43 protein-coding genes and 3 pseudogenes (1 of these 46 running past the window's edge) are annotated in these 57,671 nt (G+C 70.1%); 29 read left to right on the plus strand and 17 right to left on the minus strand.

The annotated features are described in order from the left end of the window. Together ABZ016_RS32910 and ABZ016_RS32915 are read left to right on the plus strand one after the other, a co-directional pair. Positions 1 to 141 (plus strand): annotated as a pseudogene (locus ABZ016_RS32910) (crotonyl-CoA carboxylase/reductase); the annotation flags it as partial. A gap of 40 nt (positions 142 to 181) precedes the next feature. Next, a complete protein-coding gene (locus ABZ016_RS32915) occupies positions 182 to 1,930 on the plus strand; it encodes a 3-hydroxyacyl-CoA dehydrogenase family protein (protein WP_356920355.1) in 1,749 nt (582 codons plus the stop codon). Positions 1,931 to 1,939: 9 nt separating this feature from the next. Here the strand turns inward: ABZ016_RS32915 and ABZ016_RS32920 are convergent, their stop codons facing one another. Then, a complete protein-coding gene (locus tag ABZ016_RS32920) occupies positions 1,940 to 4,528 on the minus strand; it encodes an AAA family ATPase (protein ID WP_356920356.1) in 2,589 nt (862 codons plus the stop codon). A gap of 346 nt (positions 4,529 to 4,874) precedes the next feature. On the opposite strand from ABZ016_RS32920, the gene ABZ016_RS32925 reads away from it, so the two are divergent. From ABZ016_RS32925 to ABZ016_RS32945, 5 genes are all read left to right on the plus strand, one after another. Then, entirely contained in the window at positions 4,875 to 6,089 is a 1,215-nt protein-coding gene (locus tag ABZ016_RS32925; protein ID WP_356920357.1) for a beta-ketoacyl-[acyl-carrier-protein] synthase family protein, read from the plus strand. Between the two features lie 108 nt (positions 6,090 to 6,197). After that, a complete protein-coding gene (locus tag ABZ016_RS32930; protein ID WP_356920358.1) occupies positions 6,198 to 7,472 on the plus strand; it encodes a cytochrome P450 in 1,275 nt (424 codons plus the stop codon). After that, positions 7,472 to 9,631: a beta-ketoacyl synthase N-terminal-like domain-containing protein gene (locus tag ABZ016_RS32935; protein WP_356920359.1), complete on the plus strand. Its 2,160-nt coding sequence runs from the start codon at positions 7,472 to 7,474 to the stop codon at positions 9,629 to 9,631. The genes ABZ016_RS32930 and ABZ016_RS32935 overlap by 1 nt, the downstream gene beginning before the upstream one ends. Further along, entirely contained in the window at positions 9,624 to 16,493 is a 6,870-nt protein-coding gene (locus ABZ016_RS32940; protein WP_356920360.1) for an SDR family NAD(P)-dependent oxidoreductase, read from the plus strand. Before ABZ016_RS32935 ends, ABZ016_RS32940 begins: the two co-directional genes overlap by 8 nt. Continuing rightward, the gene (locus tag ABZ016_RS32945; protein ID WP_356920361.1) at positions 16,477 to 18,375 is read left to right on the plus strand and encodes a non-ribosomal peptide synthetase; all 1,899 of its coding nucleotides are present in this window, start codon (positions 16,477 to 16,479) and stop codon (positions 18,373 to 18,375) included. Before ABZ016_RS32940 ends, ABZ016_RS32945 begins: the two co-directional genes overlap by 17 nt. Before the next feature lie 57 nt (positions 18,376 to 18,432). Here ABZ016_RS32945 and ABZ016_RS32950 read toward each other — a convergent pair whose 3' ends face one another. Next, positions 18,433 to 19,647 carry a beta-ketoacyl-[acyl-carrier-protein] synthase family protein gene (locus tag ABZ016_RS32950; RefSeq protein WP_356920362.1) on the minus strand — a complete coding sequence of 405 codons (1,215 nt, stop codon included), beginning with the start codon at positions 19,645 to 19,647 and terminating at the stop codon, positions 18,433 to 18,435. 309 nt (positions 19,648 to 19,956) lie between these two features. On the opposite strand from ABZ016_RS32950, the gene ABZ016_RS32955 reads away from it, so the two are divergent. Further along, the gene (locus ABZ016_RS32955) at positions 19,957 to 20,232 is read left to right on the plus strand and encodes a hypothetical protein (protein WP_356920363.1); all 276 of its coding nucleotides are present in this window, start codon (positions 19,957 to 19,959) and stop codon (positions 20,230 to 20,232) included. After that, on the plus strand, positions 20,229 to 20,636 hold the full coding sequence (locus ABZ016_RS32960; RefSeq protein WP_356920364.1) for a PIN domain-containing protein: 408 nt from the start codon (positions 20,229 to 20,231) through the stop codon (positions 20,634 to 20,636). Before ABZ016_RS32955 ends, ABZ016_RS32960 begins: the two co-directional genes overlap by 4 nt. A gap of 33 nt (positions 20,637 to 20,669) precedes the next feature. Here the strand turns inward: ABZ016_RS32960 and ABZ016_RS32965 are convergent, their stop codons facing one another. Then, positions 20,670 to 21,335, minus strand: coding sequence for a DNA-binding response regulator (locus tag ABZ016_RS32965; protein WP_356920365.1), 666 nt, complete (start codon positions 21,333 to 21,335; stop codon positions 20,670 to 20,672). A gap of 75 nt (positions 21,336 to 21,410) precedes the next feature. Between ABZ016_RS32965 and ABZ016_RS32970 the strand changes: the two are divergent. The 3 genes and pseudogenes from ABZ016_RS32970 to ABZ016_RS32980 all read left to right on the plus strand — a co-directional run. Further along, a pseudogene (locus ABZ016_RS32970) lies at positions 21,411 to 21,828 on the plus strand (aldo/keto reductase); the annotation flags it as partial. Positions 21,829 to 21,936: 108 nt separating this feature from the next. After that, the gene (locus tag ABZ016_RS32975) at positions 21,937 to 22,563 is read left to right on the plus strand and encodes an NAD(P)H-binding protein (RefSeq protein WP_356920366.1); all 627 of its coding nucleotides are present in this window, start codon (positions 21,937 to 21,939) and stop codon (positions 22,561 to 22,563) included. A gap of 237 nt (positions 22,564 to 22,800) precedes the next feature. After that, positions 22,801 to 22,956: pseudogene (locus ABZ016_RS32980) on the plus strand (metallophosphoesterase); the annotation flags it as partial. A 110-nt stretch (positions 22,957 to 23,066) separates the two neighbouring features. Here the strand turns inward: ABZ016_RS32980 and ychF are convergent. Then, positions 23,067 to 24,155, minus strand: coding sequence for a redox-regulated ATPase YchF (gene ychF, locus ABZ016_RS32985; protein ID WP_356920367.1), 1,089 nt, complete (start codon positions 24,153 to 24,155; stop codon positions 23,067 to 23,069). A gap of 171 nt (positions 24,156 to 24,326) precedes the next feature. Between ychF and ABZ016_RS32990 the strand changes: the two genes are divergently transcribed. Further along, complete coding sequence (locus ABZ016_RS32990; protein WP_356920368.1) at positions 24,327 to 24,902, plus strand: DUF6542 domain-containing protein; 576 nt, start codon at positions 24,327 to 24,329, stop codon at positions 24,900 to 24,902. Between the two features lie 75 nt (positions 24,903 to 24,977). On the opposite strand, the gene ppgK is transcribed toward ABZ016_RS32990, so the two are convergent. Both ppgK and ABZ016_RS33000 read right to left on the minus strand, forming a co-directional pair. Next, positions 24,978 to 25,724 carry a polyphosphate--glucose phosphotransferase gene (ppgK, locus tag ABZ016_RS32995; protein ID WP_356920369.1) on the minus strand — a complete coding sequence of 249 codons (747 nt, stop codon included), beginning with the start codon at positions 25,722 to 25,724 and terminating at the stop codon, positions 24,978 to 24,980. A 69-nt stretch (positions 25,725 to 25,793) separates the two neighbouring features. Next, complete coding sequence (locus ABZ016_RS33000) at positions 25,794 to 26,819, minus strand: 4-hydroxy-3-methylbut-2-enyl diphosphate reductase (protein ID WP_356920370.1); 1,026 nt, start codon at positions 26,817 to 26,819, stop codon at positions 25,794 to 25,796. A gap of 166 nt (positions 26,820 to 26,985) precedes the next feature. Here ABZ016_RS33000 and xseA point away from each other — a divergent pair, with 166 nt between their 5' ends. The 3 genes from xseA (at position 26,986) to ABZ016_RS33015 (ending at position 29,179) form a co-directional block, all read left to right on the plus strand. Beyond that, entirely contained in the window at positions 26,986 to 28,194 is a 1,209-nt protein-coding gene (gene xseA / locus ABZ016_RS33005; RefSeq protein ID WP_356920371.1) for an exodeoxyribonuclease VII large subunit, read from the plus strand. A 9-nt stretch (positions 28,195 to 28,203) separates the two neighbouring features. Then, the gene (locus ABZ016_RS33010; protein ID WP_356920372.1) at positions 28,204 to 28,449 is read left to right on the plus strand and encodes an exodeoxyribonuclease VII small subunit; all 246 of its coding nucleotides are present in this window, start codon (positions 28,204 to 28,206) and stop codon (positions 28,447 to 28,449) included. A gap of 139 nt (positions 28,450 to 28,588) precedes the next feature. After that, positions 28,589 to 29,179: a malonic semialdehyde reductase gene (locus ABZ016_RS33015; protein ID WP_003992699.1), complete on the plus strand. Its 591-nt coding sequence runs from the start codon at positions 28,589 to 28,591 to the stop codon at positions 29,177 to 29,179. Between the two features lie 61 nt (positions 29,180 to 29,240). On the opposite strand, the gene ABZ016_RS33020 is transcribed toward ABZ016_RS33015, so the two are convergent. Then, positions 29,241 to 29,765 carry a DUF4245 domain-containing protein gene (locus ABZ016_RS33020; RefSeq protein WP_356920373.1) on the minus strand — a complete coding sequence of 175 codons (525 nt, stop codon included), beginning with the start codon at positions 29,763 to 29,765 and terminating at the stop codon, positions 29,241 to 29,243. A 127-nt stretch (positions 29,766 to 29,892) separates the two neighbouring features. On the opposite strand from ABZ016_RS33020, the gene glpX reads away from it, so the two are divergent. Continuing rightward, positions 29,893 to 30,927 (plus strand): class II fructose-bisphosphatase, encoded by a 1,035-nt coding sequence (gene glpX / locus ABZ016_RS33025; RefSeq protein ID WP_356920374.1) that lies wholly within the window; start codon positions 29,893 to 29,895, stop codon positions 30,925 to 30,927. A 181-nt stretch (positions 30,928 to 31,108) separates the two neighbouring features. Here the strand turns inward: glpX and ABZ016_RS33030 are convergent, their stop codons facing one another. Together ABZ016_RS33030 and ABZ016_RS33035 are read right to left on the minus strand one after the other, a co-directional pair. Beyond that, the gene (locus ABZ016_RS33030; protein ID WP_356920375.1) at positions 31,109 to 31,486 is read right to left on the minus strand and encodes a WhiB family transcriptional regulator; all 378 of its coding nucleotides are present in this window, start codon (positions 31,484 to 31,486) and stop codon (positions 31,109 to 31,111) included. A gap of 181 nt (positions 31,487 to 31,667) precedes the next feature. After that, a complete protein-coding gene (locus ABZ016_RS33035) occupies positions 31,668 to 32,357 on the minus strand; it encodes a DUF1707 domain-containing protein (RefSeq protein ID WP_356920376.1) in 690 nt (229 codons plus the stop codon). Between the two features lie 167 nt (positions 32,358 to 32,524). Between ABZ016_RS33035 and ABZ016_RS33040 the strand changes: the two genes are divergently transcribed. The 4 genes from ABZ016_RS33040 (at position 32,525) to ABZ016_RS33055 (ending at position 38,904) form a co-directional block, all read left to right on the plus strand. Further along, positions 32,525 to 34,195, plus strand: coding sequence for a fumarate hydratase (locus ABZ016_RS33040; RefSeq protein ID WP_356920377.1), 1,671 nt, complete (start codon positions 32,525 to 32,527; stop codon positions 34,193 to 34,195). A gap of 77 nt (positions 34,196 to 34,272) precedes the next feature. After that, the gene (locus ABZ016_RS33045) at positions 34,273 to 35,676 is read left to right on the plus strand and encodes a class II fumarate hydratase (RefSeq protein ID WP_356920378.1); all 1,404 of its coding nucleotides are present in this window, start codon (positions 34,273 to 34,275) and stop codon (positions 35,674 to 35,676) included. Positions 35,677 to 35,759: 83 nt separating this feature from the next. Further along, entirely contained in the window at positions 35,760 to 36,452 is a 693-nt protein-coding gene (locus ABZ016_RS33050; protein ID WP_356920379.1) for a DUF402 domain-containing protein, read from the plus strand. Positions 36,453 to 36,762: 310 nt separating this feature from the next. Next, complete coding sequence (locus tag ABZ016_RS33055; RefSeq protein WP_356920380.1) at positions 36,763 to 38,904, plus strand: SpoIIE family protein phosphatase; 2,142 nt, start codon at positions 36,763 to 36,765, stop codon at positions 38,902 to 38,904. A 136-nt stretch (positions 38,905 to 39,040) separates the two neighbouring features. On the opposite strand, the gene ABZ016_RS33060 is transcribed toward ABZ016_RS33055, so the two are convergent. Then, positions 39,041 to 41,329, minus strand: coding sequence for a transglycosylase domain-containing protein (locus ABZ016_RS33060; RefSeq protein ID WP_356920381.1), 2,289 nt, complete (start codon positions 41,327 to 41,329; stop codon positions 39,041 to 39,043). Positions 41,330 to 41,591: 262 nt separating this feature from the next. Here ABZ016_RS33060 and ABZ016_RS33065 point away from each other — a divergent pair, with 262 nt between their 5' ends. From ABZ016_RS33065 to ABZ016_RS33085, 5 genes are all read left to right on the plus strand, one after another. Continuing rightward, entirely contained in the window at positions 41,592 to 42,527 is a 936-nt protein-coding gene (locus tag ABZ016_RS33065) for an SPFH domain-containing protein (protein WP_356920382.1), read from the plus strand. Next, positions 42,524 to 42,784 (plus strand): hypothetical protein, encoded by a 261-nt coding sequence (locus ABZ016_RS33070; protein WP_356920383.1) that lies wholly within the window; start codon positions 42,524 to 42,526, stop codon positions 42,782 to 42,784. Before ABZ016_RS33065 ends, ABZ016_RS33070 begins: the two co-directional genes overlap by 4 nt. A gap of 138 nt (positions 42,785 to 42,922) precedes the next feature. Next, the gene (locus ABZ016_RS33075) at positions 42,923 to 43,447 is read left to right on the plus strand and encodes a PadR family transcriptional regulator (protein ID WP_356920384.1); all 525 of its coding nucleotides are present in this window, start codon (positions 42,923 to 42,925) and stop codon (positions 43,445 to 43,447) included. Further along, positions 43,444 to 44,133, plus strand: coding sequence for an ABC transporter ATP-binding protein (locus ABZ016_RS33080; protein ID WP_356920385.1), 690 nt, complete (start codon positions 43,444 to 43,446; stop codon positions 44,131 to 44,133). Before ABZ016_RS33075 ends, ABZ016_RS33080 begins: the two co-directional genes overlap by 4 nt. Beyond that, positions 44,130 to 46,457 (plus strand): FtsX-like permease family protein, encoded by a 2,328-nt coding sequence (locus ABZ016_RS33085; protein WP_356920386.1) that lies wholly within the window; start codon positions 44,130 to 44,132, stop codon positions 46,455 to 46,457. The genes ABZ016_RS33080 and ABZ016_RS33085 overlap by 4 nt, the downstream gene beginning before the upstream one ends. 227 nt (positions 46,458 to 46,684) lie before the next feature. Here the strand turns inward: ABZ016_RS33085 and ABZ016_RS33090 are convergent, their stop codons facing one another. After that, on the minus strand, positions 46,685 to 47,635 hold the full coding sequence (locus tag ABZ016_RS33090) for a LysR substrate-binding domain-containing protein (RefSeq protein ID WP_356920387.1): 951 nt from the start codon (positions 47,633 to 47,635) through the stop codon (positions 46,685 to 46,687). A gap of 133 nt (positions 47,636 to 47,768) precedes the next feature. On the opposite strand from ABZ016_RS33090, the gene ABZ016_RS33095 reads away from it, so the two are divergent. Both ABZ016_RS33095 and ABZ016_RS33100 read left to right on the plus strand, forming a co-directional pair. Next, entirely contained in the window at positions 47,769 to 48,323 is a 555-nt protein-coding gene (locus ABZ016_RS33095; RefSeq protein ID WP_356920388.1) for a peroxiredoxin, read from the plus strand. 6 nt (positions 48,324 to 48,329) lie between these two features. Continuing rightward, positions 48,330 to 48,863 carry an alkyl hydroperoxide reductase gene (locus tag ABZ016_RS33100; protein WP_356920389.1) on the plus strand — a complete coding sequence of 178 codons (534 nt, stop codon included), beginning with the start codon at positions 48,330 to 48,332 and terminating at the stop codon, positions 48,861 to 48,863. A 79-nt stretch (positions 48,864 to 48,942) separates the two neighbouring features. On the opposite strand, the gene ABZ016_RS33105 is transcribed toward ABZ016_RS33100, so the two are convergent. The 4 genes from ABZ016_RS33105 to ABZ016_RS33120 all read right to left on the minus strand — a co-directional run bounded on the left by ABZ016_RS33105 (position 48,943) and on the right by ABZ016_RS33120 (position 54,049). Further along, the gene (locus tag ABZ016_RS33105; protein WP_356920390.1) at positions 48,943 to 50,256 is read right to left on the minus strand and encodes an AI-2E family transporter; all 1,314 of its coding nucleotides are present in this window, start codon (positions 50,254 to 50,256) and stop codon (positions 48,943 to 48,945) included. A 136-nt stretch (positions 50,257 to 50,392) separates the two neighbouring features. After that, entirely contained in the window at positions 50,393 to 51,091 is a 699-nt protein-coding gene (locus ABZ016_RS33110; protein WP_356920391.1) for a transglycosylase SLT domain-containing protein, read from the minus strand. 419 nt (positions 51,092 to 51,510) lie between these two features. Continuing rightward, entirely contained in the window at positions 51,511 to 52,836 is a 1,326-nt protein-coding gene (locus ABZ016_RS33115) for a PhoH family protein (protein WP_356920392.1), read from the minus strand. Positions 52,837 to 53,275: 439 nt separating this feature from the next. After that, positions 53,276 to 54,049 carry an isoprenyl transferase gene (locus ABZ016_RS33120; protein ID WP_356920393.1) on the minus strand — a complete coding sequence of 258 codons (774 nt, stop codon included), beginning with the start codon at positions 54,047 to 54,049 and terminating at the stop codon, positions 53,276 to 53,278. A 797-nt stretch (positions 54,050 to 54,846) separates the two neighbouring features. Between ABZ016_RS33120 and ABZ016_RS33125 the strand changes: the two genes are divergently transcribed. Further along, complete coding sequence (locus ABZ016_RS33125) at positions 54,847 to 56,097, plus strand: winged helix DNA-binding domain-containing protein (protein WP_356920394.1); 1,251 nt, start codon at positions 54,847 to 54,849, stop codon at positions 56,095 to 56,097. On the opposite strand, the gene ABZ016_RS33130 is transcribed toward ABZ016_RS33125, so the two are convergent. After that, positions 56,098 to 56,910, minus strand: a complete 813-nt coding sequence (locus ABZ016_RS33130; protein WP_356920395.1) for a class I SAM-dependent methyltransferase — start codon at positions 56,908 to 56,910, stop codon at positions 56,098 to 56,100. It abuts the gene before it with no gap. Between the two features lie 120 nt (positions 56,911 to 57,030). After that, a protein-coding gene (locus tag ABZ016_RS33135; RefSeq protein ID WP_356920396.1) for an LLM class flavin-dependent oxidoreductase crosses the window boundary here: on the minus strand, positions 57,031 to 57,671 show its 3' portion. It continues 241 nt past the right edge of the window; the window shows 641 of its 882 coding nt (coding positions 242-882); its start codon lies off the right edge, out of view; it ends in the stop codon at positions 57,031 to 57,033.

The following is a 57,671-nucleotide window of genomic DNA, read 5'->3' on the forward strand; positions in this document are numbered from 1 at the left end:
CAGGCCGCCTACGACGTGCACCGCAACCTCCACCAGGGCAAGGTCGGCGTGCTCTGCCTCGCCCCCGAGGAGGGCCTGGGCGTGCGCGACCACGAGAAGCGCGCCAAGCACATCGACGCCATCAACCGCTTCCGGCCGTGAGCATCCGGGACGGAAACCGATGACAACCAGAGGAATGGACATGCAGGACACAGTGGAACCCGGCCGCGCCGTCGCGATCGTGGGACTCGGCACGGTCGGCGAAGCGTTGTTGAGCATGGTGGCCGCCACCGGGCGCCCGGTGATCGGCGTGGACCACGACCCCGATGTCATCGCCAGGGTCGAACGACGCCTCAAGGGCAAAGACCTCGACGCGACCGGAGAGCCCGCCTCCTGCACACTCACCACCGACATCACCGCGCTGGCCCACGTCGGTGTCGTGGTGGAGGCGGTGACCGACGATCTGACCGCCAAGCGCGACGTACTGCGACGGCTGCGTGAGGTCTGCCCGTCCGACACGGCATTCGTCACCACGGCCTCCTCCTCAATGCCTCTCTTCCCTCTCGCCACCGCATCGGGGTGTCCCGACCGAATCGCCGGCCTGCGGCTGCTGCGCCCGCCGGCGATCGGCAGGCGCGCCGAAGTCGTACGCACCTCACTGACCTCCGGCGAGGCTGCCGACGTGGCGGAACGCCTCGTGACGGCCATCGGCCTCGAGAACGTCGTTCTCGGGCAACGTGCGAGCGATTTTGCCGCTCGGCTCGTCCACCCGTACCTCAACCGCGCAGCCGCCATGGTCGCGGACGGTTTCGCTTCCCCCCGCGACATCGATACCGCGATGCGGCTCGGTTGCGGACTGCCGTCCGGTCCGCTGGAGCTGATCGACGAGCTGGGCGTGGACGAGGTCCACGGCTACCTGCAGTCGCAATGGGATCGCACCGGTGACGACGTCTTCCGCCCGGTGCCGCTCCTGACCTCGATGCTTCGAAGGGGCACCCTGGGACGGAAGACCGGCCAGGGCTTCCACGCTTACGACGAGCAAGGTCGGCCGGGCGAGCAGACCCCCGCCGAGCGGGGCCGTCTGGATTCCCCGGCACCTGGCGGGCGCATCCGTCACGCCGGCGTGTACGGCTCCGGCACGATGGCACGCGGTATCGCGGAGGTGTGCGCCACGTCCGGGCTCCGCGTCACGCTGGTGGCTCGTAGCACGGACAAGGCCCGGAGCGCCGCGGCGGCCATCGAGGCATCGCTGGTCAAGGCGGTGCGTCGGGGCAGGATCACCCCGACCGGGAAGGAGGAGGCGGTCGCCGCGCTCACCGCCGTCGACAACGTGTCGGCGCTCGCCGACTGCGACCTGGTCATCGAGGCCGTCGCGGAGGACCTCGCCGTCAAGCGCGGCGTTTTCGCACAGCTCGGGGCGGTTCGCCGGCCCGGTGCGATCCTGGCCACCACCACCTCCAGCCTGTCCGTCGCGGCCTGTACCGCTCCGGCCGGCTGCCCCGGAGAGACACTCGGCCTGCACTTCTTCAACCCAGCGCCGGTGATGAAGCTGGTGGAGCTGGTACGGACGCCGGACACGGCAGACGACGTCATGGATGCGGGCCGCGAGTTCTGTGCCGACCTCGGCAAGGTCTCGGTGGCCTGCCCCGACCGAGCCGGCTTCATCGTCAACCGCCTGCTCTTCCCCTATCTCACGGACGCGGTGCGGTTGCTGGATGACGCCGCTGTCGATGTCGGGGCGCTCGACACCGCGGTGGAACGGGGTTTCGGGTACCCGATGGGACCGTTCGCTCTGCTCGACGCCATCGGCCTGGACGTATCCCTGGCGATCCTGGAACGTCTGCACTCCGAGTTCCCCGAGGCCGGCTGCGAACCCCCGGCCGTTCTCCGGGAGCTGGTGGGCGAGGGCTATCTCGGACGCAAGTCGGGCCGGGGACTGCGCAGGGCGTGAGGCTCCGGCTCAACTCCTGCAAAACTCCCCTGAGTTCAGAGCCACGGGGAGCGCTGCACGGCCCCGCACCCCCAGCTTCCGGTAGATGCGGGTCAGATGCTGCTCCACGGTGCTGGGGGTGACCCCGAGCTGCTCGGAGATCTCCCGATTGGTGAGACCCTCCCGCGCGAGCTGGGCCACCCGGTGTTCGGCCCTGCTCAGTGTGTGGAGCTCTTCCGTCACCGCCGACGGCCTCACGTCGGACCGCCCGTCGGAGCCGGTGCCGCGCAACCGGTCGTACACCACCTGCGCCTGCTTGCGCAGCCACGGGCTGCCCGTGTCCGGCTGTGCCAACTCCTCCTCCAAGAGGCGCGTCGCCTCGTCCCTGTCACCGAGCTCGGCGAGCGCTTCGGCGGCGTAGACCCGCCAAGCCGTGAACACGGACACCTTGAGTTTCCATGCGGCCATCAGGTCCCGACACGCGTAGAAGTCGCCGAGCGCCGCTTTGTGACGCCCCGCAGCCAGGTGGAGGCGACCGCGGGCCTGCAAGTAGTGCAGTCCGGGCAGGGACTGGAACATCAACTGGGGTACCGGTGCACGGAAGCACTCGGTCGCCGCCTCCAGGTCTCCGAGACCGACGCAGGCGAGAACCTTGGCGGAGAGCGGCAGACCTATGGCCACCCCCCAAGCCGGTGGAGGCAGCAGCGCCAGGGCCTGCTCCGCGCGGCTCAGCGCCGTCGTGAAATTGCCCAGCCAGCTCTCCAGGATGGCGCTGGCGGCCAGCAGGATCGCCTGACAGGTGGTCGTGCGCCCCGAGCAGCCCACGACCAGCCGGTCACACCAGTCCGCGGCTCGTTCGAGGCGCGCGGCGCGGATCAGCGAGATCAACGCGGCCATCGTGGGTGCCAGGAGTGGTTCATGCGGCACCTGCGACTGCAGGAGCTGCTCGGCGGCTCCACACGCGTAGTCGGTGGGTCCCTCGGTCAGCAACGACGCGAGCACCAGCGCTCCGTCCATCTGCGGATCGACCGACACGATGCACTGGCCCGGATCGTGCGGGGGCTCCAGGGGGCTGTGCCGGTATCGCCCGCCGTGGCCGGGAAAGAAGTACGCGAGCCAGACCCGCAATGCGTCCAGGCGGGCCCGAGCGTCGTGGGGCAGCTCCTCCCGCACGGCATCGAGGTCGGTGAGAAGGGCGCTGACCTCCTGCGTCCGCCCCGACCACAACAGATACATGCCCAGCAGCAGACTGTGATCCCGGGTCAGCCGACCGGACCGGTGCTCGTCGAGCAGATCGGTCAGGTGCCAGCGCACCGCCCCCGGGTCCACTTCCCACTCCGCCTGCGCCAGTTCGGCCCGGACCAGCGCGCGCGTCGATCCGTCGGCGGACGCGTCGTACGCGGCTCTGAGGAAGGCGATGGCCTGTTCGGCGTCGTGCTCATGCAGTGCCTGCGCGGCAGCTTCCCGCAGGGCGATGACCGCCCAGGGCTCCCGGGCGGGCCGCGCCTGAACCAAGTGGCGTGCCACTAAGCCCAGTTCGGCATTGCTCTCGCGCAGTGCCAGCGCGGCGCACAGCTGCAGCCGTGTGCGTTCGTCGCCCGGGATGCCGTCCAGCACCACGTCACGAGCTGCCTCCAGGTGGTAGGAGAGCCCGTCGGTCAGGCCGGCCGCCTCCAGGGCATTGCGCGAACGGGCGGCCTCACCGGCGGACATGCCCAGGTGGTGCAGCAGGCGCTCCACTCGTTCCGCGGTAGCGGACTCCCCGAGGACAGCGAGGGCCCGCGCGGTCCGCAGCCCGTCCTCGGTCATCAGACCGTGGATGTACTGAACGGCGAACCGGACCGCGTCGCCCCCCGGTGGAGGAGGGACCGCGCCCTGGCCCGCTTCGCCCGGTGCACCGGAACTCGGCCAGTCCTTCAGAAGCGCGTGCAGCAGAAGAGGGCTCCCCCCGGACGCCCGCCGCCACAGCGACACGGTCCGGTCGCTGACGCCGCTTCCCATGTGCTCGGCGAGTACTCCCCTGACACACGCAGCGCACAGCGAGGCGAGGCGCAGCAGCGAGCAGCTGGGATTGCGCATGTACTCAGCGGTCAGTTCCGGACTCTGCTGGGGGAGACCGGAACTCCCGGTGAGCAGGATGAGGGCGCGCAGTGGGGCCACACGGTGGATGACGTAGAGCAGGTATCGCAGGGACTCGCTGTCGATGTCGTGGACGTCATCAACGGTGACGATCAGAGGGGTGCGCTCGGCGACCTCGCAGACGGCGTCGTGCACCACGGCGGCCACCTTGGCCGGTGACTCGCAGGCGGACTCGATCTCATCCATGGAATAGCCCAGGCAGGACAGGAGCTGGGCGACGACGCCCAGCGGGAACGAGCGCTCCGCCGCCGATGCCGTGGCGCTCAGCACAGTCGCGCCGGCCCGCTCGGCCTGCCCCTTGACGTAGTCGACCATCCGGGTCTTCCCGACCCCAGGGGGACCGAGGACCAGAGCGGCTTGCCCCCTACCGTCACGGGCCTCTCTAAAAAGTCTGTCAAGAAGTTGTTGTGCTCGGCATCGTTCTGCCAACTCCATGACGGACATCGCTCCTTCCAGGGCGCCTGGCTTCGGCCGCCACATGTACTGCCCAGGCAATCAAAGCATGCCTGGCGACACCCCCCTAACCCGATGACCCTCGCGCTGCCGAAGCCGCCCCCCAGCGGCGCCGGACGGTACTGGGACCGAACCGGTCGCACCCTCTTTGCGGCGATGATTAGGGGGGTGGCGCACCCCCCTAATCATCAACCCCCAATGAACTGGGGCTTGTTGCAACACATCTGAGCATTGGCTAGCGTGCAAAGCCCTGCGGGGCCCTCGACGCTTTTTCAGCCGCTCTTCCCATTCCCGGATGGGAGCTGCATGAGAAATGCCAAGACCTACAACGGATTTCTAGGCCCGGAACCCGACTGGCAGCAGTGAAGGGAAGATGGAAACAGTGGACGTATGGGTTACCGGTCTGGGCGCGACGACGCCGCTCGGCGGAGATATGCCGAGCACGTGGGCCGCAATGCGAGACGGCGCCAACGGAATCGGCCGTCTGGAGGACGAATGGGCCCGCGAGCTGCCCGTCCGGATCGCCGGGCGCCTGGCGGTGAGCCCCGCCGACTCCCTGGCGCGGACCGAAGCCCGTCGGCTCGACCGTGCGGAGCAGATCGCCCTCGTGGCGTCCCGGGAGGCCTGGCAGGACGCCGGCTCCCCGGAACCTCCCCCTGAGCGCCTCGCGGTGGTGATGGGCACCGGCATCGGTGGCGTCACGTCCCTGCTGGACCAGAACCACACGCTCGAGGCCAAGGGGCCGCGGCGGGTCTCACCCCACACCGTGCCCATGCTGATGGCCAACGGCCCCGCTGCGTGGGTCAGCATGGACCTGGGCGCACAAGCAGGCGCGCACACTCCTGTCAGTGCTTGCGCGTCGGGGGCCGAGGCGATCGCTCTCGGCCTGGACCTCATCCGGGCCGGCCGGGCCGATGTCGTCGTGGCCGGCGGCGTGGAAGCCAGCGTGTTGCCCCTGCCGCTCACCGGCTTCGCGCAGATGATGGCGCTGTCCACGTCCAACGATGATCCGGCGCACGCCAGCCGGCCCTTCGACGCCCAGCGCAATGGCTTCGTCCTGGCCGAGGGGGGCGCGGTCGTCGTGCTGGAGCGAGCGGACCACGCGCGAGCCCGCGCCGCTCGCGCCCATGCGACGGTTCTGGGGGCGGGCACCAGTTCGAGTGCGGCCCACATCACCGCCTCGGACGTGGCAGGACAGGTACGCGCCATGACCCTGTCGCTGCGCGACGCGCGGATCACCGGTGAGGACGTGGGGCACGTCCATGCCCACGCGACGTCGACGCCTCAGGGCGACGTGTGTGAATCCGATGCCATCGCCCAGGCCGTCGGTACGCATGCCGTGGTCACCGCGACGAAATCCATGACCGGCCACATGCTGGGGGCGTCCGGAACCATGGGCGCGGCCGCGGCGGTCCTGGCGCTGCGCGACGGCGTCGTGCCCCCGACCCGCAACCTGCGGGACATGGATCCGCGCATCGATCTGGATGTGGTGATGGACGAGCCACGCCCGGGACGGTTCCACACCGCATTGGCCAACTCCTTCGGCTTCGGCGGGCACAACGTCTCGCTCGTCTTCGGCCGTGCCTGACGTCTGCATGAGCTCTCAACTGCCGTCTTGCCAAAGCGAGTTGGGTCAGTGCCCGCGGCGCCACCGTCACCGAGCGGCACTGCTTGACTCTCTCTTCGAAAGAAGTCCATGACATCCGAGATACATGAGAACAGGTGCCCCATCCATCTCGATGTGGATTTCTACAGGGATCCACATTCGATATACCGGGCGATAAAGCAACGCGGAAACAAGCCCACTGAAGTCGTACTCGAAACGGGTATGGCCTACCTGCCGCCGAACTTGCGTGCCTGGATGGTGACTTCCTACGAGGATGTCGAATTCGTGCTGCGCGATCCCCGGTTCCGCAAGAGCATAGACGAAGCAATGCCGCTGTTCGCGGCGAGCGCGCAGGGCAGCGGACAGCGGCATGACCGGAGCTCGCTGCTCTACGACAACATGGCGAACAACGACCCGCCGGTCCATACCGCCCTGCGCAAACCGCTCAACAGCTCCTTCACCGCGCGGGCGGTGGCTCCCAAGCGCCAGGCCATGCAGGAGCTGGCCGAATCAGTCCTGGACGCCGTCGCGGGACAGGAGTCGTTCGACCTCGTCCAGGACTTCGCCTTCCCGTACTCGATCGGAGTCATCTGCGACACGCTCGGGGTCCCGCGCGAGGATCGCGAGACGTTCCACCAATGGGTGCAGACGATCACCAGCGACGCGGAACCCGAGGTGCTCCGGCGCGATGCGCAGCACATGGTCGGCTACCTTCGCGGCCTCATCGCACAGCGACGTGAGACGGGCACCGACGACATCCTGACGCAACTCGCCGTCTCCCTCGGCGAGTCGCAGGCGGTCGCCCAGGCGTACGCACTGCTCGCCGCCGGCTACGAAACCTCGGCGAACCTGATCGTCACAGGGCTGCTGGTACTGGAATCGGACCCGGATCAGAAGGCCCGCGTATGGCAGGACCGCTCACTCGTGCCGACCGCCGTGGAAGAGATGCTGCGCCATCAGTCCCCCTTCAATCTGTCGCTCTACCGGTACGCCACCGAGTCGGTCGAGGTGGGCGGGACGACCATCCCGGCCGGCTCCATCGTGTTCCTGGCCTTCGCCGCGGCCAACCGCGACGACGCGCGTTTCGAGGATCCCGACCGCTTCACCGTCGACCAGCCGCGCCGTGAACACCTGGCTTTCGGCGGCGGCATCCACAACTGCATCGGCAAGCACCTCGCGCGCCTGGAGGCGGAGGTCGCCTTCGACGTCCTCGTCCGACGCTGTCCAGAACTCACCGTCCGCACGGTGCCCGAGCACATGGACTGGAAGGCCAGTCCCACCTTCCGGGGACTCAGGAATCTCATCGTCGCCCCCGGACCGCTGCGTTCCGGCTCGGGCACGGCAGAGACAGGTGAAGCAGCCTGATGACCGCACTGACACACCAGCCACAGCCGGTACCGCCGTACACGGCACCAGGCGCGGCCCCCGTGGCTGTCATCGGTTTGTCGTGCCGCTTTCCCGGCGCCGCCGATCCGGGCGCGTTCTGGCGCAACCTGGTGTCCGCGGCGGACAGTGTGGGCACCGCTCCGCCCGGTCGCTGGGAGGAACGCGTCGGCCCCGCGCCCGCGGAACTTCGCACTCCCATTCGGCATGGCGGCTTCATCGAGGGCATCGACGAGTTCGACGCCAGGTTCTTCGGCATCGTCCGTCGCGAGGCCGAGTACATGGATCCGCAGCAGCGGCTCCTGCTCGAGCTCGCATGGCACGCGTTGGAGGACGCCTCAGTTCCCGCTCACAGCCTGGGCGCGACGCGCTGGGGCGTCTATGTGGGGGCAGGCGCCGATGACTTCAGAACGCAGTACTTCGCCTCCGGGCGCCTCGACCGGTTCGGGCACATGGGCTCGAGCCGCTCGCTGCTGGCGGGACGCGTCTCCCATCACCTCAAGCTGCGCGGCCCCAGTGAAGTCGTCGACACCGGTCAGTCGTCCTCCCTGTACGCGCTGCACCGGGCGCTCACGAGCCTGCGCTTGGGCGAATGCGATGCGGCGCTCGTCGCCGGCGTGAACCTCAACCTCCTGCCGGACGTCACCGACCAGGTTCACCTGTGGGGCGGCCTGTCCGCCGACGGCCGTTGTCGCGCCTTCGACGAGCGCGCCGACGGATATGTCCGCGCCGAAGGGGGCGGCGCCGTCGTGCTCAAGCCGCTCGAGACCGCCGTACGCGACGGGGACCACGTCTACTGCGTGGTGCGCGGCAGTGCCGCCAACAACGACGGAGGCAGAACCGCTCTCGGCGTCCCCAGTCCGGACGCCCAGCGCGAGGTGATCGAAACCGCCCACCGCGCCGCGGGGGTCACGGGTGCGTCGGTCGGCTACGTCGAACTGCACGGTACGGGCACGCCCGTGGGTGACCCTGTCGAGGCCGAGGCCCTCGCCGAGGCCATCGGCAGGCGACGCTCGCGGGCCACGCCGTTGCTCGTGGGCTCGGTCAAGTCGAACATCGGGCACCTGGAGTCGGCGGCGGGCATCGCCGGATTCATCAAGGCGTGCCTGGTACTGCATCACGGTCAGCTGCCGCCGACCCTGCACCATCACCGCAGCCCGGCGGAACTGCCGTTGGCGGACCTCAACCTCCGGGTCGTCGGTGCGGACCAGGAAGAGAGCCTGGGCACCGACGAAGTCGTCGGGATCAGCTCCTTCGGCATGGGCGGCACCAACGTCCATGTGGTACTGGCGAGTTCACCCGGAACGACGGATCCGTCCGGTCGCCCCGTGTCCCGGACTCCGTCCGAGCGCCTCACCACGGACACCGTGTGGTGTTTCTCCGGTCGCACCCGCGAAGCGGCCCGCTCACTGGCCCGCGCCTTCCTCGAACACTCCTTCCCCACTGAGCGCTGCACCGTGAGCGATGTGGCGTGGTCCCTCGCCCAGCGCGGCGAGGGCGAGCACCGGGTCGCGGTGGTCGGTGGTTGCTGGGACGAGATGCGCGACGGACTGCTCAAGATCGTGGCAGGCCACGACCTGGCCATCCCGGCGGACTGGCTGCACGAGGGAGGAGCTGAACGCGCTGCCTGGGTCGCCGTCGCCGTTACCTTCGCCGCCGACGGAGATCTGGCCAAGGTCGCGGCTCGATTGGGAACAGGACGGCGCAAGGTGCCCGGCCTGCCCACGTACCCCTTCGAACGCGACACCTTTCACGGGCCCACCGCGCCCCACCCCGTCGCCCCGGCCCCCGAGCCCGCCGCGGAGCCGGCCCCCGCGGCACCGGAAGAGGCCCTCACCCGCCCTCTGCTCGACGGCTGGCAGCAGGCTGCCGATCCTTCGGAACGGCTCTGGCTCATCCGGTCGTTCCTGGAGCGCGAACTGCTCGACGTTCTGGGCGAGACGGGTGACGAGCACCTGCGCATGGACCCCGACAGCACCTTCAAGGACCTGGGCGTCGACTCCATGTCCCTGCTCGAGCTCCAGGACCGTCTCACGGCCGCCACCGCAGTGGAACTCCCCGAGTCCGCGCTCTTCGACCACCCGACGATCAACGACCTCGCGGCACACCTGAACACCGAACTGGAGGCACTGCGTGGCTGAGAACACAACGCAGCCCGAAGACATAGCCGTCGTAGGTATGGCCTGCCGCTACCCGGGCGGCATGAACACCCCGGAGCGCCTGTGGGCCCTGGTCGACGAGGGCCGGGACGTCATCACCGACTTCCCCGACAACCGGGAGTGGCACACCGAGGACCTCTACGACCCGAGCTTCGTGCGGCAGGGCGGGTTCCTCCACGACGCGGACCTCTTCGACGCCGAATTCTTCGGGATCAGACCCGCTGAGGCGATCTCCATGGATCCGCAGCAGCGGGTGCTCCTGCACGTCACCTGGGAGGCGATCGAGCGGGCGGGCATCGTCCCGTCGGGCCTCAAGGGCTCGCAGACCGGCGTGTTCGTCGGGCTGATGCCGAACGAGTACGGGATGCCGCTGTGGAAGTGGCAGGACGAGACGGCCGGTTTCATGGGCACCGGCACCTCACCGAGCGTGGCGTCCGGGCGGATCGCCTACCTCCTGGGCCTGGAAGGCCCCGCGCTGACCATCGACACCGCCTGTTCGTCGTCCGGCGTGGCGATCCACACCGCCGTCCGGTCCTTGCGCAGCGGCGAGACGGACCTGGCGCTCGCGGGCGGCTGCACCGTGCTCACGGGGCCCGGCATGTTCGTGGACTACGCGAAGAAGGGCGCCCTCTCACCGGACGGACGGTGCCGTACCTTCTCCGACACCGCCAACGGAACCGTCTGGGCCGAAGGTGCGGGCGTCCTCGTCCTCGAACGCCTCTCGGAGGCCCGGCGCAATGGGCGCCGCATCCTCGGCGTCATCAAGGGAACCGCCGTCAATCAGGACGGCGCGAGCAACGGCCTCACCGCACCGAGCGGCAAGGCTCAGGTCAAGGTGATCCAGCAGGCGCTCGCCGACGCCCGGCTCATGCCCGGCGAGATTCAGCTCGTGGAGGCGCACGGCACGGCGACCAAGCTCGGCGATCCCATCGAGGCCAACGCCATTCAGGCCACCTACGGAGCGGACCGCGGCGACGAGCCCGTGTGGATCGGCTCGTTCAAGTCGAACATCGGCCACTCCATGGCCGCCGCGGGAGTCGGCGGTGTCATCAAGTGCCTGAGCGCGATGCGCGCCGGCACCATGCCCAAGACCATGCACGTCGAAGAGCTCAACTCGCACGTGGACTGGTCCTCGTCGGTGAACGTCCTGCGTGAGAGCAGGCCGTGGCCCGCGGCACAGGACGGGGCACGTCGGTGCGCCGTCTCCTCGTTCGGCGTCAGCGGCACCAACTCGCATGTGATCCTGGAGGCCTGGGAGGAGGAGCCGACGGCCGTCGCGCCCCCGGCGGACGCGACCGACGGCGCCACGCACGTCCTCACCCTCTCCGCCAAGACGCCGACGGCTCTGCGTGCTCACGCCGCGAGGGTCGCCGCACACATCACCTCCGGGACCTCGTCCCTGGCGGCGACCGCTCACGCGCTCGCCACACAGCGCGAGCACTACGCTCACCGCGCCGTCGCCATCGCGGGAGGACGAGAGAATCTGGCCGCCGCGCTCCAGGCGTTCGCCGACGACGCGGACTCCCCGGCAGTGGTGCACGACGAGGCACGGCGCATTCGGCGCCCGGTCTTCGTGTTCCCCGGTCAGGGGTCCCAGTGGGAGGCCATGGCCGTGCAGCTCCTCAAGGACTCCGACGTCTTCCGGCTGAGGATCGAGGAGGTCGCGGGAGCCTTCAAGCCCTACCTCGACTACGACCTGCTGGCCGTGCTGACCGGCGAGGACCAGACGACGGACCGAGAGCGCACGGACGTCGTCCAGCCACTCATCTTCACCATGATGCTGGGTCTCGCGTCGGTCTGGGAGCTCGCCGGTGTCCGGCCTGCCGCGGTGATCGGACATTCTCAGGGCGAGGTCGCCGCCGCGTGCCTCGCCGGTGCTCTCAGTCTCGATGAGGCGGCCCGTGTGGTCGCCTGCCGCAGCCGCGTTCTGGAGGACGAGGGGCGCGGCGCCATGGTGGCCGTGGCGCTCGGCGTCGAGGATGCCCTGGCCGCCACACGCGAAGCGGTCGCGGATCTCACTGTCGCGGCGAGCAACGGCCCCGCGTTCACCATCCTGTCCGGCGACGACGAACCCGGTGTCCGGCGCCTGCTGGACCAGTGCGAGGACCGGGGCGTGTACGCCCGACGGGTCCCGGCCAAGTGCGCCTCGCACTCCCCCGTCATGGCCGAACTCGAAGACTCGATCATGGCAGGACTCGACGGCCTCCAGGCCTCCGCGGAGGAGGTGACCTTCTTCTCCACGGTCGAAGGCGGCCGCGTACGAGGGCAGGACCTGACTCCCGCGTACTGGTTCCGGAACCTGCGCGAGCAGGTCCGGTTCGCCGAGACCGTCACGGCCATGGTGTCGCACGGCTACGACGCGTTCATCGAGATCAGCCCGCACCCGGTGCTCCTCACCTCACTGCGTCAGATTCTGGAGGAGGCCGACAGCGACGCCCCCGTGTGCGCGACTCTCCGTCGGGACCAGGGTTCGTACGAGCGGTTCCTGACGGCTGCCGCCGAGGCCTACGTACAGGGACACGAGGTCGACTGGGCTGCCCTGCACAGCGGTGCGTGGTCCGGGGCCCCGGCTCCGGAGGGCCTCCCCACCTACCCGTTCCAGGGACGCAGGTTCTGGCTTCCGTCGCAGATGGAGACCACGGTGAAGACCACGGCCGCCCCCGTGCCGGCCGCCGTCCGCCCGAGCGCGCGCCGGACGGGGATCGCAGCCGGCGGCCACCCGTTCCTGGCATCCGTGATCGAGACGGTCGACGGCACCACGGTGATGAGCGGGCGCCTGTCCATCCGAAGCCACCCGTGGCTGATCGACCACCGGGTCGAGGACACGCCTCTGCTGCCCGGCACCGCCTTCGCGGAGCTGCTGCTGTCGGCGGGACGCGAACTCGACTGCCCCGCCCTGGACGAGATGGTGCTCCGGGATCCGCTGCTTCTGCCGGTGGACGGGTCTCAGGTCGACGTCCAGGTGACCGCGCGCCCAGCCGAAGCGCAGGGGAAACGGGCCGTGGCGGTGTACTCGCGCTCGGCGGCCGACGCCGAGTGGCGGCAACACGCGGAGGGCCTGGTGTCCCCCGAGACCCCTCGGCCGGCTCCCGCCGCTCTCCCGACCCAGGCCGGTGCCGTACGCCTTGAGACCGAGACGCTGTACGCGCGGCTGCGCGGGATGGGGTACAGCTACGGCGACGCGTTCCAGGGCGTACGCAGTGGGGAGCACGGCGACGGCTGGGCCCGCTCCCGGGTGGTCCTGCCGGACAGCGCTCGGGTCAACCACAGCGGCTTCGCGCTGCACCCGGCGCTGTCCGACGCGGCACTGCACGCCGCCGTGGCCTGTGGCCTGATCGAAACGCCGACGGCAGCGGACATCGCCGTTCCCTTCGCGTTCAACGGCGTGCACGTCGATGAGGGCGACCATGCCGACCAGTGCTGGGCCGTTGCCCGCCGGGTGGCTCCCGACGCCATCGCCCTCACTCTGGCGGACGACGACGGACGCGTGCTGCTGAGCATCGACCGCATGGTGGTCCGCGGCCTTGAACGACCCGCGCGGCAGCCGGACCACGAGGAGGCCACGCTCTACACGACCGACTGGGCGCCGGCCGAGGGCGAACCCGGCGTGGAACGCCGCCTGTGCGTCGTGGGCGCTGACGGGCCGCTCGCCTCGTCCCTGCGGGACACCGCGCACGACGGGATCACCGTGGCCACGCTCGACGAGGCCATCATGATCGTCAGGGCTCTGCCCGGAGACTGGCAGGTCGTCCTGTCCGCCCCGCCTACGGGCCCCGAGGCCGTGACCGCGGCTCACGTCCATGACTCGGCAGCGTGGGCGCTGGCGGCCGTCCAGCAGTGGATGCTCGCCGAGGACCTCTCCGAGCGTGCCCTGCTCACGTTCGTCACCCGGAACGCGGTGGCCGTGCCCGGCGATGACGCGCACGACCTGGCCTCCAGCTCTCTCTGGGGGATGGTGCGCACCACGCAGACCGAGAACCCCGGCCAGATCCGCATCGTCGACGTCGACGACGCCGCAGTCGCCGAACCGGACCCGGTCAAGGCGGCGTTGCTGCGCTCCGAGGCCCAGCTGGCCGTGCGCGCGGGCCAAGTGCTGCGCCCGCATCTGTCGCCTCACGCTTCCGCCACCTCGCCGTTCCCGGACTGCGGCGACGACACCGTCGTCATCACGGGCGGCACCGGCACCATCGGCCGTGCCCTGGCCCGCCACCTCGTCACCCGGAAGTCCGTGCGGTCCGTGGCGCTGCTCAGCCGCAGTGGCCGGCAGGCGCCCGGCATCACGGCCCTCACCTCCGACCTGGAGCGGCTGGGCGCCTCGGTTCGCGTGCTCGAGGTCGACACCACCGACGCGGAGGGCCTGCGCACGGTCCTGGCCCGACTGCGCTCGGAACGTCCGCTGGCAGGCGTTGTCCATGCCGCGGGCCTCCTCGACGATGCCATCGTGCCGAACATGACACCCGGGCAACTGCACCGTGTGCTGGCGAGCAAGGTCGACTCCGCGCTCAACCTGGACGCTGCGACGCGTGAGGACGACCTTCGCTTCTTCACCGTCTTTTCCTCCCTCTACGGCGTGCTCGGCGGCCCCGGGCAGGCCAACTACGCCGCGGCGAACACCTTCCTGGACCACTTCGCGCACTGGCGCCGGGCACAGGGGCGGCCGGCCAACTCCGTCGCCTGGGGTCTGTGGGACGAGGCGACGGGCATGACGGGGCACCTCGACGAGGCAGATTTGCTGCGTCTGCGGCGCAACGGAGTGGCGCCGTTCTCGGTCCCGGAGGGACTCGACCTGTTCGATGCCGCACTCGGCAGCGGCACCACCGCGGTGATCGCGGCACGTCTCGCGGTGGCCGATGCGACCGACGACGCGACGATGGGCGGCCCGTTCCTGTTCTCCCGCCTCGCAGAGCGCGCAGCGCCCCGGCCCGAGAAGGTGCGCGCACCCGAACCCGCACCCGCTGCCGCCCCGCCCGCGCCGGCTGCGACGGCTGCGACGGCTGCGACGGCTGCGCGGCTGGAGACGCAGAAGACGCCCGCCGCTTCTGCTCAGCCCCGCGCCGAGGCCGACCGGCCCGCCCGTCCGCAGGAGGCGGCCACCGTCCTCGATCTTCTGAACTCGACGGCCGCATCCCGCGACCAACGCGTGGCCGGACTGCTCACGGTGGTCAAGGAGAGCGTGGCCGAACTGCTCGGCACCGAAGCCCGGCGCGTGGATGCCCAGCAGTCCTTCTACGAGATGGGCTTCGACTCCCTCACCTCCATGGAGCTGCGCGTCCGCCTCGGCCGCAAACTCGACATCCGGCTGGGCGCCACCGTGGTCTTCGACCACCCGACTCCGGAGGCACTCGTCTCCCACGTCGTGGATCTGTTCCGGCCCGATGACGGGCAGGAGCCGGACGCGTCCGAGGAGCCCGGCCCGCGCCAGGTCGCCGAGACGGGGGCGGCTCCGGCCCCGATCGCCGCTCCGGCGAGGCAGCCGGCGCGACGGAGCACGGACGCCGAGGAGCCGAGGGCGGACGAGCCCTCCGTGCCCGACTCCGCCCCGTTCCCCTTGACCAAGCTGCAGGAGGCGTATCTCGCGGGGCGCTCCGGAGACTTCGAACTGGGCAACGTCTCCACGTACTTGTACGTGGAGGTCGATCTGACCGGCTTCGACGTGGCGGCGGCCGAGCATGCGCTCGACCGGCTCGTACGGCGCCATCCGATGCTGCGGGCCGTCTTCGACCCGGAGGCCGGGAGCCAGCGGGTGCTGGGCACCGTGCCGCGCGTATCGATCCCCGTCGAGAACCTGACCCGGCTCACGGAGGACGAGCGCGACGAGCGGCTCGCCGCGATACACGCGGAGCTGAAGGCCAAGGAGTTCGACGTCACGAACTGGCCCCTGTTCATGGTTCGCGCCACGGTCATCAGCCCGACCGTGACGCGACTGCACTTCGGCATCGACGTACTCGTCTCGGACGGCAGCAGCACCTCCGTCCTCTTCAAGGAGTGGGCACAGCTGTACGAGGCTCCGGACCTGCGGCTCCCGGAAGTCCGGAGCGGGTTCGACGAGTTCACGGTCAAGGTGCGTGAGCAGGCCGCGGCGGCGGAGAGCAGCCGGAGCGGGTCGTACTGGAGCGGTCGCCTCCAGAGCCTGCCCCCCGCTCCTGAACTGCCCCTCGCGGTCCGCCTTGCCGATGTGCCGCGTCCCGTGTTCACCAACCGCTTCCTACGCGTCGACGCACCGGAGTGGGAACAGTTCAAGCGCAACGCCGCGGCAGCCGGTCTGACGCCGTCGGGCGCCGTGCTCGGGGCGTACTGTCACGTGCTGGCCGCGTGGTCCAAGACACCGGACTTCACGATCACCTGCCTCGTGTCGCAACGGGACGCGGTACCAGGTGTGGACACGGCGCATGTCATAGGCAACTTCTCCTCCACGAGTCTGCTCGAGGTGCGGGTCGACCAGGCCGCTCCTTTCCGGGACACGGCCCGTCGGATCCAGCGGCAGCTGATGCAGGACATGGAACACACCGACTATTCGGGCCTCGATGTGCTCAGGGACCTAGGCCGCATGGACGCGAGTGCCGGGCGGGCACGCGTGCCGGTCGTCTTCAACAGCACGATCGGTGGGGCCACCGCGGGCGGGCAGGAGGCCGGGCCGGTGGGCTGGCTGTGCCGCATGGGCGAGACCGGTACGCCCGTATGGAGCGGGGTCCGCACCCCGCAAGTCATCCTCGACCACACAGCGTTCGAGGAGAGCGGTGGTCTGATCCTCAACTGGGACGTGGTGGAGGACGTGTTCCCGGAGGGCGTCGTGGACTCCATGTTCTCGGCATACGAAAGGCTGATTCGTGAACTCTGTCGCTAACTCCGCCTGGCTCGCGCCCGCCTGGGCGAACGACCCCGAGGCCCCCGGTGGCGGACTCCAGCCCACTCCAGCGCCCGAGTTCCCTTCGGACCACACCCTCCATCACCGTTTCGTCGAGCGAGCCGCGCGTACTCCCGATGCCGTTGCCGTGATCTCACGCGACCGGCGGCTCACCTACGGCGACGTCGACGCGGAGTCGGCTCGTGTGGCCTCTCTCCTGGTGGAGCACGGCACCATCAAGGGAACGTTGGTCGGTGTGGTGATGGACAAGGGCTGGGAGCAGGTGGTCGGCAGCCTGGGCGTGTTGCGGTCAGGAGGTGCGTACGTCCCCGTCGACCCGCGCTGGCCGGCCCAGCGCCTCGCCGAGGTGATCGCCGCCGCGGGGCTGGAGACGATCCTCACCCAGCCCGCGCTGCGCGACGCCGTCGACTGGCCCGACGGCCTCACGGTGCTGGACGTCGCAGCGCCCGGCCCGGTCGAGACCACCGCGGTCCCCACGCCGCCGGACGTCCCGGTGACACCTCGTGACGTCGCCTACGTGATCTACACCTCTGGCTCCACAGGCGTCCCCAAAGGGGTGGTGATCGAGCACGGGCCGGTGGTCAACACCATCCTGGACGTCAACGACGAGCTGTCGCTCACCCCGGACGACCGCGTCCTCGGCCTCTCGGCTCTCAACTTCGACCTGTCGGTCTACGACGTCTTCGGCCCTCTCTCCGTCGGCGGCGCAGTCGTGCTGCCCGGGCCGGAAGACGCACGCGAACCCTCCAGCTGGCTCGCCCTGATGGCCGAGGAGGGCGTGACGGTGTGGAACAGCGTCCCCGCCCTGATGGCGATGGTGTGCGAACACCTGACGTCGTCCGAGGACACAGGCCACCGGCCCCCGGGGGCGCCGTCCTCGCTGCGCGCCGTCCTCATGAGCGGGGACTGGATCCCCGTGGCCTTGCCCGACGAGATCCGGCGGTTCTTCCCCCGGGCGGCGCTGTGGAGCCTCGGAGGTGCGACCGAGGCGTCGATCTGGTCGATCTGGCATCGGATCGTGCCCGAGGACTCGGCGTTGCCGTCCATCCCCTACGGCACGTCCATGCGGAACCAGAAGGTCTTCGTGGCGGATTCGCTGCTACGGCCGCGCCCCACCTGGGTCGTGGGCGAAATCTGCATCGCCGGCGCCGGCCTGGCCCGTGAATACCTCGGCGACACGGAGAAGACCGCGAAGAGTTTCACGGTCTCTCCGTCCACCGGAGAACGCGTGTACCGGACCGGTGACTGGGGACGTCTCCTGCCAGGCGGGGAGATCGAGTTCCTCGGCCGCGACGACATGCAGGTCAAGGTCGGCGGCTACCGGATCGAGCTGGGCGATGTGGAAGCCGCGCTGCTGCGGTGCCCAGGGGTCACGGGTGCTGTCGTCACGGCCCCGGGCGACCGGAACCGTAAGCGACTCGTGGCGCACGTCGTGCTGGAGGAGGGTGCCGGGCGGACGGGAGCGGACATCAGGAAGGCCGCGGAGGAATTCCTGCCTCCGTACATGCTTCCGTCCCTCGTGACCGTGTGGGACGCACTGCCCCTGACGGCGAACGGGAAGGTGGACCGCGCCTCACTGGCCCGGCACGAGCAGGAGCCGGACTCGGAGGATGAGAACGCCCGTCCCGCCACCGAGGAGGAACAGGCCCTGCTCTCCCTGTGGAAGGACTTCTTCGAGACGTCCTCGCTGTCCGTCCTGGACAACTTCTTCGAACTGGGCGGAGACTCTCTGCGGGCCGTACGCCTGATGGCAGTGGTGAGGAAGGAACTGGACGTCTCCTTGCCCGTTTCCGCGCTCTTCTCCGCACCGACGATCCGGTCCCTGGCGGGCCGCGTGCAGGAGTCGCGCGCGGCCGCGTGACACACGGGTGTCCGGCTGGTGCCGAGGGCACCAGCCGGACACATCCGGCTCGCGTGGTCAGTCGGTGAACACGAGGCTGACGTTGTGTCCGCCGAACCCGAACGAGTTGGCCAGCGCCGCGGACCACTGACCGGTGCGCCGCTCACCGCCCACCACGTCCAGTTCCACGCGCGGGTCGAGTTCGTCGAGGTTGCGCGTGGCCGGCACCGTGCCGTCCCTGAGCGCGAACAGAGCGGCCATGGCGCCGATTGTTCCGGCGGCGCCCATCATGTGACCTGTCATCGACTTCGTCGCCGTCACCGCGGCGTGGCTGCCGATCACCCGGCCGATCGCCTCGGCCTCCGCCAGGTCACCGGACTCCGTCGAGGTGGCGTGGGCGTGCACGATCCCGATGTCCGCCGGGGCCAGGCCGGCGTCACGCAGCGCCAGTTCCATGGCGAAGGCCTGGCCTTCCGCGTCGGAGGCCGTGATGTGGTTCGCGCTCGAACTCACGGCGCTGCCGGCCAGCGCGCCGTAGGCACGTGCTCCACGGGCCCGGGCGAACTCGGCGCGTTCGAGCACCATCATCCCCGCGCCCTCGCCCATGACGAACCCGGACCGCTTGACGTCGAACGGACGGGACACGGCCTCCGGGTCCACGGACTGCGTCGACAGGGCCTTCATCTGGGCGAACGCCGCGATGGTGAAGGGGTGCAGGCATGCCTCCACCCCACCCGCGACGACTACGTCCGCCCGCCCGCTGCGGATCAGATCCTGCCCCAGGGCGAGTGCCTCCGCCCCGGACGCACAGGCGCTCACCGGAGTCCTGGCGCCTCCCTTCGCGCCCAGGTCCATGCTCACCCAAGCGGCCGGCCCGTTGGGCATCAGCATGGGGACCGCGAACGGCGACAGCCGGCGAATCCCGGCGCGCTCGAAGACGTCGTCCTGGCCCAGCGTGGTGAGGACACCACCGGTCCCCGTGCCTATGACGACGGCGAGTCGTTCCGGCTCGACCTGCGGAACACCGGCGTCCTGCCAGGCTTCGCGCGCGGTGAGGACAGCGGCCTGCTCACCGCGGTCCAGCTTCCTGGCCTCGGTCCTCGGAAGCAGGGAGCCAGGGTCCACCGTGAGCCCGGCCGCAACGTGCACGGGCAGGTCCGCGGCCCACTCCTCCTCCAGGAAACGCACCCCTGACTTACCGTCCAGCATTCCCGACCACGACGACGGCGCATCGGCTCCCAGTGGCGTCATCGCACCGACGCCCGTCACCAGCACACGATCGCTAGAGGTCACACGAGCCTCCTTGAATTGTCCAGATGCTACATAGCGCTGACTTGCCCTCACGAAGATCATGCCAGCGCCCAGAAGCGGAATCAGGACAGGAGTCGACGGATCCGAGAGCGATAGATTGTTCTGTCCCAACAACAGAGACCAGACATCATCTGGCCGGGCCGGCAGGGCACGAGAAGGCCAGGGGCGCCAAGGTCACACACCACCATCCACCTTCGAGGGCTCGGCTGAGGCGACAGCAGCGCCGGCCAGACGCGGCCGGGCTGCAATAGTCCTGCACACTGTAATAGTCGGTGTATTAGAATCGACCTCATGAAGTCACCCCGCCCTGGCGGCACGGAGAACATCTCCGTCTCGATGCCTTCGGAACTGCTCGGTGCCCTGCGCACGCGCACCGGCAAGCGTGGCTTGTCCGCCTACGTGACCGCGGCCGTCCGGCACCAGCTGGCGATGGACGGTCTCGCCGAGATCGTGACAGCGTACGAAGCCGAGCACGAGCCGTTGAGCGAGGCCGAGGTCCAGGCCGCACAGCGCGAACTCTTCGGTGACGCGCCGGCGCCGTACGCGTCAGGTGACAGCGCCGCATGAAGGCACCCGCGGCGAGGTCCCTGGTGCTGGACTCCCAGGCACTGTCGCTGCTCCTGCGCAGCGACCGTCAGATGATCACCCGAATCGAGGCCGCCCGACGCGTGGGCGTGCCCGTTCTCGTGTCGGCCCTGACTGTGGTGGAGGCCGTGTACGGCAAGACGGACACCGCCCGACTGCACTGGGTGCTCTCCCGTCTTCAGGTCCAGGACGTCACCCAGGCGGACAGCCTCACCGCGGTGCAGTTGCTGAGCGAGGCCGGTGGCCTGCACGGCCACAAGTACGCCATCGATGCTCTCGTGGCCGCGATGGCGCTCCGCGTCCCGGGACCGGTGCTGGTACTGACCTCGGACCGCGACGACTGGTCGAAGCTTTGCGGCGAGCGCGTGCAGGTCAGGGATGTATGACCCTGATGTTCCGTTCATCGCGCGTGATGGTGCTCACCCGCGCATCAGACCAAGCTCCCCGGCCCGCACGCCGGCCTGGAAGCGTGAGGCAGCGTCGAGACTGGTGAGCAGCTCGGCGACCCGGCGGCGGTAGGTGCGCAGCGACATGCCCAGTTCCCGTGCGGCCGCCTCGTCGGTGGCGCCGGAGCCCAGGGCGCGCAGGACTTCGATGGCGCGGTCGTCGATGCGGGGCCGGGACCCGTCCAGGAATGCCGTCAGGTCGATGGCGCTTGCCCAGGCGGCCTCGAAGAGGGCATAAGTCCCGCGGATCAGCGCCGGTGAGGCGCTCATCGTGTAAGTGCGCGGGCCTGGGACGGCCGAAACGGCGGGCGCCGGATCGGTGAGGACCATGGTCCGCCGGTCGATGATGACGGTTCCCTGCGGGAGTGGCGCCGTGGCGATCCGCACCTGGAAGCCACGGGCGGCCATATCACGCAGGGCCTCACGGTCACCCTCGTCGACCAGAGCTGCGGGACTGTACAGCTTGCGTGCTCGCGGTGCCCCGCCTCGGCGCGCATGGAGGCGGGCGGCTTCGCGGGCTCCGGGCCACGTGTCGAGGTCGTGGGCGATGTGGACCCACTCCGCGTCGCTCGACTCCGTCAAGGGCTTGATCCGAGCCCAGAACTCGGTCTCGCCGCGGAGCTCCATGACCTGTGACATAGCCCCATTGTGCCGCGTTGGCAGCAAGCTGCCACGAGCTCGCCCGGAAAGCGGGCGCCGTAGAGGCTGACGAGCATGAGTATCGGATTTCGTCTCGGCCGCGACCTGGATGTCAACCGGATGGGTTTCGGCGCCATGCGTCTGCCGTCGAGGGACGGCATGTTCGACCCTGCCCGCCAACCCGGGGCCGGCCAGGCCGTACTGCACCGCGCGGTGGAGCTGGGCGTCAAATATGCGGCCCCTCGTCGAGACAGACTTGGAGAGCCTGGACCTGGACTGCTTCGATCTGGTCTATCTACGCATCGGCGCCATGTTGCCCCCGCACGGGGAGTCCCTCGCAGCACGCTTCGAGGCGCTGGCGGCGCTGCGCGAAGAGGGCCTCATCCGTCATCTCGGCATCAGCAACGTGGACGCAGGTCACCTCGCAGAAGCCTGTGCCATAGCACCCGTCGCCGCCGTCCAGAACCACTACCACGCTGCCCAGCGCGACGACGCCGACCTCCACATGGCCGCCGCAGAGATCACCCTCACCGCTGAAGACCTGGCCGATCTCACCTGAGCATCGGTTCATCCCACTTCCCACACAAAGGAAGCGCACTCCATGAAGCTCTTGATCCTCGGGGCGACCGGCCCCACCGGCCGCCACGTCGTCGACCTGGCCATTCGGTCCGGCGATACCGTCACGGTCCTGGCCCGCAGGCCGGAGGCACTGCACGATCTGGCGGGCCGGATCACTGTGGTGGCCGGAGACGCCACCTCGCACGACGACATCGCCAAAGCCATGACCGGGCAGGACGCCGTCATCTCGGCCCTCGGCAGGAGCACCTCGGTGCGCGCCGACGATCTGTTCACCCGTGCTGCGGCGGCAGTGATCGGCGCGGCCAAGGAGGCGGACGTGTCCCGCCTGGTGTGGCTGTCCTCTTTCGGCGTCGGCGACACCTACCGCTCGGCGAGCCTCGCGCAGAAGGCCATGTACAGCACGTTCCTGAGGAACATCTACGCGAACAAGGAGGTCTCCGAGAAGGGGATCCGCTCCAGCGGCCTGGACTGGACGCTGGTCTACCCGACCATGCTGACCAAGGGCCCCGCCAAGGGCACGTACCGCGTCGGCGACCGGCTCCCGATGAAGGGCAACCCGACGATCAGCCGCGCGGACGTGGCGGACTTCCTGTACAAGGCGGCCCGCAGCCCGGAGTGGATCCACCGCGACGCCGTCATCTCCGACTGAGCCTCCCGCCTCCGTGCCGCCCCTTCCGTCCACCGCTGCACCAGCGACTTCGCACCCGGCAGCCTGTACGAAGAAGTCAGGGGGTCATTTCCGGTGGCGCGGAGCGCCCGCAGATGCACGGCGGCGCGGTCGAGCAACTGCGTGAAGGCGAGCGGGCCTGCCGGCCCCGGGGCGCCGTTTCCCGGCCACGCCGTCTGGCGGTGATCACCGCGTCGCGTCGGCTCCACTCGCTTCCGCGTGGCCGCGCTGGCCAACCCGACGGTCGCGGGACTCGAACGGTACGGGGACACGCAGCTGTACGTGTCACGGGGCGCCGGTGCCTGGGGCCAGCCCACCCGGGTCGGGGCACCGTCCGACGTGACAGTGGTGGAACTGGCGTCGCGGCAGGCGTGACTTCGAAATCCGCCGAGGCACCCCTCGCAGCAAGGGGTCTGACCCCGAAGAGTCAGACCCCATTTGACCTGCATGTTTGCCAGATCAGCGAAGTGATCGTGCGTCACCCGCTACACGTTGAAGCGGAACTCCACCACGTCCCCGTCCTGCATCACGTAGTCCTTGCCCTCCATGCGCGCCTTGCCCTTCGCGCGGGCCTCCGCGACCGACCCCGTCTCCACCAGGTCGCCGAAGGAGATGACCTCCGCCTTGATGAAGCCCTTCTGGAAGTCGGTGTGGATGACACCGGCGGCCTCGGGGGCCGTGGCGCCCTTCTTGATGGTCCAGGCGCGGGATTCCTTGGGGCCGGCCGTGAGGTAGGTCTGCAGGCCGAGGGTGCGGAAGCCGACGTGGGCGAGGGTGGCGAGGCCGGGCTCGTCCTGGCCGACGGACTGGAGGAGTTCGAGGGCCTCTTCCTCGTCGAGCTCGGCGAGGTCCGCCTCCAGCTTGGCGTTGAGGAAGATCGCCTCGGCGGGGGCCACCAGGGCACGCTGCTCGTTCTTGAAGTCCTCGTCGGTCAGCTCGTCCTCGTCGACGTTGAAGACGTAGAGGAAGGGCTTGGTGGTCAGCAGGTGCAGGTCGTGCAGGAGCTCGTTGCGCTCGGTGCCCTGGACGATGCCGTGCGCGAAGAGCGTGTCGCCCTTCTCCAGGATCTCCTTGGCCTCCTCGACCGCCTTGACCTTCGGCGCGAGGTCCTTCTTGATGCGCGACTCCTTCTGGAGCCGGGGCAGGACCTTCTCGATCGTCTGGAGGTCCGCGAGGATCAGCTCCGTGTTGATCGTCTCGATGTCGTCCTTGGGCGAGACCTTGCCGTCGACGTGGACGACGTTCTCGTCCTTGAAGGCGCGGATGACCTGGCAGATCGCGTCGGACTCGCGGATGTTCGCGAGGAACTTGTTGCCCAGGCCCTCACCCTCGGACGCACCGCGCACGATGCCCGCGATGTCGACGAAGTCGACGGTCGCCGGGAGGACGCGCTGGGAGGAGAAGATCTCGGCCAGTTTTGCGAGGCGGGGGTCGGGGACGCCGACCACGCCCACGTTCGGCTCGATGGTGGCGAACGGGTAGTTGGCCGCCAGCACGTCGTTCTTGGTCAGGGCGTTGAACAGGGTCGACTTGCCGACATTCGGCAGACCGACGATTCCGATCGTGAGCGACACGTTGCGACTTCCCGTGAGTGGAGAGGGCCAGGGGGCCAGGGGACCGGCCGATCCACCAGTCTACGGCGTGCCCGGAACCGTCCCGGGCGGCGTATCGAACGCGTGGCCAAGCCTCGACGCACGGCGTGTCTGAGGGCCCATTCGGCATATTGAACGACCTAAGTTGGAGCGGTGGAGCGATACAGGACGCGACCTGCCCAGTACGGACCGCGACGTGAGCGGCCGGGATCGTCCCTGCCGCCCCAGATGGGACGGGGCGCGGGCGATGGAGCGGTCCGGCAGCCGAAACCGCAGCGCCGTCCGGGGGCCGGGCGGCGGCCGGTCCTGGAGTCGGCCCCTTCCTCCGGCGGAATGCCGAACCCGCGGCTGACCGGGCTCGGCAGCGGACTGTTCTGCGCCGTGGTGATGTTCCTGCTCGGCGGGGTCTGCGCCCTGCTGTTCGGGGCGTCGCTCACGGCCTACGGCGTGCTGTTCCTGCCGGTGTGCGTGCTGACCGCCGTGTGGGTGCGCCGGGGGGACCTGATGACCGCGCCCGTCGTCGTGCCGATCGCGTTCGCCGTGGGGCTGCTGCCGGTGGCGGACGGCGAGGGAGGTGTCGCCGGCCGCCTGATGGGGCTCGTGACGGCGCTGGCCACGCAGGCCGGGTGGTTGTACGGGGGGACCCTGATCGCCGGGCTGATCGTGATCGTCCGGCGGATCCGGCTGGTACGGCTGCGGCGGGCGGGCGGGGCACGTCCGACGGCGTGACGTCCGACCGCGTGGCGTCCGACCGCGTGGCGTCCGACCGCGTGACGTTCGGCAGCGTGACGTTCGGCAGCGGGCCTAGTGGCCCGCGGCCCGCATCGCCGCCCCCACGATCCCCGCGTTGTTCTGCAGCTGCGCCGGGACGATCTCCGCCTGGATGCCCTCGATGTGGGGCAGGAACTTGTGGGCCTTGCGGCTGACGCCGCCGCCGATGATGAACCGCTCGGGCGAGAACAGCATCTCGACATGGGCGAGGTACTTGCGCAGCCGGTGCGTCGCCCAGTGCTCCCACGACAGGTCGTGGTCATCCCGGGCCTTGCTGGAGGCCCGCTTCTCCGCGTCGTGCCCGTCGAGCTCCAGGTGGCCCAGCTCGGTGTTGGGGACGAGGACACCGTCGGCGAAGACGGCGCTGCCGATGCCCGTGCCGAGGGTCAGCAGGATCACGGTGCCCGTGCGGCCGCGGCCGGCGCCGAAGTGCATCTCGGCGACGCCCGCCGCGTCCGCGTCGTTCACCACCGTCACCGGCAGTCCGCCCAGCCGCTCGCCGAGCAGCGCACGCGCGTCGGTGTCGATCCAGCTGTCGTCGACGTTCGCCGCCGTACGGATCGTGGCCCCGTCGGTGACCACGCCCGGGAACGTCACCCCCACCGGTCCCGTCCAGCCGAAGTGGTCGACGACCTGCTTGACGCCGTCGGCCACCCCGTCGGGCGAGGCCGGGTGCGGGGTGAGGACCTTGTGACGCTCCTGCGCCAGGTCACCCTTGTCCAGGTCCACCGGGGCGCCCTTGATCCCGGAACCACCGATGTCCACACCGAAGATCTGCATGGCCCTACGTTACGGCGTACGACTGACAGTCACGGGCCGAACAGCGAGGGCTGCCCGGCCCGTCCGCGATCACTTCGCGGAATTTTCACCGGTCCCGGCCCCGCCGCGCTCGGCGACCAGCGACGCCGCCTCCTCGCGCAGGTCGCGGCGCAGCTCCTTGGGCAGGGAGAAGGTGATGGACTCCTCGGCCGCCTTGACGATCTCGACGTCTTCGAAGCCGCGCTGGGAGAGGAACTCCAGGACCTGCTCGACCAGGACGTCCGGCACGGAGGCGCCCGAGGTGACACCGACCGTGGAGACGCCCTCCAGCCAGGCCTCGTCGATCTCGTCGGCGAAGTCCACGAGGTAGGCCTCACGGGCTCCGGCGATCTTGGCGACCTCGACCAGCCGCTTGGAGTTGGAGGAGTTGCGGGAGCCGACCACGATCACGAGGTCCGACTCGGCGCCCATCTGCTTCACGGCCAGCTGGCGGTTCTGCGTGGCGTAGCAGATGTCGTCGCTGGGCGGGGAGATGAGCTGCGGGAACTTGTCCTTCAGGGCGTCGACGGTCTCCATGGTCTCGTCGACGGACAGCGTGGTCTGGGAGAGCCAGACGACCTTGGACGGGTCGCGGACCTCGACCTTCGCCACATCGCCGGGCCCGTCGACGAGCTGGATGTGGTCGGGGGCCTCGCCGGAGGTGCCGATGACCTCCTCGTGGCCCTCGTGGCCGATCAGGAGGATGTCGTAGTCCTCGTCCGCGAAGCGGACGGCTTCCTTGTGGACCTTGGTGACCAGCGGGCAGGTGGCGTCGATGGTGGCGAGCTTGCCGCGCTCGGCCTCCTCGTGGACGACGGGGGCCACGCCGTGCGCCGAGAACATGACGATGTTCCCCGGAGGCACCTCCTCCGTCTGCTCGACGAAGATCGCGCCCTTCTTCTCCAGGGTCTGCACGACGTACTTGTTGTGGACGATCTCGTGCCGGACGTAGACCGGAGCGCCGTACTGCTCCAGCGCTTTCTCGACGGCGATCACGGCGCGGTCCACACCCGCGCAGTAGCCACGGGGGGCGGCGAGCAGGACACGGCGGCCAGGCGAAGCAGACATGCGTCCCATCGTAAGGCCGCGTTCGGCGGGTCGAAGATCGCATCCGTGTGACCCTCCCGGGAAGACTGACAGGACGCGAGCCGAATGCCGGATGCTGAACGACGCACGCCGACTGATGGATGCGGAGCGCGAGCGGTGAGCGGTGTTGTCAGCGGCGCCCACTACTCTCGCGGGCATGGCTGTGAACACGTCCGCGGAATCCCCGCTGCCCGTCGGTGAGGTGTCGCGGCTCATCGGGGGGTGGATCGACCGGCTCGGGGCGGTGTGGGTCGAGGGGCAGATCACGCAGTTGTCGCGGCGGCCGGGCGCGGGTGTGGTCTTCCTGACGCTGCGGGACCCGTCGTACGACATCTCCGTCAGCGTCACCTGCTACCGGCAGGTGTTCGACGCGGTCGCGGACGTGGTGAGCGAGGGGGCCCGGGTCGTCGTCCTCGCGAAGCCGGAGTGGTACGCCCCGCGGGGGCAGCTGTCGCTGCGGGCCACCGAGATACGGCCCGTCGGGGTCGGGGAACTGCTCGCGCGCCTGGAGCAGCTGAAGAAGGCCCTCGCGCGGGAGGGCCTGTTCGCGCCGGAGCGGAAGAAGCCGCTGCCCTTCCTGCCGCAGCTCGTGGGGCTGGTGTGCGGGCGGGCCTCGGCCGCCGAGCGGGACGTCCTGGAGAACGCCCGGCACCGCTGGCCCGCGGTGCGCTTCGAGGTGCGCAACGTCGCCGTGCAGGGCGTGCACGCCGTGCCGCAGGTGGTGCAGGCCGTGAAGGAGCTCGACGCGATCGAGGACGTGGACGTGATCATCGTCGCGCGGGGCGGCGGCAGTGTGGAGGACCTGTTGCCGTTCTCGGACGAGCAGCTCGTCCGCACGGTCGCGCAGTGCCGTACGCCCGTGGTGTCCGCGATCGGGCACGAGCCCGACAACCCGCTCCTCGACCATGTCGCCGACCTGCGCGCCTCGACCCCGACCGACGCGGCCAAGAAGGTCGTACCGGACGTCGGCGAGGAGTACGAGCGGGTGCGGCTGCTGCGGGACCGGGCGCGGCGGTGTGTGGCCGCGCTGGTCGAGCGGGAGGAGCGCGGGCTGGCGCACGCCCTCGCCCGGCCGTCGATAGAGGACCCGCACCGGATGATCGACGAGCGTGCCGACCATGTGGCGGACCTGCTCGACCGGGGCCGGCGCTGTCTGCGGCACCAGCTGGACCGGGCCGACTCGGAGCTGACGCACACGCACGCGCGCGTGGTGGCCCTCTCCCCCGCCGCGACCCTGAAGCGCGGGTACGCCGTGCTCCAGAAGGCGGACGGGCACGCCGTGCGCGATCCCGGCGAGGTGGAGGCCGGCGAGGCGCTGCGCGCCCGGGTCTCCGAGGGTGAGTTCTCCGTACGAGTGGACACATAGGGTGGGTGGATGACCAGCGAGGTTGATGAGACGCCGGACATGACCGAGGCGCTCGGGTACGAGCAGGCGCGGGACGAGCTGATCGAGGTCGTCCGGCGGCTGGAGGCGGGCGGTACGACGCTGGAGGAGTCCCTCGCGCTGTGGGAGCGGGGCGAGGAGCTGGCGAAGGTGTGCCGGCGCTGGCTGGACGGGGCGCGGGCGCGACTGGACGCCGCGCTGGCCGAGGAGGCCGCGGAGGAAACGGACGCCGAGTAGTCAGAGGCGGTGCATTGCGGGGTGACGTACGGCGCGTGACACACGACACCCCCAGGTTAGTTGAACGTTGAACTTCACTCGCGTACGGTCGGAGACGTCAGCCGGTGTTCCGGATCGACCGTCGCGAGAAAGTGCATTCATGTCCCTCGTTCTTGACCCCGCCGCCCAGGACCTGCTGTTCCGCGAGGCCCGTAGCGCCAACACCTTCACCGACGAGCCGGTGACCGACGAGCAGGTGCAGGCGATCTACGACCTGGTCAAGTACGGTCCTACCGCCTTCAACCAGACCCCGCTGCGCATCACCCTGGTCCGCTCCCCCGAGGCCCGCGAGCGCCTGGTCGCGCACATGGCCGAGGGCAACCGGCCCAAGACGGCGAGCGCCCCGCTGGTGGCGATCCTCTCCGCGGACAACGAGTTCCACGAGGAGCTGCCGCACCTGTTCCCGGCCGCCCCGCAGATCAAGGACATCTTCTTCTCCGAGCGCCCGGTCCGCGAGAACGCCGCCGCGCTGAACGCCGCCCTTCAGGCCGCGTACTTCATCGTCGGTGTCCGCGCCGCCGGTCTGGCCGCCGGCCCGATGACCGGTTTCGACTTCGAGGGCGTCCGCAAGGAGTTCCTGGACGACGACCACACCCCGCTGATGGTCGTCAACATCGGCCGCCCGGGCCCGGACGCCTGGTACCCCCGCTCCCCGCGCCTGGAGTTCGACCAGGTCGTGAAGACGGTCTGAGAGCCACACAGGAAAGGCCCCCGGCAGCGCGCCGGGGGCCTTCGCCGTGTACGGGGGGGTGTCACTCCGTCTTCAGTGCGTCCGCCATCTTCGTCAGCTGCGCGAACGACGCCGTGCCGGTCACGACCGTCGTCGAGCCCTTGGTGCCCTCGAGGACCAGCGCGTCGTACCGGCCGCCCTCGTAGCGGGTCCAGGTACGGCCGTCGATCTTCTCGGTCCGGCCGGTCTCCTTCGCCCCCTGCGTCCGCTCGTCGACGAAGAGGGGACGCCGCTGAGTGGACTGCTCGACCGCCACGTACTCCCCCTCGGGGTCGTGGAAGCCGAGGTGCCAGGCCTCGAACTCGTCACCCTGGTAGCGGACGGAGGTGGCTTTCCATGCGTCGGGCAGGCCCTCGGGCGCGGCCACGGGGTACGAGGCGGCACGGCGGGCCGTGAGCAGCTCGACCCGGTAGTCGACGCGTTTGGTCTCCTGCGGGCTGTCGTCATGCGGGATGAAGAGGTATATGAAGCCCGCGACGAGGACGATGACCGCCATGGAGAGGATCATGTCCCGTGCCGTCTTCTGCTTGCCGTTCGTGCCTGCCACGCCCCCTATCGTCGCAGGTCTCCGGTTTGCTCATCCGTGGGGGCCCCTGCTCATTTTGGCGTCTCGGAGATAGAGTCAGGCGACAGAACCCTCATCCGGCCGTCGTCGTACAGAAAGGTGCGCTCCGATGACCGAGCATCATCACTTGCCGTCCGAACTTGATGTGCCCTCCGAAGCCCCCGACCGCAACCTCGCCCTGGAACTGGTCCGGGTGACCGAGGCGGCGGCGATGGCCGCGGGCCGCTGGGTGGGACGCGGTGACAAGAACGGCGCCGACGGAGCCGCGGTGCGTGCCATGCGGACCCTCGTCTCCACCGTCTCGATGAACGGCGTCGTCGTCATCGGCGAGGGCGAGAAGGACGAAGCCCCGATGCTGTTCAACGGGGAGCACGTGGGCGACGGGACGGGGCCCGAGTGCGACATCGCCGTGGACCCGATCGACGGCACCACGCTGACCGCGAAGGGCATGACGAACGCGATCGCGGTGCTGGCCGCCGCCGAGCGCGGCTCCATGTTCGACCCGTCGGCGGTCTTCTACATGGACAAGCTCGTCACCGGCCCCGAGGCGGCCGACTTCGTCGACATCAACGCGCCGGTGGCGGTGAACATCCGCCGGGTCGCCAAGGCCAAGCGGTCCGCGCCCGAGGACGTGACGGTGGTGATCCTGGACCGGCCACGGCACGAGGGCATCATCAAGGAGATCCGGGACACGGGCGCGCGCATCAAGCTGATCTCCGACGGCGACGTGGCCGGCTCGATCCTGGCACTGCGCGAGGGCACGGGTGTCGATCTGCTGCTCGGCATCGGCGGTACACCGGAGGGCATCATCTCGGCCTGCGCGGTGAAGTGCCTGGGCGGGACGATCCAGGGCAAGCTGTGGCCCAAGGACGACGAGGAGCGGCAGCGTGCGGTCGACGCCGGGCATGATCTCGACCGGGTGCTGACGACGGAGGACCTCGTCACCGGGGAGAACGTGTTCTTCGTGGCGACCGGGATCACCGATGGTGAGCTGCTGCGCGGTGTGCGGTACCGGGCCGAGAACGCCACGACCGACTCGATCGTGATGCGGTCGCGGTCGGGCACGGTGCGGAGGATCTCTTCCGAGCACCGGTTGAGCAAGCTGCGGGCGTACAGCGCGATCGACTTCGACAAGGGGAAGTAGGGCCGCCTGGAGGGGTGGGGGCCGTTGCGTGTCGGCGGCTGCGGGTCTGCTGTGGCTGTTCGCGCCCACGCGGCGGAGCCGCATATCGAACACAGCCCCGCGCCCCTAAGAGAGCAGGGCAGCCTCCCGGCGTCGAGAGGGGCGCCCCCGGTGCGGCGGGGGCGCCCCTCTGGCGTTTGAGTCAGCCGGCCGCGGCTATCTGGTTCGCCGAGCGCGCCGCCTTCTTCAGTTCCATGTCGCGGCGGCGGCGCCGGGCCAGGACCACGCGGCGTTCGGCGGCGGTGAGGCCGCCCCAGACGCCGTAGGGCTCGGGCTGGAGCAGGGCGTGCTCGCGGCATTCGACCATGACCGGACAGCGGGCGCAGACCCGCTTCGCCGCCTCCTCGCGGGAGAGCCGGGCGGCCGTGGGTTCCTTGGAGGGGGCGAAGAAGAGGCCGGCCTCGTCACGCCGGCACACCGCCTCGGTGTGCCACGGGGCGTCCTGGTCCCTGTCTCGCGCTGGCACCCGCGGGGCCGGAACGGCAGCTACCTGCAGGGACGAATGCGGCGGTTGCAGCACGGTCTACTCCTGACGACGGCTTCGCGAGCGAGAGACGATGCAGCAAGGCCTACCCGCTGTGCGCGCGCCTATGCACTGAGTTCCGAACCGCTGGTTTCGCCCCCGTTCCAGGGGTCCGAGGGCCGGTTCACCGGTGACCGATTCGCTCCGAACGCCGGGCGAATTCGCGACTGTCAATGGTTCAGAGCTTGCGCAAACTCTTGTCGACCTTGCGCTGCACCCGGTCCAGAATGTCCGCGACGACCTTGCCGCGCCGGGGGCGCGCCTCGACGCTGCCCAGGACGGCCCAGCCGTCGACGTAGACGACCGGGGCCTGCGCGTCGTTCGAGTCGAGGGCGTCCACCTCGAAGCTGCCGAGCACCCCGCCGCCCATGCCGCGCAGCGAGACGTTCTCCGGGACGCGGATCTCGACGCTGCCGAAGAGCGCGAACGACTTGATGACGATCTGCTGGTGGTCGAAGAGGGCCTCGCTGAGGTCGATCTCGACGCTGCCGAAGACCGCGTAGGCGTGGATACGGCGGCCCGTGCGCCAGCGGCCCTTGCGGACGGCGCTGCTGAAGATCGCGACCACGTTGTCGTCCGGGTCGACGGGTATGGCACCGGCGGTGGGGCGGTACGGGGCCGGAGCCGGGGAGGGGCCGGGGACCTGGCGATGGGCGGCGGGCAGGTCCCGTATGAAGACCTCCAGTTCGCCGACCGTCTTGGCGCTCAGCACCCCCTCGACCCGCTCGGCGTGCTCGTCCGCGGTGAGACGGCCCTCGGCGAGGGCGTCGCGCAGGATGTCGGCTATACGGTCGCGCTCGGCGTCGGAGGCGCGGAGCTCGGAGCCGACGGGCGCGCCCTGCTGCAGGTCTGACTTCTGAAGGTCCACGGCAGCAGCGTACCCAAACACGATAGATCGCGACACCCCTCCGTCGCGGCCGACTGTGACGAACTGAGCCTTACCTCACGAGCTCACCCGTCAGCGGCGCGTTCTAGTCTGGTGGGCGCTCGCCGGTAGAGGCGGGCCGCCGTCTGTCGAGTGAGGAATGGGCGAAGATGCCTGAGTTCGCGTACACCGATCTGCTCCCCCAGGGAGAGGACACCACGCCCTACCGGCTGGTGACCTCCGAGGGTGTCTCCACGGTCGAGGGGCCGGACGGGCGGACCTTCCTGAAGGTGGAGCCGGAGGCGCTGCGCAAGCTCGCCGAGGAGGCCGTCCACGACATCCAGCACTACCTGCGGCCCGCGCACCTGGCCCAGCTGCGGCGCATCATCGACGACCCCGAGGCGTCCGGCAACGACAAGTTCGTCGCGCTGGACCTGCTGAAGAACGCGAACATCGCGGCCGCCGGTGTGCTGCCCATGTGCCAGGACACGGGCACGGCGATCGTGATGGGCAAGCGCGGGCAGAACGTGCTGACGGCCGGCCGCGACGAGGAGGCGCTCAGCCGCGGCATCTACGACGCGTACCAGAACCTCAACCTGCGCTACTCGCAGATGGCCCCGCTCACCATGTGGGAGGAGAAGAACACCGGCTCCAACCTCCCGGCGCAGATCGAGCTGTACGCGACCGACGGCGGCGCCTACAAGTTCCTGTTCATGGCGAAGGGCGGCGGCTCGGCCAACAAGTCGTTCCTGTACCAGGAGACGAAGGCCGTTCTGAACGAGGCCTCCATGATGAAGTTCCTGGAGGAGAAGATCCGCTCGCTGGGTACGGCGGCCTGCCCGCCGTACCACCTGGCGATCGTGGTCGGCGGCACGAGCGCCGAGTACGCCCTGAAGACCGCCAAGTACGCCTCGGCGCACTACCTGGACGAGATCCCCGCCGAGGGCTCCGAGCTCGGGCACGGCTTCCGGGACGAGGAGCTGGAGCAGAAGGTCTTCGAGCTGACGCAGAAGATCGGCATCGGGGCGCAGTTCGGCGGCAAGTACTTCTGCCACGACGTGCGCGTGGTGCGCCTGCCGCGGCACGGCGCGTCCTGCCCGGTCGCCATCGCGGTCTCCTGCTCCGCAGACCGTCAGGCCGTCGCGAAGATCACCGCCGAGGGCGTCTTCCTGGAGCAGCTGGAGACGGACCCGGCGCGGTTCCTGCCGGAGACCACCGACGAGCAGCTCGACGAGAGCGGTGACGTCGTGAAGATCGACCTGAACCAGCCGATGGAGACGATCCTCGCGGAGCTCACCAAGTACCCGGTGAAGACCCGGCTGTCCCTCACCGGCCCGCTGGTCGTGGCCCGTGACATCGCGCACGCCAAGATCAAGGAGCGGCTGGACGCGGGCGAGGAGATGCCGCAGTACCTGAAGGACCACCCGGTGTACTACGCGGGTCCCGCGAAGACCCCCGAGGGCTACGCGTCGGGCTCCTTCGGTCCGACGACGGCCGGCCGGATGGACTCCTACGTGGAGCAGTTCCAGGCGGCCGGCGGCTCCAAGGTGATGCTGGCCAAGGGCAACCGCAGCAAGCAGGTCACCGACGCGTGCGGCACCCACGGCGGCTTCTACCTCGGCTCCATCGGCGGCCCGGCCGCCCGGCTCGCCCAGGACTGCATCAAGAAGGTCGAGGTCGTCGAGTACGAGGAGCTCGGCATGGAGGCCGTCTGGAAGATCGAGGTCGAGGACTTCCCGGCGTTCATCGTCGTCGACGACAAGGGCAACGACTTCTTCCAGGACCCGGCGCCGGCCCCGACGTTCACGTCCATTCCGGTACGCGGCCCCGGACTCGCCTGAGAACGGCGGTGACGATTCGCCTCCACGGGGAACAGTGGTCGCGGCGCGGACGCTGTGACACGTGGAGGTGATCGTCGATGAGCGACGAGCAGGACAGGACCGAGTACCGCACCGAGCACGACTCCATGGGCGAGGTACGGGTGCCGACCCACGCCAAGTGGCGGGCCCAGACCCAGCGGGCGGTGGAGAACTTCCCCGTCTCCGGGCAGCGCATCGAGCGCGCGCACATCGAGGCGCTGGCCCGGATCAAGGGAGCGGCTGCCAAGGTCAACGCCGAGCTGGGGGTCCTGGACAAGGACGTCGCCGGGGCGATCCAGGAGGCGGCCGAGGAGGTCGTCGAAGGCAAGTGGGACGAGCACTTCCCGGTGGACGTGTTCCAGACGGGGTCGGGGACGTCGTCCAACATGAACACCAACGAGGTCCTCGCCACGCTCGCGAGCGAGCGGCTGGGCAAGGGCGTGCACCCCAACGACCATGTGAACGCGTCCCAGTCCTCCAACGACGTGTTCCCCTCCTCCATCCACATCGCCGCCACCGCCGCCGTCACCCGCGATCTGATCCCCGCCCTGGACCATCTCGCCGCCTCCCTGGAGCGCAAGGCCGAGGAGTTCTCCGACGTCGTGAAGTCGGGGCGGACCCACCTGATGGACGCCACCCCCGTGACGCTGGGCCAGGAGTTCGGCGGGTACGCCGCTCAGGTGCGGTACGGGATCGAGCGCCTTGAGGCCTCCCTGCCCCGGCTCGCCGAGCTGCCCCTCGGCGGTACGGCCGTCGGCACCGGCATCAACACCCCGCCCGGTTTCTCCGCCGCCGTGATCGAGGAGGTCGCCCGTACCACCGGTCTGCCGCTCACCGAGGCCCGTGACCACTTCGAGGCGCAGGGCGCCCGGGACGGCATCGTGGAGACCAGCGGGCAGCTGCGGACCATCGCGGTCGGGCTGACGAAGATCGCCAACGACCTGCGGTGGATGTCCTCCGGGCCGCGCACCGGCCTCGCCGAGATCGCCCTGCCCGACCTCCAGCCCGGCTCCTCGATCATGCCGGGCAAGGTGAACCCGGTCATCCCCGAGGCCGTGCTGATGGTCGCCGCCCAGGTCGTGGGCAACGACGCGACCGTCGCCACCGCCGGCGCCGCCGGCAACTTCGAGCTCAACGTCATGCTGCCCGTCATCGCGAAGAACGTGCTGGAGTCGGTCCGGCTGCTCGCGAACGTGTCGCGGCTGCTCGCCGACCGGACCGTCGACGGCATCACCGCCGACCGCGAACGGGCCCGGGAGTACGCCGAGTCCTCCCCCTCCGTCGTCACCCCGCTCAACAAGTACATCGGGTACGAGGAGGCCGCGAAGGTCGCCAAGAAGGCCCTGGCCGAACGGAAGACCATCCGTCAGGTCGTCCTGGACAGCGGGTACGTGGAGCGCGGCGACCTGACCATGGAGCAGCTCGACGAGGCGCTGGATGTCCTGCGGATGACACGTCCGTGACATTTCCTGGAGCAGGCGCGCCCGGCGCGTGAACCATGACACGCGCCGCAGCGTCGTATGCCTGTGGCACCTAATATCTGTGCATGGCAGACGGCGGAGCGGTGAGACGCGTGGAAACGGGTGGTGCGGCTGGCTTCTGGGCGCCCGGGAGCCGGATCCTGTGGCGGTACCGGGAGAACGGCGGCGCGCGTTTCCACATCGCGCGTCCCGTCACCGTCGTACGGGACGACGCGGAGCTGCTCGCCGTGTGGCTGGCGCCCGGCACCGAATGCGTGAAGCCCGTGCTCGCCGACGGCACCCCCGTGCACCAGGAGCCGCTGGAGTCGCGCTACACCAAGCCCCGGACCGTGCAGCGCGACCGCTGGTTCGGCACCGGTGTCCTGAAGCTCGCCCGGCCCGGCGAGCCCTGGTCCGTGTGGCTGTTCTGGGAGCCCGGCTGGCTCTTCAAGAACTGGTACGTGAACCTGGAGGAGCCGATGACCCGCTGGGAGGGCGGCGTGGACTCCGTCGACCACTTCCTGGACATCTCCGTCCACCCGGACCGCAGTTGGCACTGGCGCGACGAGGACGAGTTCGCCCAGGCCCTGCGGGACGGACTGATGGACGACCGGCAGGCCGAGAAGGTGCGGGCGGCGGGGCGGGCCGCGGTCGAGGTGATCCGCGCCTGGGGGCCGCCGTTCTCGGAAGGATGGCAGCACTGGCGCCCGGATCCGTCCTGGACGGTACCGTCACTTCCGGAGGACTGGGACCGCACGTCCGCGCATGTGTCCTCATGAGACCCTTGATGCGCCCCCGGGCAAGAAACGTAGGATCGTCCTCCGCAAGGGCGCGCGGCAACAACTACCAGAGCACGCGCTGGGCTTGACCGATCGTCACCGAGGGGCGGCAGGACGTGAGCGAGGGGTACGAGGGCAACACCGGCAGGGCCTGCGCCACGGGCCCTGGGAGCCCTGAGGACCGCAGACGGTCCGCCGGTGGCACAGGAACAACCTCTGACCACGCGGAAATTCCGTTCCTGGGGCACGTATTCCGGGTATCGGAATCTCGGCGGGACCACCTGCACCTCTGGCGTGCAGCCCCGGACGGATGGATTCGACACGCGTGACGGAGCAGCCGACCTCCTTCGAACGCCCGCAGCCGGGCGTCGACCCCGCGGACCCCCGCGGGGTGCTCGCGCATACCTCTACACCGGTTCGCGCGCCCGGCACGGGCGCCTTACCCGTACAGGGCCGCCCAGGCGGCGACGCCAGCGTTCCGGTCTCGACGCACACTTCACCGGGTACGTCGCAGCCGGGCACCTCCACGCCGTTCGGCAAGGGCAAGGACACCGTGAGCGACCCCGCCTCCGAGCACTCCCAGCCGGGTGCCGAGCAGACCGCCGAGCGCGACACCCCGCGGCCGCGGCCCTCCCCCGAAGGCATTCCGGTCCAGCCGGCCGACGAGCAGGACCGGCCGGGGCCGAATCCGGAGGGGCAGGAGCGCCGCACCGGCCAGACCCTGCCGCCCGGCCGGCCCACGCCGATGCGACGGGACGGGGACCGGCTCAGGTTCGTCGGTGCCGCCACCCGGCGGATCGCCCGCGGCATCGACCTCGACGAGATCGTGATGGGGCTGTGCCGGGCCACCGTGCCCACGTTCTCCGACGCGATCCTGGTCTATCTGCGCGACCCGCTGCCGGTCGGCGACGAGCGGCCCACGGGCCCGCTGGTGCTGCGGCTGCGGCGCACCGACCGGATACCGGCGGAGCGCGACACCGAGAACGGCTTCCTGCCGGCCGCGCAGCCCGAGCCCAACGAACTGGACACGGTCGGCGCCGAGCTGTGCGAGGTGCGGCCCGGCAGCGCGCTCGCCGAGGTGCTGCGGGGCGTGCGCCCGGTGTTCACCGACGCCCCCGCGGCGCGTGCCGCGCTGCCCGAGCTGCTCGGTGACGACGGCGAGTTGGCCGTGCCGGAGGGACAGCGCGCGATCCTCGCGCCGCTGCGCGGCCGGCGCCGGGTCATCGGTGCCGCCCTGTTCCTGCGCCGCCCCGAACGTCTCGCCTTCGAACCGGACGACCTGCTGGTGGCCGCGCAGCTCGCCACGCACAGCGCGCTCGGCATCGACAAGGCCGTGCTGTACGGCCGCGAGGCCTACATCGCGGACGAGCTGCAGCGCACCATGCTGCCCGAGACGCTGCCCCGCCCCACCGGCGTACGGCTCGCCTCCCGCTACCTCCCGGCCGCGGAGACGGCCCGCGTCGGCGGCGACTGGTACGACGCCATCCCGCTGCCCGGCAGCCGGGTCGCCCTGGTCGTGGGTGACGTCATGGGTCATTCCATGACGTCCGCCGCCATCATGGGCCAGTTGCGCACCACGGCCCAGACGCTCGCCGGGCTCGACCTGCCGCCGCAGGAGGTGCTGCACCACCTCGACGAACAGGCCCAGCGCCTCGGCGTGGACCGCATGGCCACCTGCCTGTACGCCGTCTACGACCCGGTATCGCACCGGATCACCATCGCCAACGCCGGTCATCCGCCGCCCGTCCTGCTCCACCTGGGCGGCCGGGCCGAGGTGCTGCGGGTGCCGGCCGGGGCCCCCATCGGGGTCGGCGGTGTCGACTTCGAGGCGGTGGAGCTGGACGCGCCCGCCGGGGCGACGCTGCTGCTCTACACCGACGGTCTGGTCGAGTCCCGCCTCAGGGACGTGTGGACCGGCATCGAGCAGCTGCGGGAGAAGCTCGCCGCGGTCGCGCAGCTCACCGGGCCGGACCATCCGCCGCCGCTGGAAGCGCTGTGCGACGAGGTGCTCGACATGCTCGGCCCGGGCGACCGGGACGACGACATCGCGCTGCTCGCCGCCCGCTTCGACGGGATCGCGCCGAGCGACGTGGCCTACTGGTTCCTGGAGCCGGAGGACGCCGCCCCCGGCCGGGCCCGCCGCCTGGCCCGGCGCGCGTTGCAGCGCTGGGGCCTGGAGGAGCTCAGTGATTCCGTCGAGCTGCTGGTCAGCGAGGTCGTGACCAACGCGGTGCGGTACGCGTCCCGGCCGGTCACGGTACGGCTGCTGCGCACGGACGTCCTGCGCTGTGAAGTGGGCGACGACGTCCCCCAGTTGCCGCGGCTGCGGCAGGCCCGTGCCACCGACGAGGGCGGACGCGGGCTGTACCTGGTGAACCGTCTGGCCCGGCGCTGGGGCGCGACGCGGCTCAGCACGGGCAAGGTGGTGTGGTTCGAACTGAACCGGAGCTGACCGTCCCGGACGCGTGACGGCAACCGGCATCGAGCCAGAAGGTGTCGGATCCGTTGGTGACCTTGATTGCGTGATCTGGTTGAGGGACCACAGCACAAGGGCGCCCGGTCTCGACCGGGCGCCCTTCGAGTGTCTTCTATCCTTCGTCGCCCCGCCTGATCGGGTCGAACGGGTCTCCGGTCGGCGGTGTCGTGCCCGGGCTCGTCGGCGGGGTGACGGTGGACGGCGTCGTCGACGGGGTCGTCGGCGGGGTGGTGGTCGGCTCCTCCGTCGTCGGCGGCGGGGACGACGACGACGGCTCCTCGGTCGTCGGCGCCTGCGTGGGCTCCTTGGTCGGCTCCTGCGTGGGCGTCGGCGTGAACGTCGGCTGGACGGCCGCGCCCTGCTGGGTCTCCAGATCGAACTTGGTGACGTCGCCCATCACACCGAAGGTGTAGCCCGCCCAGACCTGCGCCGGGAAGCCGCCGCCGTTGACCCGGTCCTCGCCGCCCGCCTTGTACATCGGCATGTGCTTGTACGGGGGCTTGGTGTCCTCGCCGAACAGACCGACCGAGGTGACCAGGTTCGGCGTGTAGCCGGTGAACCAGGCCGACTTGTTGTTGTCGGACGTACCCGTCTTGCCCGCGACCTGCTGGCCGTCGCGCCCCGGGTTGTTCCGTACGGACGTCTGGGCGGTGCCGTCGTCGACCACGCCGGTCAGCACCGAGGTCACCGAGTCGGCGGCCTCGCGGCTGATGACCTGGTCGCCGACCGGGTCGGGCATGGGCACCTTGTGGTTCAGGTGCTCCGCCGACTTCACTACGGCCGGGGTGACCTTCTTGCCGTGGTTGTCGAGGGTCGCGTAGACGCCGGCCATCTGCAGCGGACTGGCGCCCATGCTGCCCAGGGTCTGGGCGGGCACGGCCTCCATGTTCTCGGTGTCCATGCCGAGCTTGCCGGCGACCTTCACCACCTCGGACATGCCGACGTCGACGCCCATCTGCGCGAAGACGGAGTTGACGGACTTGTTCATCGCCGTCTGGACGGAGATCGGGCCGTAGTTCCTGTCGTCCTCGTTCTCGGGGGCGAAACCGACCTTGCTGCCGTCCTCCACGACCTGGCGCTTGCTCGTGCCGTCGTAGATCGTGCCCGCGTTGATCGGCTTGCCGTCCTGCGTCTTCGCCTGCTCCTCCAGGGCGGCGGCCAGGATGACCGGCTTGAAGGTGGAGGCGGGCTGGTAGTCGGTGCGGGTGGCGTTGTTGGTGTAGTGCTTGAAGTAGTCCTCGCCGCCGTACATCGCGACCACGGCGCCCGTCTTCGGGTTCACGGAAGCGGCTCCGGCCTGGACGTACGCGTCGACCTTGCGCTTGTCGGGGTCGAGCTTGCTGGTCAGCTGCTGCTTGACGGACTTCTCCAGCGCCGCCTGCTTCTTCTTGTCGATGTTGAGCGTGATGGTCCAGCCGCCGGCGCTCACCATCGCCTCGGCTTCCTTGCGGTCGCTCGCGGTGCCGTCGGCGACGAGCTGCTTCTTCAGTGCCGCGTTGGCCTCGTTGACCAGATAGCCCTTCTGGCCCTGCATGCCGGGGGCGGGCTTGGGCTCCTTCGGCACCGGGAACTTCATGTCGGCGCGCTCGGACCGGCTGAGCCAGCCCTCCTCGACCATGTTGTTCAGGACGTAGTTCCAGCGCGCCTTGACCAGTTTCCTGCCGCCCTCCGACGCGACCGCCCAGTCGTACTGGCTGGGAGCCTGGAGCAGCGCGGCGAGGTAGGCGCCCTGCGCGACCGTGAGCTTCTCGGCGTCGGTTTGGTAGTAGGCCTGGGCGGCGGCCTGGATGCCGTAGGCGTTGCGGCCGTAGTAGCTGGTGTTGATGTAGCCGGCGAGGATGTAGTCCTTGGACTTCTCCCGGTCCAGCTTCAGCGAGATGACCAGTTCCTTCAGCTTGCGCGAGACGGTCTGTTCCTGGGACAGGTAGTAGTTCTTGACGTACTGCTGGGTGATCGTGGAACCACCCTGCGAGCCACGCCCGGCGAGCGTGTTGAACAGGCCGCGGGCGGTGCCCTTCAGGTCGACGCCGGCGTCCTTGTAGAAGGTCTTGTTCTCGGCCGCGACGAAGGTGCGCCGCACGTCCTTGGGGACCCTGGACAGATCGACGACCTCGCGGTTGACCTTGCCGTCGCGGGCCATGATCGAGCCGTCGCTGTACTTGTAGATGTTGCTCTGCCGCTTGGCGTCGGCGTTCCCCTCGGGGATGTCGATCACCATGTACAGCACGATGAAGGCACCCATGCCGAGCAGGCAGAGGCCGAAGAAGGTGCCGAGGATCTTCTTCCAGGTGAAGAGCCTGCGTATGCCGCTCTTCCCGGCCGCGGCCGACGAACGGTGGCTCTTGGGTGCCGCCCGGCGCCCACCGCGCTGTCGGGCGCGTCTTTCTTCCGCTCGTCCCATGGGTCCGATCCGCTCCGCTTCGTTCATGTGTGCTCACAGGTCACACAGGTTCGCCGCTCAGGTCAGCTCAGAAAGCTAACACCGGGAGATAAGAGATAGGGCTGCTGATCCAGCCCTTTGCGGACGTGACAATCAGCACCCATCCCCACCGGAACCGACGTTCCAGACACCCGCAGGGTTGCCAGAACCCGGAAAAGTGATATCACTTAGATAGAAGGAAGCTAAGCAGAAGCGGCTTCCCAGGAGGAACGGGGGATCACCCATGTCCACATCGGAACCGCAGGTCACGGCCGACGTGCCGGAGATGCCGGCACCCCGGGTGCGGGAGTTCACCGCGCACAGCATCGGCGGCGGGCTCGCTCTGCTCCTCGGCCTGCTCGGGCTGCTGGCCGGTGCCGGGCTGATCGCGACCGCCACCTCGGTGGACGGGGCCGGGGCGAGGGCCGCGCTGATCGTCACCGGCATCCTGGTCGCGCTCGCGGCCTTCCTGGCCATGTGCGGACTGAACATGGTGGCGCCCGGCGAGGCCCGGGTGGTCCAGCTCTTCGGCCGCTACCGGGGGACGATCCGGCAGGACGGCCTGCGCTGGGTGAACCCCCTCACCTCGCGCACGAAGATCTCGACGCGCGTCCGCAACCACGAGACCGCCGTCCTGAAGGTCAACGACGCCTACGGCAACCCCATCGAACTGGCCGCGGTCGTGGTGTGGCGGGTCGAGGACACCGCCCAGGCCGTCTTCGAGGTCGACGACTACGTGGAGTTCGTCTCCACCCAGACCGAGGCCGCCGTGCGGCACATCGCCATCGAGTACCCCTACGACGCCCACGAGGAGGACGGCCTCTCGCTGCGCGGCAACGCCGAGGAGATCACCGAGAAACTCGCCGTCGAACTGCACGCGCGCGTGGAGGCGGCCGGGGTGCAGATCATCGAGTCGCGCTTCACGCACCTCGCGTACGCCCCCGAGATCGCCTCCGCGATGCTCCAGCGGCAGCAGGCCGGAGCGGTCGTCGCGGCGCGGCGGCAGATCGTGGACGGAGCGGTGGGCATGGTCGAGGCCGCGATCGCCCGGATCACCGAGCGGGACATCGTGGAGCTGGACTCCGAGCGGAAGGCGACCATGGTCTCCAACCTCATGGTCGTGCTGTGCGGCGACCGCGCCGCGCAGCCGGTCCTCAACACCGGGTCGCTCTACCAGTGACGGTCCCTCCCGAAGGCCCGGGTCCGCGGCGCCGGCCGCAGCAGCAGCGCAAGCAGGTGCTGCTGCGGCTGGACCCGGCGGTGTACGAGGCGCTCGCACGGTGGGCCGGGGACGAGCTGCGGTCGGCCAACGCGCAGATCGAGTTCCTGCTGCGGAAGGCGCTGGCGGAGGCGGGGCGCCTGCCGCGCGAGACCGGGCCCATGCCCCGGCGCGGGCGGCCGCCCGGGGGTGACGACCCCGGCCCCCCGCCGGCCTGAACGACCTCGCCGCGAGCACCTCGCCCCCTGTTGCGGAACCGTGACAACACGCCCCGACCTGCACGCTCGTACCGCCGGCCATGATCTACACACCCCACGTATACATCCCGCGTATACACCCCGTGTACAGTCCTCAACATGTCCATCGGTCACACTCTCCTGGGACTCCTGGAGTCCGGCCCCCGGCACGGTTACGACCTCAAGCGGGCCTTCGACGAGAAGTTCGGTCACGACCGGCCGCTGCACTACGGCCAGGTCTACTCGACGATGTCCCGGCTGCTGAAGAACGGGCTCGTCGAGGTCGACGGCATCGAGGCGGGCGGCGGGCCCGAGCGCAAGCGGTACGCGATCACCGAGGCCGGCATCACCGACGTCGAGCGCTGGCTGGCGACGCCCGAGAAGCCCGAGCCGTACCTCCAGTCGATCCTCTACACCAAGGTCGTCCTCGCGCTGCTCACCCACCGCGACGCCGGCGACATCCTCGACACCCAGCGCTCCGAGCACCTGCGCAGCATGCGGATCCTCACCGACCGCAAGCGCAAGGGCGACCTCGCCGACCAGCTCATCTGCGACCACGCGCTGTTCCACCTGGAGGCGGACCTGCGCTGGCTGGAGCTGACCGCGGCCCGTCTGGACAAGCTCCGCGAGGCGGTGACCCGATGACCGTTCCCGCTGGTTCGCTGCTCGTCGCCCAGGATCTGCGCAAGACCTACGGGCCGACCACCGCGCTCGACGGCGCCGAGTTCTCCATCCACCCCGGCGAGGTCGTCGCCGTGATGGGCCCGTCCGGGTCGGGCAAGTCGACGCTGCTGCACTGTCTGGCCGGGATCGTGACGCCCGACTCGGGCTCGATCACGTACAACGGGCGCGAGGTGACCTCGATGAGCGACTCCGAGCGCAGTGCGCTGCGCCGCTCGGAGTTCGGCTTCGTGTTCCAGTTCGGGCAGCTCGTGCCGGAACTCACCTGCGTGGAGAACGTCGCGCTGCCGCTGCGGCTGAGCGGGTCGCCCCGCAAGGCGGCCGAGCGGGCCGCGCTGGCGTGGATGGAACGGCTGGAGGTCGACGACCTGCGCAAGAAGCGGCCCGGCGAGGTGTCCGGCGGCCAGGGGCAGCGGGTCGCCGTCGCCCGCGCGCTGGTCACCAACCCGCGCGTGCTGTTCGCCGACGAGCCGACCGGCGCGCTCGACTCGCTCAACGGCGAGCGCGTGATGGAACTGCTCACGGAAGCCGCCCGGTCCACCAACGCGGCCGTGGTGCTCGTGACTCACGAGGCCCGGGTGGCCGCGTACTCCGACCGCGAGATCGTCGTACGGGACGGCAGGTCGCGGGACATGGAGCGCGTCGTATGAGCGTCAGGCAGTGGAGCCGGGACCTGGCCATGGGGACCCGGTTCGCCTTCGCGGGCGGACGCGAGGGGTGGATCCGGGCGGTGCTGACGGCCGTCGGCGTCGGGCTCGGTGTGGCGCTGCTGCTGCTCACCACGGCCATCCCGAACGCGCTGGCGGAGCGGGACCGGCGCGAGGAGGCGCGCAGCGACCACACCTTCGGCCAGCAGGAGATACCCAAGGCCGACAACACCCTGCTCGTCGTGGACGCGGACACCACGTACCGGGACCAGGACGTCCGCGGGCGCCTGCTGGAGCCGGACGGACCCAAAGCTCCGCGGCCGCCGGGGGTCGCGGCGTTCCCGGCGGACGGCGAGATGGTCGTCTCCCCCGCACTCAAGGAGCTGCTCGCCTCCGACGACGGGAAACTGCTGCGGGAGCGGCTGCCCTACCGGATCTCGGGCACGATCGGCGAACAGGGTCTGGTCGGCTCTCAGGAACTCGCCTTCTTCGCCGGCGGCAAGGGGCTCCAGAAGAAGCTGGAGGGTCCCGCCAGCGGGGCCCGGATCGACAGCTTCGGCAACGACGACCTGGGGTCGTCCGACCCCTGGGACCCGGTGCTGCTCCTGCTGGTCCTGGTCGTCTTCGTGGTGCTGCTGATGCCGGTCGCCGTGTTCATCGCCGCGGCCGTACGGTTCGGCGGCGAGCGGCGCGACCGCAGGCTCGCGGCGCTGCGGCTGGTCGGCTCCGACAGCCGGATGACCCGCCGGATCGCCGCCGGCGAGGCGCTCGCCGGTTCCCTGCTGGGACTCGTCCTCGGCACCGGGTTCTTCCTGCTCGGACGGCAACTGGCGGCATCCGCCGAGGTGTTCCACGTCAGTGTGTTCCCGAGCTATCTGAACCCCTCTCCCCTGCTGGCCGCCCTGGTCGCCGTGGCGGTGCCGACGGCCGCGGTGCTGGTGACCCTGTTCGCCCTGCGCGGGGTGGTCATCGAGCCGCTCGGCGTGGTGCGCACGGCCAAGCCCGCGCGGCGCCGGCTGTGGTGGCGGCTGCTGCTGCCGCTGGGCGGGCTCGCGATGCTCTACCCGATGATCGGGCAGGGCCGCAACCAGGGGGACTTCAACCAGTACCTCGTCGTCGGCGGTGTCATGCTGCTGCTCGTCGGTGTGACGGCACTGCTGCCGTGGGTCGTGGAGACGGTGGTGGCCCGGCTGGGCTCGGGCAGCGTTGCCTGGCAACTGGCCGTGCGCAGGCTCCAGTTGAGCAGTGGCGCGGCGGCCCGCATGGTCAACGGCATCGCGGTGGCGGTGGCGGGGGCGATCGCGTTGCAGATGCTGTTCGCCGGGGTGGAGGGCGACTACACCACGTCGTCGCGGTACGACGTCTCGCGGGCCCAGATGAGCGTGAATGTGCCGGAGGGTGCCCGGACCGCGGCCACCATCGGGGAGTACCGCGACACCGAGGGCGTGCGCAAGGTCACCGCCCTGTCCGACGTCTATCTCGGCGACCGGCGCGGCGAGCCGGACTCCTTCGCCCAGATCACCGTGGCCGACTGCGCGTCGCTGCGCGAGGTGGCCACGCTCCCTTCCTGTCGCGACGGTGACGTCTTCGCGGTCAAGGGCTCGCAGTACGACAGCGAGGGCGACCACCTGTCCGAGCCCGGCACGACCCTGTGGGCCGACCGGGAGGACGGCGCCCGCTGGATCTCCTGGACCGTACCGAAGGACATCCGGCAGGCCCAGCCCCGCGAGGATCCCACCGGGTACGAGCGCGGCGGCATCCTGCTGACACCCGGCGCGGTGCCGGGGAACCTCAAGGCGCAACTCTCCACCGAGCTCTTCCTGAGCCTGGACCTCTCCAAGGCGGACGCCTACGACCACGTGCGCAACACGGCCGCGCGGCTCGACCCGACGTCCCAGCCCATGACCTGGAACAGCGTCGAGAGCAACGAGCGCTACGCCACCATCCGCACCGGCCTGTCCGTCGGAGCCGCCTGTGTGCTGGCACTGATCGGGGCAAGCCTGCTGGTCTCGCAGCTGGAGCAGTTGCGCGAACGCCGCAAGCTGCTGTCGTCCCTGATCGCCTTCGGCACCCGGCGCCGCACCCTCAGTCTGTCGGTGCTGTGGCAGACGGCGATCCCGATCGGTCTGGGGCTGCTGCTGGCGGCGACGGTGGGCATGGCCCTGGGGGCGGTCCTGCTGCGGATGACCAACATGGCGATCCGGGTGGACTGGCCGAGCGTGCTCTCGATGACCGGCATCGGCGCGGCAGTCGTCCTGGTGGTGACCCTGCTGAGCCTGCCGCCCCTGCTGAAGCTGATGCGCCCGGACGGCTTGCGCACGGAGTAGGACGCCCGGGCCCCGCCTGCGCCACGTCGTCCCAACCGGCCGGTGTCCCACGCGCCCGAGGCGGAGCCCACCTCCCCCCAACCGGACGATGTCGCCGGACCGACACAGGCGGAGCGCCCCGCAGCACCCAGCCGCCCGATGTCCGGACTGACGAAGCCGGAGGCCACGTCGCCCAGCCGCCGGCGTCCCGGCCGGTGAAGGCGGGAGACGCGCGGCCCCCGAGCCTGTCAGGTGTCCTGGTCGACGACCCGTACGGGCAGTGGTCGCAGGGCCTGGCGCAGGGCGGCTGCCAGTTCCTCGTACTCGGCGGCGCGCGCTGCCCCCGTCCGCATCGCCAGGGCGACCCGGCGGGTGGGGGCCGGGTCGGCGAAGTACCCGGTGAGGAGCTGGTTGCTGCGGGAGGTCTCGACCTTGAGGGCCGTGCGCGGCAGCAGCGTGACGCCGAGCCCGCCCGCGACGAGCTGCACCAGCGTGGACAGCCCGGCGGCGGTCGTGGTGACCGGGGCGTCCTCGCGGCCGGCCTCCCGGCAGATGTCGAGGGCCTGGTCGCGCAGGCAGTGCCCCTCGTCCAGAAGCAGCAGGTGCAGCTCGCGCAGCGCCTCGCGCGGGATGCCCTCGCGTCCGCCGAGTTCATGGTCCAGCGGCGTGACGAGCACGAAGTCCTCGTCGAACAGCGGCAGTTCGGCCACGCCCGGCACGCCGAGGGGCACGGCGAGCAGCAACAGGTCGAGCCGGCCGCTGCCGAGGCCGTCGACGAGGGAGGCGGTCTGCTCCTCGTGCACCTGGAGGTCGAGGTGCGGATACCGGTCGTGGACGAGCCGCAGGACCGTGGGCAGCAGATAGGGCGCCACCGTCGGGATGACCCCCAGCCGCAGCACGCCCGTGAACGGGGCGCGCACCGCCTCGGCCTCCTCCATGAGCGCGCCCACCTCCCCCAGCACCGCCTTGGCCCGTACGGCGATCCGCTCACCCTCGGGCGAGAGCAGCACCTTGCGCGTCGTACGCTCGAGGAGCGTCACTCCGAGTGTTTCCTCCAGCGCCGACACGGCGCCCGAGAGGGCAGGCTGGCTCATGCCGATCGCCCCGGCCGCGTCCCGGAAGTGAAGGTGCTCGGCCACGGCCGCGAAGGCCCGCAGCTGCGCGAGGCTGGGTTGCCTGCGCTTATTACCCACAGTCACTAATAACTACCTCCGATCAACTCGACCGAGTGTAGCTATTTCCGTAATCAATCGAGCCTGTGCCAACATCAATAACGTCCAACCCATGGGAAACACCTGCAATCCGGGTGTTTCTTCGCTGCAAGGAGAGTGTGTGCTCACCGTCGGTGACAAGTTCCCCGAGTTCGAACTGACCGCCTGCGTCTCGCTGGAGGCCGGCAAGGAGTTCGAGGAGATCAACCACAAGACCTACGAAGGCAAGTGGAAGGTGATCTTCGCCTGGCCCAAGGACTTCACCTTCGTGTGCCCCACCGAGATCGCCGCCTTCGGCAAGCTGAACGAGGAGTTCGCCGACCGCGACGCTCAGGTCCTGGGCTTCTCCGGCGACTCCGAGTTCGTCCACCACGCCTGGCGCAAGGACCACGACGACCTGCGCGACCTGCCGTTCCCGATGATGGCCGACTCCAAGCACCAGCTCATGCGCGACCTCGGCATCGAGGGCGAGGACGGCTTCGCCAAGCGCGCGGTGTTCATCGTGGACCAGAACAACGAGATCCAGTTCTCGATGGTGACCGCGGGTTCGGTCGGCCGTAACCCGAAGGAGGTCCTGCGGGTCCTGGACGCGCTCCAGACGGACGAGCTCTGCCCGTGCAACTGGTCGAAGGGCGACGAGACCCTCGACCCGGTCAAGCTGCTCTCCGGGGAGTGATCTGAGATGTCGCTGGATGCCCTGAAGTCCTCGATACCGGACTACGCCAAGGACCTGAAGCTCAACCTGGGCTCGGTCATCGGCAACTCGGACCTGCCGGCCCAGCAGCTGTGGGGCACGGTCCTGGCGACGGCGATCGCCTCCCGCTCCCCGATCGTGCTGCGCGAGCTGGAGCCCGAGGCGAAGGCGAACCTGTCGCCGGAGGCCTACACGGCGGCGAAGTCGGCGGCCGCGGTGATGGCGATGAACAACGTCTTCTACCGCACGCGCCACCTGCTGTCGGACCACGAGTACGGCAACCTGCGCGCGGGCCTGCGGATGAACGTCATCGGCAACCCGGGCGTCGACAAGGTCGACTTCGAGCTGTGGTCCTTCGCGGTCTCCGCGATCAACGGCTGCGGCATGTGCCTCGACTCCCACGAGCAGGTCCTCCGCAAGGCCGGCCTCGACCGCGAGGTCATCCAGGAGGCCTTCAAGATCGCCTCCGTGATCCAGGCGGTCGGCGTCACGCTGGACGCCGAGGCGGTCCTGTCGGAGTGACTCCGGCTCGCGGGCGCTGAACCTCAGGGCCCCGTCCACCGCATGGTGGACGGGGCCCTGTTCGTGCGTTCGGCGTCCGTTACTCCGCCGGAGCGTCCGAAACGGCCTGCGCGCTCACCGCCGTAGCCTCCCGCGGCTGCTGCCGCACCGCACGCCTCAGCGCCGACTCCCGTGAGTGCGCCCTCAGATATCCGGCGACCGTGTTCGTGACCGCCACCAACGGCACGGCGACCACCGCGCCCCCGATCCCGGCGGTCATCCCGCCCGCCGCGACCGACAACACCACCGCGAGCGGATGCACCCGCACCGCCCGCCCCAGGATGAACGGCTGCAGGATGTGCCCCTCGATCTGCTGCACCGCCAGCACCACCACGAGCGTCATGACCGCCGTGAACACCCCCTGGGTGACCAGCGCGACCACCACCGCCAGCGCCCCGGACACCACCGCGCCCACCAGCGGGACGAACGCGAACAGGAAGATGAACACCGCCAGCGGCACGGCCATCGGCACATCGAGGAAGTAGATGCCGAGACCGATGAAGATCGCGTCGATCAGGGCCACGATCACCGTGCCCCGCACATACGCCGTCAGCGTCCGCCAGGCCGCCGGCCCGGCCCCGGCCACTCCCGGCCGCGCCGCCGCCGGCACCAGCTTCAGCGTCCACTCCCAGATGCGCTTGCCGTCGTAGAGCAGGAACAGCGTGGAGAAGACCGCCAGCAGAATCCCCGTCAGCGCCTCGACGACGACCGTCACGCCCTCCAGCCCGGCCGAGGTGATCTGGTCGGTGTTCGCCCCGACGGCCTCCCGCAGGTTCTTGGCTATCTCGTTGATCTGCTTGTCCGTGACGTGGAACGGGCTGTTCAGCAGCCAGTTCCGCAACTCGTCGATGCCGTCCTGGATCTGGCCCGAGAGGTCGTCGATGTTCTCCATGACCTGCCAGGTCACGAACCAGCCGATCAGCCCCATGACGACGAACCCGAGGATCGCCGTCAGCGCCGTGGCCGGCCCGCGGGGCACTCCCAGTCGCCGCAGCCGTGTCACGGTCGGCTGGAGCAGCGCGGTGATGAGCAGGGCGCTCACGAACGCCAGCACCACCAGCTGGACGGCGCTGATGACCCGCATCAGCACCCACAGCGTGCCCGCCAGGACGAGCAGCCGCCAGCCCGCCTCCGCCGCGACCCGCACTCCCCACGGCACGGCCGAGGCGGGGTCGGGCCGGGCCGGAACGTCAGGCGCGTAGTCCGGGGGCGGCGGCACGTATTCGTCGGCTCCCGCCGGGGACTCGGAGGCGTCCCGTTCCCGTTCGGCCTCGGCGCGGCGCTCGTTCCACTGCTCGCTCATCTCGGTCAGTCCGGCACCGAGCCGGCCGAGCCACCCTGGCACACGCGACATGATCCGTCCTCTTCCCCCGTCTCTGCGCAGCACTCCCCCGGGAGCCGTCCGTCCCGACGGTACATGGCGCGAGCCCCGCACCGTCGAACGGTGCGGGGCTCGCGCGAAGAGCGGGTCGCGGCTCAGGGCCGCGGGCTCAGTACCAGCTGTTGGCCTGCCAGAACGACCAGGCGTCACACGGGCTGCCGTAGCGGTCGTTCATGTAGTTCAGGCCCCACTTGATCTGGGTGGCCGGGTTGGTCCGCCAGTCGGCGCCGACGGACGACATCTTGGATCCGGGCAGAGCCTGGAACATGCCGTAGGCCCCGGAGGAGGGGTTGACCGCCTTGTAGTTCCAGTCGGACTCGTGGTCCACGATGTTGCTGAAGCACTGGAACTGCCCCGAGGGCACGATCTGCCGCGCCATCGCCTGGATCTGGGCGATGCTGTAGGAGCTCGCGACGGGGATGTCGGAGATGTCCTTGGAACGGCTGGCGGCGTCCTTGGCCTCCGCGCGCTCCTTGGCCTCCTTGGCCGCCTTGGCTGCCTTCTCGGCGGCCTCCTTCTTGGCGATGGCCATGTCGGCGGCGGCCTTGCGGGCGGCCTCCTCGGCGTCCTTCTTGGCGCTCGCGTCCGCCGCGATGGCCTGTGCGTCGGCCTGCTGAGTCAGGGACGCGGTCTGCACCTGGGCATGCTGACCCGCGGGGATGTCCGCGAGCAGAGTGGTGCCGCTTGCCGTCGCTTCGGCGTCGTTGTTCTGCGCGGTGCTGCCCGAGGCAACGCCGACGACGCTTCCGACAGCGGTGACCGCCGTGGCCGAGGCCACTGCGAATCCCCGGACCGAGATCCGGCTCACACGGTTTCCTTCCAGCATCGCCCGCTTCGGTGACCCTCGCGGACGCAATCGTGCCCCTGGCACTGGCCTCCCCAACTGCGGGGTCACGGGAGGCGCGGGCCCGGTGGGCAACTCCCGCGAGGGGAGCGCCGCGTGATGCTCGGGCGGCATACGACATCGCTATGCAGTTGAAGCTGTGCTTTTTGTGGTGCCGTACCGCTGGGGGTACAGGTGTGTCGTATGCGGGGCCTGACAGGAGTGAGACTCTGCCGTAACACGACGGGGCAAGGCAATTCTGAGTTGCGTGTGAAAGCTCACATCCCGTTTGACGCGGGAAATTCACAGAAACCGCAAGACGCGAAGGCGCCGCCCGGCTAGGCTCTTCGCCTTTCCGGACGGCGCCAACTACTGCGTAACCACCCCTCCTTGGGGTGGAACGGTCAGATATGGCCGTCTTCGAGCATTTCGGTCACAAGAGCGGCGATCTGGGACCTCTCGGACCGGTTCAGGGTCACGTGCGCGAAGAGCGGATGGCCCTTCAGCTTCTCGACCACGGCGACGACACCGTCGTACCGGCCGACCCTGAGGTTGTCCCGCTGGGCCACGTCATGGGTGAGAACCACCCGCGAATTGGCGCCGATTCGGGACAGAACGGTGAGAAGTACGTTCCTCTCCAGCGACTGCGCCTCGTCGACGATGACGAACGCGTCGTGCAGCGAGCGGCCGCGGATGTGGGTGAGCGGCAGGACCTCCAGCATGCCGCGCGCGGTGACCTCCTCGATGACCTCCCGGCTGGTGACCGCCGACAGCGTGTCGAACACGGCCTGCGCCCAGGGGCTCATCTTCTCGGCCTCGGAGCCGGGCAGATAGCCGAGCTCCTGCCCGCCCACCGCGTACAGCGGACGGAAGACCATCACCTTCTGGTGCTGACGGCGCTCCAGCACCGCCTCCAGGCCCGCGCAGAGGGCCAGCGCCGACTTTCCGGTGCCGGCCCGGCCGCCCATGGACACGATGCCGACGCCCGGGTCGAGCAGCAGATCGAGCGCGATCCGCTGTTCGGCGCTGCGGCCCTTGATGCCGAACGCCTCACGGTCCCCGCGTACGACACGGATGCTGCCCTCGGGTGTGACCCGCCCGAGCGCCTTGCCGCGCTCCGACTGGATCGTCAGGCCCGTGTGCACCGGCAGGTCGGCGGCTTCGGGGACGTAGACGTGCCCTTCCTCGAAGAGGATGTCCACCTGCTCGCCGGGCAGGGTCAGTTCGGACATTCCGGTCCAGCCGGAGGAGTCCGTGATGGCGAGTTCCGCGCGGTACTCCTCGGCGAGGAGCCCGACGGAGGACGCCTTGATCCTGAGCGGGAGGTCCTTCGACACGACGGTGACGTCGAACCCCTCGGCCTGCAGATTGCGGGCGACCGCGAGGATGCGGGAGTCGTTGTCCCCCAGGCGGTAGCCGCTGGGCAGCACGCTGGGGTCCGAGTGGTTGAGCTCGACACGGACGGTCCCGCCGAGGTCCCCGGTCGGGATGGGGGCGTCGAGGCGGCCGTACCGCACCCGGAGGTCGTCGAGCAGGCGGAGGGCCTGCCGGGCGAAGTAGCCGAGTTCGGGATGGTGCCTTTTCGCCTCCAGCTCTGTGACCACGACGATGGGGAGCACGACCTCGTGCTCGTCGAAGCGGCTCAGGGCGCCTGGGTCGGCCAGCAGGACGCTGGTGTCGAGAACATAGGTGCGCCGGTCTGGCTTGTGGCGCTTTGCGCTGGTCACCACGGAAGGACGTACCCCCTCGGATGAGGTCGGGGAGCGACGGAGTGAAAGCTGGACCGGGAGGGGGTGGGAAAGATCCCGACCGGTCGTCGGCCGCCCTGCGCGGGCCGAGGACCGGCCCTCCGCCTCTTCATCCGTGCTGTGACCGCACGATCGGGCTGGTGCAAAGGGCCTCCCGGGCGGACGGCCCCGTGCCGTCCGCTGAGATCCGACACCCGTGGTTCGGGCATCGACCTGTCTGACTTATGCCCTCGAACGAGCGTCGCCATGCCACGGCATATGACGGCGACCCGGTGAACTCCGTGTGACATCCGTCTTCGGAGGGGTACCGGGGAGGATTGCGACCTGCGATGACAGCGGTGCCCGGCGGGTGCGGCCAGGTGTGGCGATGTGCGGCGCCTTGTTGAAACAGGGACGTCAGGTGGGACGCCTCGTGCGCGAATCAGCCGCCGAAGCGCCGGTGGCGGGCGGCGTAGTCGCGCATGGCGCGCAGGAAGTCGACCTTGCGGAAGGCCGGCCAGAACACGTCGCAGAAGTAGTACTCGGAGTGCGCGGTCTGCCAGAGCATGAATCCGGACAGCCGCTGCTCACCACTGGTACGGATCACCAGGTCGGGGTCGGGCTGGTCGCTGGTGTAGAGGTGACGCCCGATCATGTCGGTGTCGACGGCCTCGGTGAGCTCCTCCATCGAGGTGCCCCGCTCCTGCGCGTCGAGCAGCATCGAGCGCACGGCGTCGGCGATCTCCTGCCGGCCGCCGTAGCCGATGGCGACGTTGACCAGTATGCCGTCGACGTGCGCCGTGGTCTCCTCGGCCTCCTTCAGGACCGTCTGCATCCCGGCGGGCAGCAGGTCCGGCGTGCCCACGTGGTGCACACGCCAGCGGCCGTCGGCGGCCAGGGTGCGGACGACGTCCTCGATGATGCCGAGCAGGGGGACGAGCTCCTCCTGCGGACGGTCGAAGTTGTCCGTGGACAGCAGCCAGAGGGTGACGACCTCGACATCGGTCTCGGAGCACCAGCCGAGGAACTCCTCGATCTTTCCGGCACCGGCCCGGTGGCCGTCGACGGTGCTGGAACCGGCGGCCTTCGCCCAGCGCCGGTTGCCGTCCATGATGACGCCGATGTGCTTGGGCACCTGAGCGTGGTCCAGGTGGCCTTCCACCCGGCGTGCGTACAGCCTGACCAGCAGGCCGCGCAGCTTGTCGCGCAGGTTCACGTGATTGTCAGCCCCTCCGTACGGATCGGACAGGCCGCGGCATGCGGCCCGGTCGTGGCCGCGGGCGGTCCCTGCCCGTATGGCGGTGGTCCCCGGAGGCGAAGCCTACCCCCGCCGCCGCCACAGGCCGCCAACGGGTGCGGAACGCACGGTTCCGGTGTGCGCCGGGGCGCGCTCCGGCGCACAAAGAAAACGGGCCGGTCCGTGGGGGGGATACGGACCGGCCCGAGGGGGGGTTTCCACCATAACCCTTCGTAAGTGATGCTGCGTGCATCGGCGTGCCACAACTACTCTCCGGAGTCGCCCGACAACGCGGCGGTGGCTGCGGAAGCCGTCGTCCAGGCCTCGAATCTGGCCGAAAGATGGCCGTCACGCAGGGAAATCGTGAGCACCGAGATGAAGGCCGGGACCTCTCCGCCCCTGTAGGCCAATCGGCGATTCGCCCTCCACACCCTCCGTCGGGTGACCCCACCTGCGAACGCTCGCTTGACTCCGGGACCGGCCCGAGCGAGGAGGGCCCTGCACCGCGCAGCCCCCTCCACTGCGCGGTACCGCCCGCGCAGCTTTGCTCACGCGAATCACCTCGGTCTGAACTTACGTCAGTCGCGGCCCTCGATGCGAGCCACGGGCGATAACGATGTGAAAACCCTCGTCGGGAGATGCGCAAGTGGGGTGAGCGAAACGAGTGACCCCAGGGACTGCTGGAACGTATTGGGGTGAATGGCATCATGCGCTCTCGTACAGGACGGACCAGTAATAGGACGAAATCAGTCCTCTTTGCCACCTACCGTCGTTCCATGACGACGACCGTGAGGATCACGTGGGAAGCGGCCGGCGCACGGCGGGCCGGACGGCAGTTCCTATCCGGACCGGCCGGGAGCGGCACGCCGGTCGCCGAAGTGGTCGGCGCGATGCGGGGCGCGCACGCTCAGGTGCCGTCCGCGGCCGAGGTGTCGGTGGGGATGCGGGCGACCGGGGTGACGCGGGCGGATGTGCGGGCCGCGCTCCGGGACGAACGGTCCCTGATCAAGACGTATGGCCCACGCGGCACGATCCATCTGCTCCCGGCGCACGAACTCCCCCTCTGGTCGGCCGCCCTGACCGCGGTCCCGACCGGCCGGAGCCCCTTCCCGCCCGATGTGCGGCTCACCGAGGAGCAGGCCGCCCAGGTCGTGGCGGCGATCGGTGACGCGCTCGACGGCAGGTACCTGACCCTGGACGAACTGACCGAGGAGGTCGTCGCCCGTACGGGCCCGTGGGCCGGCGACCGGGTGATGCCGGCGTTCCAGGACATGTGGCCGCGCTGGCGGCAGGTGATGCACCGGGCGGGCTGGGCGGGCACGCTGTGCTTCGGCCCGAACCGTGGCCGCAAGGTGACGTACACGCAGCCGCCGCGGGAGGAGTGGGAGGAAGGGGAACAGTGGGAGGGAGGGGAGGGCGGTGGGGGCGCGGCGGGCAGTGGGGGCGAGGCGGCGGCCGCACCGGATCGAGGCTCCGGCACGGCGCCCGGGGCCGCGCTGGGCACTTTCGTCCGCCGCTATCTGCACGCGTACGGCCCGGCCACCCCGCAGCACTTCGCGAGGTGGCTGGCGGCGCCGCCCGGATGGGCCATGGCTCTGTTCGGCGAGCTGGCCGACTCGGGCCGTATCGAGGAGGTCGATTTCGAGGGGACACCGGCGTGGGTGGCGGCGGGTGACACCGAGTTCCCGGACGGGCCCGCGCGGGGTGTGCGGCTGCTGCCGTACTTCGACGCGTACGTCATCGCCGGGCAGCCCCGGGAACGGCTGTTCCCCGGGAAGGCGTACCAACGCGCACTCGGCGGCGGCCAGGCGGGCAACTACCCCGTGCTGCTGGTCGACGGGGTGGTGGCCGGGGTGTGGCACCAGCGGCGCCGGGGCCGTCGTACCACCGTCACGGTCGAGCCGCTCGTCCGGCTGACGGCACGGCAGCAGCGGGAGCTGGGCGAGCAGGCCGAGCGGGTGGGCGAGGTCCTGGAGGCGGCCGCGGAGTTGGTGATGGGTGAGGTGTCGACGGGGCCGCACGCGTGATCAGGGGTGTGGTGCGGGCGACGGGCCCGGCCTGCGTGCCTCGACCAGCTGCCGGGTGCTGTGGGCGACGAAGGGCCCCTCGGCCTCGATCCGCTCGTGCAGCGCGCGGAGCTGCGGCTGGTACGCCTCGACGGTGAAGCCGGGCACCATCCACACCACTTTCCGCAGGAAGTGCACGACCGCGCCGATGTCGTGGAACTCCATACGCAGCCGCTCCGCCCGCAGATCGACGACGTCCAGCCCGGCCGCCTCGGCGTCGGCCCGCTCGCGGTCGGGATGCCGGGCACCGCGCACGGCCTCCGGCTGCGGCCCGAGGAAGTGCTCGACGAGCTCGAAGACGCTGCCCGGCCCCACGTGCTGGGCGAAGTACGTCCCGCCGGGCCGGAGCACGCGGGTGATCTCGTCCCACTGCGGGCGGACCGGGTGCCGGCTCACGACCAGGTCGAACGCACCGTCGGCGAAGGGCAGCGGGCCGTCCTCGAGCGCGGCGACGACCGCGACACCGTGCGGACGGAGCAGGGCGGTGGCCTTCGCCACGTTCGGCGGCCACCCCTCGGTGGCCACGGCGAGCCGGGGCGTCCGCTCGGCCCGGCCGAGCGCGAACTCCAGCACTTCCCCGCCCCCGGTCTGCACGTCGAGCACGGCACCGGCCCGCCCCAGCCGCTCGGCCTGGGACACGGCATACCCCCAGGAGGGCCGCGCCTCGGTGGCCCGTCCCTCGAACCAGGAGAAGTCCCACCCCTCGGTGGGGACGGAGGCGCCTTCGGTGACGAGGTCCTCGAAGGTGCGGCGGGGGTGGTGCGGCTCTGCCATGAGGGAGTACTCCTGCCGGTACGAGGGGGGCCGAGCTTCTCGGGGACACGGGGGACACGGGGGGACACGTACGAACAGGGCCGGGTCCCGCCGGCTGCTTACGACGTCACGAAACAGACGTCACGGAACGAGCGGGCGTACGTCCTCCGCCGCGAAGCGCACGAACCCCTCGGGATCCGGTTCGTCGGCGGTGGGCTGGAGGACGACGGTGTCGGCCCCGGCCTCCACCAACCGCTCGACGGCCTTGGCGACAGCACCCGCGTCCCCGGCGACACCGAGCTCGGGAACGGCCCCGAACCCCTCGGCGGCGAGCTCGGCACGCAGCCGGTCGTCGGCGCCTGCCCCGGTGGCGGTGAGCAGATAGACGACGACGGGATGCGCCCCGTCCCCCCGTCCGGCCGCCTCCCGCCCTTCACCGATGAGCCGCCGTGCCTCCCGCACCCCTGCCGCATTGGTGCCGGCGGTGAGGACGGTCCCGTCGGCCGCCTCCCCGGTGAGCCGCAGCGAACGGGGCCCGGTGGCCCCGGCCAGCACTGCGGACGGGTGGTCCGCCGGGGGCGGCCAGTCGAGGGCGACGTCATCGAGCTTCACGTACCGCCCGTCGGTCGTCACCCGCTCCCCGCCCAACAGTGCCCGCAGCGCGACGAGATGCTCCCGCAACAAGGTCACCGGCGACTCGACCCGCGCCCCCACCTGGCCCATCCAGTCCTGCACACCATGCCCGACACCGACGATCGCCCGGCCCGGGAACATCCTGTGCA

Source organism: Streptomyces sp. NPDC006372 (assembly GCF_040612515.1).
In the GTDB taxonomy this organism is placed as follows: Bacteria; Actinomycetota; Actinomycetes; order Streptomycetales; family Streptomycetaceae; genus Streptomyces.

What these genes read in the sequence shown, in the direction of transcription:
- ABZ016_RS32915 (WP_356920355.1), top strand. Translation starts at nt 182, where the DNA reads ATGCAGGACACAGTGGAACCCGGCCGCGCCGTCGCGATCGTGGGACTC.
- ABZ016_RS32920 (WP_356920356.1), bottom strand. Translation starts at nt 4,528, where the DNA reads ATGTGGCGGCCGAAGCCAGGCGCCCTGGAAGGAGCGATGTCCGTCATG.
- ABZ016_RS32925 (WP_356920357.1), top strand. Translation starts at nt 4,875, where the DNA reads ATGGAAACAGTGGACGTATGGGTTACCGGTCTGGGCGCGACGACGCCG.
- ABZ016_RS32930 (WP_356920358.1), top strand. Translation starts at nt 6,198, where the DNA reads ATGACATCCGAGATACATGAGAACAGGTGCCCCATCCATCTCGATGTG.
- ABZ016_RS32935 (WP_356920359.1), top strand. Translation starts at nt 7,472, where the DNA reads ATGACCGCACTGACACACCAGCCACAGCCGGTACCGCCGTACACGGCA.
- ABZ016_RS32955 (WP_356920363.1), top strand. Translation starts at nt 19,957, where the DNA reads ATGAAGTCACCCCGCCCTGGCGGCACGGAGAACATCTCCGTCTCGATG.
- ABZ016_RS32960 (WP_356920364.1), top strand. Translation starts at nt 20,229, where the DNA reads ATGAAGGCACCCGCGGCGAGGTCCCTGGTGCTGGACTCCCAGGCACTG.
- ABZ016_RS32965 (WP_356920365.1), bottom strand. Translation starts at nt 21,335, where the DNA reads ATGTCACAGGTCATGGAGCTCCGCGGCGAGACCGAGTTCTGGGCTCGG.
- ABZ016_RS32975 (WP_356920366.1), top strand. Translation starts at nt 21,937, where the DNA reads ATGAAGCTCTTGATCCTCGGGGCGACCGGCCCCACCGGCCGCCACGTC.
- ppgK (WP_356920369.1), bottom strand. Translation starts at nt 25,724, where the DNA reads ATGCAGATCTTCGGTGTGGACATCGGTGGTTCCGGGATCAAGGGCGCC.
- ABZ016_RS33000 (WP_356920370.1), bottom strand. Translation starts at nt 26,819, where the DNA reads ATGGGACGCATGTCTGCTTCGCCTGGCCGCCGTGTCCTGCTCGCCGCC.
- xseA (WP_356920371.1), top strand. Translation starts at nt 26,986, where the DNA reads ATGGCTGTGAACACGTCCGCGGAATCCCCGCTGCCCGTCGGTGAGGTG.
- ABZ016_RS33010 (WP_356920372.1), top strand. Translation starts at nt 28,204, where the DNA reads ATGACCAGCGAGGTTGATGAGACGCCGGACATGACCGAGGCGCTCGGG.
- ABZ016_RS33015 (WP_003992699.1), top strand. Translation starts at nt 28,589, where the DNA reads ATGTCCCTCGTTCTTGACCCCGCCGCCCAGGACCTGCTGTTCCGCGAG.
- glpX (WP_356920374.1), top strand. Translation starts at nt 29,893, where the DNA reads ATGACCGAGCATCATCACTTGCCGTCCGAACTTGATGTGCCCTCCGAA.
- ABZ016_RS33040 (WP_356920377.1), top strand. Translation starts at nt 32,525, where the DNA reads ATGCCTGAGTTCGCGTACACCGATCTGCTCCCCCAGGGAGAGGACACC.
- ABZ016_RS33045 (WP_356920378.1), top strand. Translation starts at nt 34,273, where the DNA reads ATGAGCGACGAGCAGGACAGGACCGAGTACCGCACCGAGCACGACTCC.
- ABZ016_RS33050 (WP_356920379.1), top strand. Translation starts at nt 35,760, where the DNA reads ATGGCAGACGGCGGAGCGGTGAGACGCGTGGAAACGGGTGGTGCGGCT.
- ABZ016_RS33055 (WP_356920380.1), top strand. Translation starts at nt 36,763, where the DNA reads ATGGATTCGACACGCGTGACGGAGCAGCCGACCTCCTTCGAACGCCCG.
- ABZ016_RS33060 (WP_356920381.1), bottom strand. Translation starts at nt 41,329, where the DNA reads ATGGGACGAGCGGAAGAAAGACGCGCCCGACAGCGCGGTGGGCGCCGG.
- ABZ016_RS33065 (WP_356920382.1), top strand. Translation starts at nt 41,592, where the DNA reads ATGTCCACATCGGAACCGCAGGTCACGGCCGACGTGCCGGAGATGCCG.
- ABZ016_RS33075 (WP_356920384.1), top strand. Translation starts at nt 42,923, where the DNA reads ATGTCCATCGGTCACACTCTCCTGGGACTCCTGGAGTCCGGCCCCCGG.
- ABZ016_RS33080 (WP_356920385.1), top strand. Translation starts at nt 43,444, where the DNA reads ATGACCGTTCCCGCTGGTTCGCTGCTCGTCGCCCAGGATCTGCGCAAG.
- ABZ016_RS33085 (WP_356920386.1), top strand. Translation starts at nt 44,130, where the DNA reads ATGAGCGTCAGGCAGTGGAGCCGGGACCTGGCCATGGGGACCCGGTTC.
- ABZ016_RS33100 (WP_356920389.1), top strand. Translation starts at nt 48,330, where the DNA reads ATGTCGCTGGATGCCCTGAAGTCCTCGATACCGGACTACGCCAAGGAC.
- ABZ016_RS33105 (WP_356920390.1), bottom strand. Translation starts at nt 50,256, where the DNA reads ATGTCGCGTGTGCCAGGGTGGCTCGGCCGGCTCGGTGCCGGACTGACC.
- ABZ016_RS33125 (WP_356920394.1), top strand. Translation starts at nt 54,847, where the DNA reads ATGACGACGACCGTGAGGATCACGTGGGAAGCGGCCGGCGCACGGCGG.
- ABZ016_RS33130 (WP_356920395.1), bottom strand. Translation starts at nt 56,910, where the DNA reads ATGGCAGAGCCGCACCACCCCCGCCGCACCTTCGAGGACCTCGTCACC.